The sequence below is a fragment of the Ruegeria sp. BHSC223 genome (assembly GCF_059613025.1).
This window is the reverse complement of sequence record NZ_JBXWRR010000002.1, coordinates 110,578-166,412: the sequence shown is the minus strand read 5'-3', so window position 1 is coordinate 166,412 and position 55,835 is coordinate 110,578. Positions and strand designations below refer to the sequence as shown.

At 62.8% G+C, this 55,835-nt stretch carries 54 protein-coding genes and 1 tRNA gene (2 of these 55 only partly in view); 27 read left to right on the top strand and 28 right to left on the bottom strand.

The genetic code is table 11. From position 1 onward, the window contains the following. Together AC2FNY_RS04785 and AC2FNY_RS04780 are read left to right on the top strand one after the other, a co-directional pair. Positions 1-242, top strand: the end of a protein-coding gene (locus AC2FNY_RS04785) for an NADPH:quinone reductase (protein ID WP_234176486.1). The gene continues 751 nt to the left of window position 1, outside the view; 242 of the gene's 993 nt are visible here — the last part of the coding sequence; the start codon falls outside the window, past its left edge; the stop codon is at positions 240-242. 104 nt (positions 243-346) lie between these two features. Continuing rightward, positions 347-421 (top strand) — tRNA-Gln (locus tag AC2FNY_RS04780). A 208-nt stretch (positions 422-629) separates the two neighbouring features. Here the strand turns inward: AC2FNY_RS04780 and AC2FNY_RS04775 are convergent. Genes AC2FNY_RS04775 through napF form a run of 8 tightly spaced genes read right to left on the bottom strand, consistent with a single transcriptional unit; the run spans position 630 to position 7,173 of the window. After that, a complete protein-coding gene (locus tag AC2FNY_RS04775; protein ID WP_496801781.1) occupies positions 630-902 on the bottom strand; it encodes a hypothetical protein in 273 nt (90 codons plus the stop codon). Positions 903-961: 59 nt separating this feature from the next. After that, positions 962-1,672, bottom strand: a complete 711-nt coding sequence (locus AC2FNY_RS04770; RefSeq protein WP_496801780.1) for a NapC/NirT family cytochrome c — start codon at positions 1,670-1,672, stop codon at positions 962-964. Positions 1,673-1,693: 21 nt separating this feature from the next. After that, entirely contained in the window at positions 1,694-2,137 is a 444-nt protein-coding gene (locus AC2FNY_RS04765; RefSeq protein WP_496801779.1) for a nitrate reductase cytochrome c-type subunit, read from the bottom strand. A 22-nt stretch (positions 2,138-2,159) separates the two neighbouring features. Further along, a complete protein-coding gene (gene napH / locus AC2FNY_RS04760; RefSeq protein WP_234162726.1) occupies positions 2,160-3,056 on the bottom strand; it encodes a quinol dehydrogenase ferredoxin subunit NapH in 897 nt (298 codons plus the stop codon). Next, positions 3,053-3,850 carry a ferredoxin-type protein NapG gene (napG, locus tag AC2FNY_RS04755; protein WP_496802100.1) on the bottom strand — a complete coding sequence of 266 codons (798 nt, stop codon included), beginning with the start codon at positions 3,848-3,850 and terminating at the stop codon, positions 3,053-3,055. Before napG ends, napH begins: the two co-directional genes overlap by 4 nt. 38 nt (positions 3,851-3,888) lie before the next feature. Further along, a complete protein-coding gene (napA, locus tag AC2FNY_RS04750) occupies positions 3,889-6,381 on the bottom strand; it encodes a nitrate reductase catalytic subunit NapA (protein WP_234137466.1) in 2,493 nt (830 codons plus the stop codon). Position 6,382: 1 nt separating this feature from the next. Further along, a complete protein-coding gene (locus AC2FNY_RS04745; RefSeq protein ID WP_496801778.1) occupies positions 6,383-6,655 on the bottom strand; it encodes a chaperone NapD in 273 nt (90 codons plus the stop codon). After that, the gene (gene napF / locus AC2FNY_RS04740) at positions 6,652-7,173 is read right to left on the bottom strand and encodes a ferredoxin-type protein NapF (RefSeq protein WP_496801777.1); all 522 of its coding nucleotides are present in this window, start codon (positions 7,171-7,173) and stop codon (positions 6,652-6,654) included. Before napF ends, AC2FNY_RS04745 begins: the two co-directional genes overlap by 4 nt. Before the next feature lie 778 nt (positions 7,174-7,951). On the opposite strand from napF, the gene AC2FNY_RS04735 reads away from it, so the two are divergent. The 3 genes from AC2FNY_RS04735 (at position 7,952) to AC2FNY_RS04725 (ending at position 9,913) form a co-directional block, all read left to right on the top strand. Then, on the top strand, positions 7,952-8,587 hold the full coding sequence (locus tag AC2FNY_RS04735) for a sigma-70 family RNA polymerase sigma factor (protein ID WP_275671260.1): 636 nt from the start codon (positions 7,952-7,954) through the stop codon (positions 8,585-8,587). Continuing rightward, the gene (locus tag AC2FNY_RS04730) at positions 8,584-9,219 is read left to right on the top strand and encodes a ChrR family anti-sigma-E factor (RefSeq protein ID WP_496801776.1); all 636 of its coding nucleotides are present in this window, start codon (positions 8,584-8,586) and stop codon (positions 9,217-9,219) included. Before AC2FNY_RS04735 ends, AC2FNY_RS04730 begins: the two co-directional genes overlap by 4 nt. Before the next feature lie 178 nt (positions 9,220-9,397). Then, positions 9,398-9,913 (top strand): fasciclin domain-containing protein, encoded by a 516-nt coding sequence (locus tag AC2FNY_RS04725; protein ID WP_234137470.1) that lies wholly within the window; start codon positions 9,398-9,400, stop codon positions 9,911-9,913. Positions 9,914-10,012: 99 nt separating this feature from the next. On the opposite strand, the gene AC2FNY_RS04720 is transcribed toward AC2FNY_RS04725, so the two are convergent. Both AC2FNY_RS04720 and AC2FNY_RS04715 read right to left on the bottom strand, forming a co-directional pair. After that, positions 10,013-10,738 (bottom strand): SDR family NAD(P)-dependent oxidoreductase, encoded by a 726-nt coding sequence (locus AC2FNY_RS04720; RefSeq protein ID WP_234137471.1) that lies wholly within the window; start codon positions 10,736-10,738, stop codon positions 10,013-10,015. Next, on the bottom strand, positions 10,735-11,568 hold the full coding sequence (locus AC2FNY_RS04715; protein ID WP_439653299.1) for a DUF1365 domain-containing protein: 834 nt from the start codon (positions 11,566-11,568) through the stop codon (positions 10,735-10,737). Before AC2FNY_RS04715 ends, AC2FNY_RS04720 begins: the two co-directional genes overlap by 4 nt. 73 nt (positions 11,569-11,641) lie before the next feature. Here AC2FNY_RS04715 and AC2FNY_RS04710 point away from each other — a divergent pair, with 73 nt between their 5' ends. The 6 genes from AC2FNY_RS04710 to AC2FNY_RS04685 are packed head-to-tail and all read left to right on the top strand — an operon-like array spanning position 11,642 to position 17,122. Continuing rightward, entirely contained in the window at positions 11,642-12,985 is a 1,344-nt protein-coding gene (locus tag AC2FNY_RS04710) for an NAD(P)/FAD-dependent oxidoreductase (protein ID WP_496801775.1), read from the top strand. Further along, on the top strand, positions 12,924-14,081 hold the full coding sequence (locus AC2FNY_RS04705; protein WP_234176497.1) for an SAM-dependent methyltransferase: 1,158 nt from the start codon (positions 12,924-12,926) through the stop codon (positions 14,079-14,081). Before AC2FNY_RS04710 ends, AC2FNY_RS04705 begins: the two co-directional genes overlap by 62 nt. Further along, positions 14,074-14,568 carry a hypothetical protein gene (locus AC2FNY_RS04700; protein ID WP_234137474.1) on the top strand — a complete coding sequence of 165 codons (495 nt, stop codon included), beginning with the start codon at positions 14,074-14,076 and terminating at the stop codon, positions 14,566-14,568. Before AC2FNY_RS04705 ends, AC2FNY_RS04700 begins: the two co-directional genes overlap by 8 nt. Next, the gene (locus AC2FNY_RS04695) at positions 14,568-15,794 is read left to right on the top strand and encodes an MFS transporter (protein WP_234137475.1); all 1,227 of its coding nucleotides are present in this window, start codon (positions 14,568-14,570) and stop codon (positions 15,792-15,794) included. The genes AC2FNY_RS04700 and AC2FNY_RS04695 overlap by 1 nt, the downstream gene beginning before the upstream one ends. Continuing rightward, entirely contained in the window at positions 15,791-16,351 is a 561-nt protein-coding gene (locus AC2FNY_RS04690; RefSeq protein WP_234165760.1) for a DUF3833 domain-containing protein, read from the top strand. The genes AC2FNY_RS04695 and AC2FNY_RS04690 overlap by 4 nt, the downstream gene beginning before the upstream one ends. Before the next feature lie 33 nt (positions 16,352-16,384). Beyond that, positions 16,385-17,122: a TspO-related membrane protein gene (locus AC2FNY_RS04685; RefSeq protein ID WP_496801774.1), complete on the top strand. Its 738-nt coding sequence runs from the start codon at positions 16,385-16,387 to the stop codon at positions 17,120-17,122. Between the two features lie 28 nt (positions 17,123-17,150). Here AC2FNY_RS04685 and AC2FNY_RS04680 read toward each other — a convergent pair whose 3' ends face one another. Then, entirely contained in the window at positions 17,151-17,612 is a 462-nt protein-coding gene (locus AC2FNY_RS04680) for an SH3 domain-containing protein (protein ID WP_235775929.1), read from the bottom strand. 200 nt (positions 17,613-17,812) lie between these two features. Between AC2FNY_RS04680 and AC2FNY_RS04675 the strand changes: the two genes are divergently transcribed. The 4 genes from AC2FNY_RS04675 (at position 17,813) to AC2FNY_RS04660 (ending at position 24,950) form a co-directional block, all read left to right on the top strand. Continuing rightward, positions 17,813-18,799 (top strand): 2-hydroxyacid dehydrogenase, encoded by a 987-nt coding sequence (locus AC2FNY_RS04675; RefSeq protein ID WP_234137479.1) that lies wholly within the window; start codon positions 17,813-17,815, stop codon positions 18,797-18,799. A gap of 96 nt (positions 18,800-18,895) precedes the next feature. Beyond that, positions 18,896-20,686, top strand: coding sequence for a gamma-glutamyltransferase (gene ggt, locus AC2FNY_RS04670; protein WP_496801773.1), 1,791 nt, complete (start codon positions 18,896-18,898; stop codon positions 20,684-20,686). Between the two features lie 103 nt (positions 20,687-20,789). Next, positions 20,790-22,187, top strand: coding sequence for an FAD-binding oxidoreductase (locus AC2FNY_RS04665; protein WP_496801772.1), 1,398 nt, complete (start codon positions 20,790-20,792; stop codon positions 22,185-22,187). Positions 22,188-22,442: 255 nt separating this feature from the next. Next, positions 22,443-24,950 carry a GcvT family protein gene (locus AC2FNY_RS04660; protein WP_234165762.1) on the top strand — a complete coding sequence of 836 codons (2,508 nt, stop codon included), beginning with the start codon at positions 22,443-22,445 and terminating at the stop codon, positions 24,948-24,950. 53 nt (positions 24,951-25,003) lie between these two features. On the opposite strand, the gene AC2FNY_RS04655 is transcribed toward AC2FNY_RS04660, so the two are convergent. After that, on the bottom strand, positions 25,004-25,432 hold the full coding sequence (locus AC2FNY_RS04655) for an EF-hand domain-containing protein (protein WP_234165763.1): 429 nt from the start codon (positions 25,430-25,432) through the stop codon (positions 25,004-25,006). Between the two features lie 308 nt (positions 25,433-25,740). After that, positions 25,741-26,331, bottom strand: a complete 591-nt coding sequence (locus tag AC2FNY_RS04650; RefSeq protein ID WP_234137484.1) for an HD domain-containing protein — start codon at positions 26,329-26,331, stop codon at positions 25,741-25,743. 101 nt (positions 26,332-26,432) lie between these two features. Here AC2FNY_RS04650 and AC2FNY_RS04645 point away from each other — a divergent pair, with 101 nt between their 5' ends. From AC2FNY_RS04645 to AC2FNY_RS04635, 3 genes are all read left to right on the top strand, one after another. Then, complete coding sequence (locus tag AC2FNY_RS04645) at positions 26,433-27,284, top strand: LysR family transcriptional regulator (protein ID WP_234142867.1); 852 nt, start codon at positions 26,433-26,435, stop codon at positions 27,282-27,284. Between the two features lie 73 nt (positions 27,285-27,357). After that, positions 27,358-27,969, top strand: a complete 612-nt coding sequence (locus AC2FNY_RS04640) for an MliC family protein (protein ID WP_234137486.1) — start codon at positions 27,358-27,360, stop codon at positions 27,967-27,969. Between the two features lie 4 nt (positions 27,970-27,973). Further along, positions 27,974-28,900, top strand: a complete 927-nt coding sequence (locus tag AC2FNY_RS04635) for a PLP-dependent cysteine synthase family protein (RefSeq protein WP_496801771.1) — start codon at positions 27,974-27,976, stop codon at positions 28,898-28,900. 48 nt (positions 28,901-28,948) lie between these two features. Here AC2FNY_RS04635 and AC2FNY_RS04630 read toward each other — a convergent pair whose 3' ends face one another. The 4 genes from AC2FNY_RS04630 to AC2FNY_RS04615 form a co-directional block, all read right to left on the bottom strand. Continuing rightward, the gene (locus AC2FNY_RS04630; RefSeq protein ID WP_234137488.1) at positions 28,949-29,284 is read right to left on the bottom strand and encodes a carboxymuconolactone decarboxylase family protein; all 336 of its coding nucleotides are present in this window, start codon (positions 29,282-29,284) and stop codon (positions 28,949-28,951) included. Between the two features lie 70 nt (positions 29,285-29,354). Continuing rightward, positions 29,355-30,005, bottom strand: coding sequence for a DUF938 domain-containing protein (locus AC2FNY_RS04625; protein WP_496801770.1), 651 nt, complete (start codon positions 30,003-30,005; stop codon positions 29,355-29,357). Next, complete coding sequence (locus AC2FNY_RS04620; RefSeq protein ID WP_496801769.1) at positions 30,002-31,072, bottom strand: NAD(P)/FAD-dependent oxidoreductase; 1,071 nt, start codon at positions 31,070-31,072, stop codon at positions 30,002-30,004. Before AC2FNY_RS04620 ends, AC2FNY_RS04625 begins: the two co-directional genes overlap by 4 nt. Continuing rightward, entirely contained in the window at positions 31,069-32,007 is a 939-nt protein-coding gene (locus AC2FNY_RS04615) for an aldo/keto reductase (protein WP_496801768.1), read from the bottom strand. The genes AC2FNY_RS04620 and AC2FNY_RS04615 overlap by 4 nt, the downstream gene beginning before the upstream one ends. Positions 32,008-32,158: 151 nt before the next feature. Here AC2FNY_RS04615 and AC2FNY_RS04610 point away from each other — a divergent pair, with 151 nt between their 5' ends. Then, a complete protein-coding gene (locus AC2FNY_RS04610) occupies positions 32,159-32,560 on the top strand; it encodes a hypothetical protein (RefSeq protein ID WP_234216000.1) in 402 nt (133 codons plus the stop codon). A 3-nt stretch (positions 32,561-32,563) separates the two neighbouring features. Continuing rightward, positions 32,564-33,802 carry an HlyD family secretion protein gene (locus tag AC2FNY_RS04605; RefSeq protein ID WP_496801767.1) on the top strand — a complete coding sequence of 413 codons (1,239 nt, stop codon included), beginning with the start codon at positions 32,564-32,566 and terminating at the stop codon, positions 33,800-33,802. A gap of 45 nt (positions 33,803-33,847) precedes the next feature. On the opposite strand, the gene AC2FNY_RS04600 is transcribed toward AC2FNY_RS04605, so the two are convergent. From AC2FNY_RS04600 to xdhA, 9 genes are all read right to left on the bottom strand, one after another. Continuing rightward, a complete protein-coding gene (locus AC2FNY_RS04600) occupies positions 33,848-34,246 on the bottom strand; it encodes a hypothetical protein (protein ID WP_496801766.1) in 399 nt (132 codons plus the stop codon). A 5-nt stretch (positions 34,247-34,251) separates the two neighbouring features. Then, a complete protein-coding gene (locus AC2FNY_RS04595) occupies positions 34,252-34,485 on the bottom strand; it encodes a hypothetical protein (RefSeq protein ID WP_234137495.1) in 234 nt (77 codons plus the stop codon). Positions 34,486-34,732: 247 nt separating this feature from the next. Then, a complete protein-coding gene (locus tag AC2FNY_RS04590) occupies positions 34,733-35,806 on the bottom strand; it encodes a BMP family ABC transporter substrate-binding protein (RefSeq protein WP_496801765.1) in 1,074 nt (357 codons plus the stop codon). Between the two features lie 53 nt (positions 35,807-35,859). After that, entirely contained in the window at positions 35,860-36,780 is a 921-nt protein-coding gene (locus AC2FNY_RS04585) for an ABC transporter permease (RefSeq protein ID WP_234137497.1), read from the bottom strand. A gap of 3 nt (positions 36,781-36,783) precedes the next feature. Next, positions 36,784-37,866: an ABC transporter permease gene (locus tag AC2FNY_RS04580; protein ID WP_234137498.1), complete on the bottom strand. Its 1,083-nt coding sequence runs from the start codon at positions 37,864-37,866 to the stop codon at positions 36,784-36,786. Positions 37,867-37,905: 39 nt separating this feature from the next. Continuing rightward, positions 37,906-39,423, bottom strand: coding sequence for an ABC transporter ATP-binding protein (locus tag AC2FNY_RS04575; RefSeq protein WP_496801764.1), 1,518 nt, complete (start codon positions 39,421-39,423; stop codon positions 37,906-37,908). Beyond that, entirely contained in the window at positions 39,420-40,388 is a 969-nt protein-coding gene (gene xdhC, locus AC2FNY_RS04570; protein WP_496801763.1) for a xanthine dehydrogenase accessory protein XdhC, read from the bottom strand. Before xdhC ends, AC2FNY_RS04575 begins: the two co-directional genes overlap by 4 nt. Next, positions 40,378-42,717 carry a xanthine dehydrogenase molybdopterin binding subunit gene (gene xdhB, locus AC2FNY_RS04565; RefSeq protein ID WP_496801762.1) on the bottom strand — a complete coding sequence of 780 codons (2,340 nt, stop codon included), beginning with the start codon at positions 42,715-42,717 and terminating at the stop codon, positions 40,378-40,380. Before xdhB ends, xdhC begins: the two co-directional genes overlap by 11 nt. Continuing rightward, a complete protein-coding gene (gene xdhA, locus AC2FNY_RS04560; RefSeq protein WP_496801761.1) occupies positions 42,714-44,207 on the bottom strand; it encodes a xanthine dehydrogenase small subunit in 1,494 nt (497 codons plus the stop codon). The genes xdhB and xdhA overlap by 4 nt, the downstream gene beginning before the upstream one ends. Positions 44,208-44,434: 227 nt before the next feature. Here xdhA and AC2FNY_RS04555 point away from each other — a divergent pair, with 227 nt between their 5' ends. Together AC2FNY_RS04555 and dnaE are read left to right on the top strand one after the other, a co-directional pair. After that, positions 44,435-44,812, top strand: coding sequence for a hypothetical protein (locus AC2FNY_RS04555; protein ID WP_496801760.1), 378 nt, complete (start codon positions 44,435-44,437; stop codon positions 44,810-44,812). Beyond that, positions 44,809-48,309 carry a DNA polymerase III subunit alpha gene (gene dnaE, locus AC2FNY_RS04550; protein WP_496801759.1) on the top strand — a complete coding sequence of 1,167 codons (3,501 nt, stop codon included), beginning with the start codon at positions 44,809-44,811 and terminating at the stop codon, positions 48,307-48,309. The genes AC2FNY_RS04555 and dnaE overlap by 4 nt, the downstream gene beginning before the upstream one ends. 6 nt (positions 48,310-48,315) lie before the next feature. Here dnaE and AC2FNY_RS04545 read toward each other — a convergent pair whose 3' ends face one another. Together AC2FNY_RS04545 and AC2FNY_RS04540 are read right to left on the bottom strand one after the other, a co-directional pair. After that, positions 48,316-49,212 (bottom strand): CobW family GTP-binding protein, encoded by an 897-nt coding sequence (locus AC2FNY_RS04545; protein ID WP_496801758.1) that lies wholly within the window; start codon positions 49,210-49,212, stop codon positions 48,316-48,318. Continuing rightward, positions 49,212-50,855 carry an amidohydrolase gene (locus AC2FNY_RS04540; RefSeq protein ID WP_496801757.1) on the bottom strand — a complete coding sequence of 548 codons (1,644 nt, stop codon included), beginning with the start codon at positions 50,853-50,855 and terminating at the stop codon, positions 49,212-49,214. The genes AC2FNY_RS04545 and AC2FNY_RS04540 overlap by 1 nt, the downstream gene beginning before the upstream one ends. Before the next feature lie 98 nt (positions 50,856-50,953). Between AC2FNY_RS04540 and AC2FNY_RS04535 the strand changes: the two genes are divergently transcribed. From AC2FNY_RS04535 to AC2FNY_RS04515, 5 genes are all read left to right on the top strand, one after another. Next, complete coding sequence (locus AC2FNY_RS04535; protein ID WP_234137507.1) at positions 50,954-51,916, top strand: LysR family transcriptional regulator; 963 nt, start codon at positions 50,954-50,956, stop codon at positions 51,914-51,916. Between the two features lie 90 nt (positions 51,917-52,006). Further along, complete coding sequence (locus AC2FNY_RS04530) at positions 52,007-53,581, top strand: ABC transporter substrate-binding protein (protein ID WP_234142887.1); 1,575 nt, start codon at positions 52,007-52,009, stop codon at positions 53,579-53,581. Between the two features lie 67 nt (positions 53,582-53,648). Continuing rightward, complete coding sequence (locus AC2FNY_RS04525) at positions 53,649-54,626, top strand: ABC transporter permease (protein WP_496801756.1); 978 nt, start codon at positions 53,649-53,651, stop codon at positions 54,624-54,626. After that, positions 54,623-55,510: an ABC transporter permease gene (locus AC2FNY_RS04520; protein ID WP_496801755.1), complete on the top strand. Its 888-nt coding sequence runs from the start codon at positions 54,623-54,625 to the stop codon at positions 55,508-55,510. The genes AC2FNY_RS04525 and AC2FNY_RS04520 overlap by 4 nt, the downstream gene beginning before the upstream one ends. Next, on the top strand, positions 55,510-55,835 hold the beginning of the coding sequence (locus tag AC2FNY_RS04515) for an ABC transporter ATP-binding protein (protein ID WP_234137511.1). It continues 664 nt past the right edge of the window; the window shows 326 of its 990 coding nt (coding positions 1-326); its start codon is at positions 55,510-55,512; its stop codon lies off the right edge, out of view. The genes AC2FNY_RS04520 and AC2FNY_RS04515 overlap by 1 nt, the downstream gene beginning before the upstream one ends.

Sequence of the window (55,835 nt, the reverse complement as noted above, 5' to 3'; positions counted from 1 at the left end):
CACCGACGCTGCCATTCTATCCGCTGATGTTCAAATCGGTGACACTGGAAATGGCCCTGGTCTACCTGCTTGATCCTGTAAATCGGCAGGCCGCGATCGACCATCTGCACGCCGCGCTTACGGCTGGCGCGCTGTCCTGTCCAGTTCAGAAAATCTTTGCTTTCGATGCCGCCGCTGCCGCGCATGAGGCGGTTGAGCGCGGTGCACGCAGCGGTGCAATCTTGGTACGGACCGAGGGCTGATCCGGGCCCCGATGGCCAGACAGAAAAAACGTGAGCGGTGCTCAGATTTTTGCTGCTAGCCTCTTGCGTAGCCTGTCGAGGTTGCGTAGACAGCCGCTCACCGTTGGGGTGTAGCCAAGTGGTAAGGCAACGGTTTTTGGTACCGCGTACCGTAGGTTCGAATCCTACCACCCCAGCCATCTCTCTCCAGATATTCACAGCAAGTAATCAGGCATCCCTAGGGACCTGAGAATGCCCCTGTTTTTGCCCCACCTAGAGGGCCTCTTATCCAGGGTTATCCCTCCCCATAAATAGGTATAAGTAATGGAGAGGATGACTTAGAGAGAAGGAAGAACCTGAGTAGGGAATCCAAAGGTGGCTGCCTAACAGAAAGGTCTCGGGACAATTTCAGATCGACGTGCCCTTATGACGGACTGCGGTTCCGACGAGACCTGCGAGAATGCCTACGACGATTGCGATGGCATATTCGGCGCCCGAGATCGCAACGTGTGTCGAATGCGACCCGCCAAGCAGCAGCGGGGCAATCACTCCAACGATCCCGCCCATCACGGCAGCCACGATCCAGTTGCGCGTCATCATTCCCAAGGCCACGCCCAGAATACCCGGCAAGCCCAGAACACTGGCGCCGATGGTGCCGAGCAGGTCCAGAGTGCTGATCATCTTTGTGTCTCCTACGAAAGGCGGGGCCCGTCCGGCGCTCGGTTCGGGCCCGGATTTAATCAGTCGGCCTCGATGCCGAGGTAGGTCTTGATCTGGGCCACGTCAATTTGACGTTCACGACCGCCGCGTTCAGTCTGGGCAAGTGTTTCGACCACGTGGCGGTATTCCTGGAGATAGCCGGGCGGAAGGTCGTGTGCGATACCTTGGTGGCAGTCTATGCAAGTCATGCCTTCATCAATGGCCTTTTGATGACTGTCGGCCGCCCGTGCCTCCTGGATGGTGAAATCCATGTATTCGAACGCGTGGCAGTTGCGGCATTCGCGCGAGTCGGTGGCCTTCATCTTCTTCCAGACGGCCGCGGCCATTTCCAGGCGGCGTTCCTCGTATTTCTCGGGGGTCGATATGGTTCCCAGCAACTCGTGGTAGACGTCCTTCACGGCCATGATCTTGGCCTTCATCTTGTACTGCCATTCGTGTGGAACGTGGCAATCCGAGCAGATCGCGCGGACACCCGAGTGGTTGTTGTAGTGAATTGTCTCGCGGTATTCGCCAAGGTTCGTTTCCATCGTGTGGCATGAGGTGCAAAACTCTTCGGTGTTGGTCAGTTCGAGCGACCAGTGGAATCCGCCCCAGAACAGGATTCCACCAATGAACCCTGCGATCAGCAGAAAACCTGTGCTGAGCACTCCGGTCGGACTCCAGAATGCGTCCCAAGCGCGGCGCAACAGGCCACGGCGGCGTGGAGGTAGTTCATCCTTTAGATCAGCCATGATGTCGTTTCCTGTGCGGTATCAGTTGGAGCTGTTTGACGGCTTGAAAGTGTTGCCGACCAGAGCAGGCGCATTGGCCTGTGGCACGTGGCACTGATTGCAGAACCAGCGCGTGCCGGCGACCGTGTCCAACTGGGTGCCATTGCGGTCCAGGTAATGGGTCATCGACAGCGTAGGCGCACCGCGTTCACCCGCGTTGGTCCAGTCGTGACAGGACAGGCATTGGTTCGTCCGCAGATCGATCTGGTATTGATCGGTCGAATGCGGGATCAGCGGTGGCTGCTGGCGATAGTTGCGGGCCTCACGCCCCTCCATCTGCCGATGAATCTCGTCGGCGGGAAGGGTCGCATTGATGTCAGCGCCGCGCAGGGTCTGCACCGGGGACGTGTTTTGCGCTGCAACCAGACCGCTGATCAGCAGGGTTGTCGCGAGGGCGGAGATGCCCGCTATGGCCGGAAATTTCATCTGCTTTCTCCGTGTTTGTCGTTCAGGCGGCCTTGTCGGCGACCAGTTCGGTGTCCTTGACGTGGTTGTCGAAGCGGTGAGTGAAGGCGAAGACATCGACGGAACAGACGTCGATGCAGCGTCCGCAATTGGTGCAGTCGGGTGATAGGATCAGAGGCGTCTCGCCGGACTTGCCGCGCAGCGCGGGAGAAATAACCTGGTTTTCGGGGCAGACGGCGAAGCAGTCCATGCAGTCGTCGCAGGCGGCCCGGCCCGATGCAGAGATGCGCAGCAGGCTTTTCCGGCCTACAAGGCTGTAGAAGGCGCCAACGGGGCAGAGGTGGCCGCACCAGCCATGCCGTGCCACGACGACATCGAACAGGAAAACCGCACCGACGAGCGCCCATGCGAAACCCATGCCGAAGACTAGTCCGCGATGTAGCATGGTGATGGGGTTCACGACTTCCCAGGCAATGGCGCCGGTGAGGGCCGTGACAACAAGGACCGTACCGAGGATCCAAAGGCGGGTCGACCGCTTGGGTTGCCAGCCCTTCGGTAAGCCAAGCCTATCATGCAGCCAATGCGCCGCGTCAGTGACGGGATTGATCGGGCAGACCCAGGAACAATAGACCCGGCCGCCGACCAGCGCATAGACGGCCAGGACGATTCCGGCACCGATGATAGCGGTCAGTTCGGGCCAATGACCGGCGACCATGCTCTGCAGCAGCACGAACGGATCGGTCAGCGGCAGCACGCCAAAGGTTCGCGATCCGGCAAGGGTGCCGGTAACCCACCAAATGCCAAGCCATGGCCCCATCAGGAAGAGGAAAAGGAAGGAACTCTGTGAAAAGCGGCGCAGGATCAGCCACTTGTGGGCGCCCAGCCAGCCCTTTGCGGCGACGGCCTCTTGTCCGGTGGGCAGTTTCGTCTTGGTGCTCATTGGCTTGCCCCCGGCAGTTTGAAGGCCGGTTCAAACCCGCCGGGCGCGGCAAGGTTGTCGGTGCCCGGCCCCGGAAGGCGGTCGGGAAGGTCGATGATCCCCTCGACCAGCGGCGCGCCCTTGGCGTCCTTTTCTTCCCAGCCTTTCAGGTAGTGTTCGCCAGCGGCGCCGCGCGCCAGCCGCACGGGCAGGACCTTGATCGCGGCCTCGGGCAGGACGCAGCTTTTCTCGCAGACGCCGCAGCCGGTGCATTTGTCTGCGTGGACGGTCGGCGCAAAGATCGCGTGGTGGCCCGAGCGGTCGTTGTGGGACAGCTCGAGCGAGATTGCTTCGTCGATGACGGGGCAGACGCGATAGCAAACGTCGCAGCGCAGGCCCAGAAAGTTCAAGCAGTTCTCTTGGTCAACCAGCACGGCGGTGCCGATTCTCGCGTCGTCGATATTGGTCAGGGCGGGGTCCAGCGCGCCTGTCGGGCAGGCGGCAATACAGGGGATGTCATCGCACATCTCGCACGGCACATCGCGTGCGGTGAAAAACGGGGTGCCCGTGGCCGGGCCGTCAAAACCAAGCTCGGCAAGGCTGAGGGTGTTATATGGACAATCCCGCACGCACAGCCCGCAGCGGATGCAAGCGGCCAGAAAATCACCCTCGGGCAGCGCTCCCGGCGGGCGCAAGGCTTCAGCCGGCAGGGCGCGGGCATCTGTCACAACATAGGCAAGGCCCAGTCCCGCCACCGCGCAGCCGCCAGCCATGCGGGCGGTGTCCGTGAGGAACCTCCGGCGGGCAGGTGACATGGGGGCGGGGCTGAGCATTCTTTATTCCTTCAAAGGGGTTATGCGCGCTCGACCTTGCAGGCGCACTTCTTGAAGTCGGTTTCCTTCGACAGTGGGCAGGTCGCGTCCAGCGTCAGCTTGTTGATCAGTTGTCCCTCGTCGAACCACGGCACGAAGACCAGACCCTTGGGCGGCTTGTTGCGCCCGCGGGTTTCTACCCGGCTCAGCATTTCACCCCGGCGGGTCGAGATCATGATCTCTTGCCCGCGTCGCAGGTCGCGCGCCTGCGCATCGTCTGGGTGCATGAACACCATCGCGTTCGGGAAAGCGCGGTGCAGTTCCGGCACCCGGCGGGTCATCGATCCCGAATGCCAGTGCTCCAACACCCTGCCGGTGCACAGCCACAGGTCGTATTCATCGTCCGGAGCCTCGGCCGCCTCTTCGAAGGGTGCGAAGATGATCTTGGCCTTTCCATCCTTGTGCCCGTAGAAACGGACCTCTTCTCCGGCAGGCACATAGGGGTCATAGCCTTCGCGGAAGCGATACAGCGTTTCCTTGCCATCAACGACCGGCCAGCGCAGGCCGCGCGCCTTATGGTAGGTGTCGAAATCGGCAAGGTCGTGCCCGTGATGACGCCCGAAATCGGCATATTCCTCGAACAGCCCCTTCTGGACGTAGAATCCGAAATCCCTGCTTTCCTGGTTCTCGAACCCGTCGGCGATTTCGGAAACAGGGTAGGCATTGACTTTGCCATTCTCGAACAGGACTTGGAACAGCGTCTTGCCAGCCAGTTCGGGCTTTTGCGCCACAAGCTCCTCGCCCCAGGCTTCTTCGACGGTGAAGCGCTTGGAGAACTCCATGACCTGCCACATGTCCGAGCGCGCCTCGCCGGGGGCATCGACCTGCTGGCGCCAGAACTGGGTGCGGCGCTCCGCGTTGCCATAGGCCCCTTCCTTTTCGACCCACATAGCTGTGGGCAGGATCAGGTCGGCGGCCATGGCCGTCACGGTCGGGTAGGGGTCGGACACGGTGATGAAGTTCTCCGGGTTGCGATAGCCTGGAAAGCCTTCCTCGTTCATGTTGGGCGCGGCCTGCATGTTGTTGTTGCACTGCACCCAGTAGGCGTTCAGGACGCCGTCCTTCAGCATCCGGTTCTGCAACACTGCGTGAAAGCCCGGCTTGGCAGGAATGGTACCGGCGGGGATGTTCCATGCCGTTTCGCAAATCTCGCGGTGCTTGTCGTTCATCACAACCATGTCGGCGGGCAGGCGGTGGGCAAAGGTGCCCACTTCGCGCGCGGTACCGCAGGCAGACGGCTGCCCGGTCAGCGAGAAGGGCGAGTTGCCGGGTTCGGAAATCTTGCCAGTCAGGAGGTGTACATTGTACATCAGCCCGTTCACCCAGGACCCGCGCGTGTGCTGGTTGAAGCCCATCGTCCACAGCGACATCACCTTGCGGTTCGGGTCGGCGTATTGCTGCGCCAAGCGTTCCAGCTGGTGCACGGGCACGCCCGAGATCTCGGATGCCTTTTCCACTGTGTATTCGGCAACCGAGGCGGCATATTCCTCGAAGGTCATTGGGGTCAGCTTGCCCGAATCCGGGTTGGCGGCCGCCTGTTGCAGTTCGTGTTCAGGACGCAGGCCATAGCCGATGTCGGTATCGGTCTTCGTGAAGTTGACGTGCTTGTTGACGAAGTCCCAGTTCACCGCGTCGTTCTGGATGATGTAATTCGCGATGTAGTTCAGGATCGCAAGGTCCGACTGGGGCGCGAACACGATGCCGTTGTCGGCCAGTTCGAACGACCGGTGCTCGAAGGTCGACAGCACGTGCACCTCGGCGCCCGGCTTGGTCAGGCGCGTGTCGGTCAGGCGCGACCACAGGATCGGGTGCATCTCGGCCATGTTGGAGCCCCACAGCACGAAAGTGTCCGCGTGTTCGAGGTCATCATAGCACCCCATGGGTTCGTCTATGCCGAAGGCGCGCATGAAGCCCACCACGGCTGAGGCCATGCAGTGACGAGCGTTCGGATCGATGTTGTTCGATCGCAACCCGGCCTTCATAAACTTGGCCGCGGCATAGCCTTCCCACACGGTCCACTGCCCCGATCCGAACATTCCCACCGAGGTCGGACCCTTCTTGGACAGCGCCTCTTTCCACTTCTGCGCCATGATATCGAAGGCTTCGTCCCAGCTGACTGGTTCGAATTCGCCGTTCTTGTCGTAGATGCCGTTCGTCTTGCGCAGCAGCGGCATGGTCAGGCGGTCCGATCCGTACATGATCTTGGACAGGAAATAGCCCTTGATGCAGTTCAGGCCGCGGTTCACCGGTGCGTCCGGGTCGCCCTGTGTGGCGACGACGCGCCCTTCCTTTACCCCTACCAGAACCGAGCAGCCCGTGCCGCAGAAGCGGCAGGGGGCCTTGTCCCAGCGGATGCCGGCGGCGGCGGTTTGTGCAACCGCAGGACCGGTCGCAAGCGGAATGCCAACTGCGGCTGCGGTGCTGGCTGCGGCGGTGGCTTTCAGGAAAGCCCGGCGTGAGTCCGAGATGGTCATGTCAGTTCTCCGGCTGGGTAGTGGCGAGCTCGGCTCGCGGTGAGAGGTCTTCGAAATGGTGGTAGTTGAGCGTCAACGAGATGACGCCTGGAACCTGGTGTAGCGCCATGATGGTGTCCGAGGCATAGGTGTCGCCGGTGTCTTCGACGACGACGACAAGGCGGCCGTCCTCGGTTCCGGCGTGGATTTCGACGCCGTTCATTTCCTCGATCCGGGGGCGGGTCGCAGTCAGCACCTCTGGCGCGACATGGACAAGGCATCCGCAGATGTTCATGCTGTGATCTCCGTTTTGGCGGGCTTGGGGCGCTCGAAAGCGACAGATTGGGCCGGGCAGGTGAAGGCGCATTCGCCGCAGCCGGTGCACTGCTCCTGGTCCAGAACTGGGACTGCGCGCCCTCCAGTTTGCAGGCGGAATCGGATTGCGCGGTGTTCGCAGGCATCTTCGCAGGTGCGACAGGAAATCCCCCGAAAAGATAGGCAGGTTTTCAGGATCGTGGCCCGCCAGGGCCAGTCAACCTGATCCTCGACCGCCAATGCCCCGGTTGGACAGGCCTGCGCGCAGTCGCCGCAGAACGTGCAGGCGCCGTGGTGAAAGTCCAGTTTCGGCCCGCCGGACGCTGCGTGGTGGACGATGTGTTGCGGACATGCGCGAGAGCAAGCGCCGCAATCATCGCAAAGACGGTCAAACTCCGGCTGCGCACCGGGCGGACGTATGACCGGTTCGCGGCTTTCCCGGAAAGCTCCTCGCAGAATGTCGCGTCGGCTGTGCTTGAGCATCAAGGTCTTGTCCATCCCGTATTTGCGAACCGAAACACGTTCCGTGCCACTGCCACTTGATCGGAACTTGCGCATGGTGAATTTCGGGGCACTTTCGGGCGAAGTGCCGATTGATCATTCATATTGTCTCAGGAGCGCCCGCGAATTGATTTAGGTCATTTTCCAAATGAATTCGGATAATTGCATGTGATTGTTGGCATGCGGCTCTCGAGGCGCGATGGACTACGGTCAATTGGTCCATCTCTGACATGCCTCGGACAAGACAGGTATCCGGGGCCTGCTTTCGCCATGTTGTGCAGAGCAAGCCTTCCTACCCAACGCGGTGAATGCTTGGAATCCGCTTGACCTTCATGTACTTTCTCAAATGCAAGATCCTTTTGATCGCGTCCGCTTTGGGCTGGGACCGGCATCCTGTGTCAAGAGCCTGAACGGTAGCTGAGGGTCGTCCACCTTTGCAGGTTTGATGCTTCAACTACGAATCCTGCGCTGCCTCCAAAAGTCCTCAATCTACCTGATTCTAAGGCTGTAGGCCTCACTCGCGAGTTGCGCATTCAGGGTTGCCTCAGATCGCCCTGTCCGGGCTTCCTGTTCCAGGAGACGCTGAACTTACCCATCGCAGGTCTTTTGTTCCTTCTCATAGACCGCCCAGCACAAGTCGGGGACCTGCCGCCCGAGGCTCGCGGGATTCTCCAGTGGGGGCGCCAATTGCCATGATGATCCGGGGCTGTTTCGAGAAATCGGCAGGGTAATTAGAAAAAATGATCCGTATTTCCTAGCCGGTCGTAAACTGCTTATGTTGACACAGATCCTTGAAACCCCTCGAAGCGTTCAGCGTGCAAGCTTTGCGCGCGGTCACGAAAGAGCAACTGTGTCTCAAAGCAATATCGAGATCTCGGAACAGACCCAATGGATGATCGCCGTCCGAGACAACCGTGATCGCGCCGCATTCGCCGCGCTGTTTGATTTCTTCGCGCCGCGGCTCAAGGGGTTCATGATGCGGTCCGGCCTATCGGCGCATCAGGCCGAGGAAATCGTACAGGATGTCATGCTGACGATCTGGCGCAAGGCGGCGATGTTCGATCCGCATCGGGCGCAGGTGTCCGCGTGGATATACCAGATTGCCCGAAACCGACAGATCGACATCGCGCGCAAGGAGCGTCGCCCGATGCCCGAAGAGTTGAAAGAAGAGCCGGGCACTGAAGCGGACGCGAGCCAGATACTGGGTCTGGAACAGGAAGCCGGACGCTTGAAGCAAGCACTTACCAAACTAAAACCCGAACAACGCGAAATGATTGAAAAGGCCTATCTTGGCGAGCTGACCCATCAGGAGATCAGCGCTCAGACCGGCCTTCCATTAGGAACCATAAAGTCACGTATTCGGCTTGGGCTGGAACGACTTAGACACGAGTTGAAGGACCTCAAGCAATGAGTGCCATAACCCATCATATCCCCGACGCAATGTTGGCGGCCTATGCAGCGGGCAACCTGCCGCATGCTTTTGCTGTTGTGGTGGCAAGCCATGTGTCGCTTTGCGAACAATGCCGCGTCGCATTGGAAGCGCATCAGGCGGTCGGCGGTGCAGTTTTGGAAGAAATCGCCACAGTAGCTGTGTCGTCCTCGCTGAAGAATGACATCCTGGCCCAGCTTGACGCACCCTTTAGGCCTGAACCAGTCTACGAGCGCAACGGGATTTATCCCGGCCCGGTGATAGAGGCGCTGAAAGGCCGTGCGCCGAGGTGGAAAAAGCTGGGTATGGGTGTGCGTCAGGATATCCTTACAGCTGATACCAATGGTTCGGTGCGATTGCTCTATATTCCACCAGGGCAGGCAGTGCCGGACCACAGCCATAGCGGGTTGGAGCTAACTCTTGTGCTGCAGGGCAGTTTTAGCGACGAGACCGGCCGGTTCGGGGTCGGCGATCTCGAGATCGCAGATGAAGATCTGGAACACACGCCAATTGCCGATGATGGCGAAGCCTGTATTTGTCTGGCTGCCACCGACGCACGATTGCGGTTTCGCGCGCTGGTGCCTCGTCTTTTGCAACCCTTGTTCCAGATCTAGGTATCAAAAACTGGACGTCACCTTCTTGAAGCCATCGGATTTCCGGTGGTTTCTTTTTTTTACAATGCCTTGCATCACAAAGCTGTGAGGTGGTGATCCAAAGGCGGGGCGCTGCGTATCCCCTATACGAACAACAATTCAGTCCGGGTAATTACACCCATCGCCAAGGAGAGCCAGAATGAAGATGACGATCAAGACTACCATTGCTGCCGCCGCGCTCAGTGTTTCCGCCGCCTCCGCACAGGCCAACACAATCGTCGATATCGCCGCCGGAGACGAGCGCTTCTCGACCCTGGTCGCCGCCGTAACCGCAGCAGGCCTCGCTGAAACACTGTCCGGCCCGGGCCCGTTCACTGTCTATGCCCCGGTGAATGACGCTTTTGCGGCCTTGCCGGAAGGCACGGTCGAAACTCTGCTCAAGCCCGAAAACAAGGATCAGCTGACCAACGTGCTGTTGTATCACGTTGATGACCGTAAACTGACGGCAGAAATGATCCCTGCCGGCTCGAACTATTTCAAACCCATCCTGGCAAGCGGACGCCTTTGCATCACTGCTGGCGCAGAGGGTGTGAGCATCGCGGATGGGACGGGCGAAGTGGCCAACGTGATCATCGCGGATATCCAGGCCGACAACGGCGTGATCCATGTCGTGGATAAGGTGCTTTTGCCCGGCGCGCGTCCGGCCTGTCACTGACGACGACCGCTCGGCCAATTGTGGCCGGTCGTCTGAATACGCAACAGGGCTGCCGGCGATCCGGCAGCCCATTTCTGTGCTTGATCATGGGGTTTGCCTTTACTTGCCCCGGAAAACCAGCCAATCCGGCAAAATCGCCAATGTCTTGATCGCCCAAGAGAACGGCGCTGGAAAATCGGTGCGAAAATGCCGCTTTCTCATCGCCTTTAGTACACGGGACGCAGCTTTGTCAGCGGTCATCAGCATCGGCATCCGAAAGCTGTTTTTCTGTGTCAGCCGGGTTTTGACGAAACCGGGATTTACGAGTCGTACAACAACGCCCGTATCCTTGAGGTCAAATCGCATGGTTTCCGCCAGACTGATCAGTGCCGCCTTGCTGGCCCCATAACCGATGGCGCTTGGCAGTCCCCGGTAGCCAGCCAGCGATCCTATCAGGGTGATATCGCCCTGGCCGTTTTCGAGAAATCGCGGCACGATTTCGCCCAGCACGCGGAGCGCCCCGCTGAAATTGACCTCACACATCATCAGCGCAGCCTCGCTGTCCCACTGTGTCGTGTGCATCGGTTCATATGCGCCGGCATTGTAGATCACGCCATCCACGTCGCCGATAACGGCGACGGCTTGGCGCACCGCGTCAGCGTTGGTGACGTCCAGCGGAAGCACGCGCGCGTTTTCCAGATCGGCACACAACTCGTCGAGCCGCTGTTTGTTGCGCGCAGACAGCACCAGATGCGCCCCCGCTGCGTTCAACTGCCTTGCGAGGGCACGCCCCATGCCTTCGCTGGCTCCGACGAGCCAATATGTCTTGCCGGAAAGTTCGGTCATTCGGAAGCCCTGCCCAGATTCTGGCTGACGGTTATCGCTTTCGTAGGGGCGGGCTGCCTTTTGAGGAAGGGTGCGCGCTTTAAATAGAGTTTCGCAGCCTGCCAATGGATCAGCGCGAGGACTCGCAGCGCGCCAAACGGGCGCCGGGCCGCTGCCCACATCAACGACTTGTCCGTCGCGATGCGGCGATGACCCGACAAGGTAGCCAAGACGCCTTTGTCCCCATCTTCAAAGGAAATGCGGATGTCGATCTTCGTTTCGCTGATGTTGAAATTGAACCGGTAGACTCCGGAAACCCTTTGAAACGGAGAGACATGCATAATCTTCTCGGCGATCAGCGTGTCAGCAGGCCGGATTGTGCGAAAGTCCTCATGCGCGCAGAAATAGCAATGCCGCTGGCCAAAGGTATTGTTGACCTCGGCAACAAATGCGCGCGGGGTCCCGTCGATTAATGCGATCCAGAAGCTGACAGGATTGAAATGGAACCAGAGAAAACTCGGTTGCGTCAGCAGCAGAAGTTGGGCCGCCTCGGACTGGAAGCCCCGACTGTCCAGCACCTCCCTGAACCATGCCATTCCCTGTCCGCCTCTGCGAGCCCCGCCGTGGTGGCGGTCCCACAGTGACCAGAGGTTGAAGCGATTGCGAGACATCAGCCGTGGCGTCGCTTCTTCTAGATCGGTCAGCACGAAATCGACGCCATAGCTGAACACGTTTTTCAGCGTGCCGCGTCTGGCGTGAAGGGTCCGGGCCTGGATGTGTTCCATCTGCATAAAAGCATTACGCGCAGGCGTCTTGGATGGATCAATGTCAATCTGAATCTTTTTTATCATTTTCGCGGCAGATCTGATCCAACCTGAGAGCTGGTGCGTAAATGCTTAAGGACGTTGGAAACACGAGGACGGAATGTTTGATCAGACCCAGGGGCCGCGTAAAAAGATCGCCATAATCGGAGGCGGCATCTCTGGCCTTTCCGCCGCGTATTACCTTACGCCATATCACGATGTCACCCTGTTCGAGGCCGCGCCCAGGCTCGGCGGGCATGCGCGCACCGTGATGGCAGGCAGGAATGGCGACCAACCGGTCGATACCGGGTTCATCGTTTTCAACTACGTGACCTATCCTTACCTGACACGCTTATTTCGCGAGCTCGACGTGCCGGTCATCAAAAGTGAGATGAGTTTTGGTGCCAGCATCAACGACGGTTGGCTGGAATATGGCCTGTCGAACATGGGCGCGATCACGGCACAGAAAAGCAACCTGCTGCGCCCGCAATTCTACAAGATGATCGCCGACATCATCCGGTTCGGAAAGAACGCAGAAGCTGCTGCTAAGGATGATGACAAAACCATCGGGCAACTCGTTGACGATCTGGGATTGGGGGACTGGTTTCGAAACAACTATCTGATGCCGATGTGCGGAGCGATCTGGTCGACACCAATGGGCGAGATTGATCAATTTCCGGCGAAATCGCTGGTGCGGTTCTTCCGCAATCACGCTCTTCTGGCGGGTGCCGGTGAACACCAATGGTGGACGGTCAAGGGCGGAAGCATCGAGTATGTGCGCAGGTTGGAGGCAGCACTGATCGCTCGGGGCTGCACGATCCGCACCAACACGTCCGTCCGACATGTTCAAAGAGATGCCTTCGAGGTTCGCATCGTCGCTGGCGGTGATGCCCCGGAGTCCTTTGATGAAGTGGTTCTGACCTGCCATTCCGACCAGGCCCTGGGCATGCTGGGGGAGGACGCCACCCGTGCCGAGCTGGAGGCACTGGGTTCCATCCGTTATCAGCCCAACACCGCCGTCTTGCATTGTGACACACGACAGATGCCTAGGCGCCGGGCCTGCTGGTCAAGCTGGTCCTACCGCTCTCAGGAGGGCAGTATCGGCGTCACCTACTGGATGAACAAGCTGCAGAGCATCCCTCAGACTGATCCACTGTTTGTCACCCTGAACCCATCGATCGAGATCCCTCAGGAGGCGATCTATGACGAGGTGGAGTTTGCCCATCCTGTCTTTGACAGCGCCGCTTTGAAGGCCCAGCAGGCCATTCGGGAGATGCAGGGCCTCAATCGGACCTGGTTTGCAGGCGCCTGGAACCGGCACGGTTTCCACGAGGATGGCATTGCCAGCGCCCTGCGTGTCGTGCGTGGGCTCAATGAACGTCACCAATTCAAAGGAATGGAAAATGCGCTTCACCAACAAGGCCTTGAGATCGAATTTCCTGTCGACCTGCGAGCAACTGCGTGACGGCCAACTGACCCTGCGAACGCCAGAGGGCGAACTCTATCGCTTCGGCCATACCGGGCCAGAGGTCGAAATGGTTATTCGTGATTGGTCTGCCGTGTCCGCCATGGCCGCACATGGGCAGGTCGGCCTGGGTGAAAGCTATGTTCATGGACTTTGGGACACATCCTCGATCGAGGGGCTGATGACCGTCGCGATGAAAAATCGCGAGCATTTTGGGGCATATGATAAGGCCAGTCCACTCAACAAGGCCAAGTTCCGGCTTGTAGACACGGTCCTCAGAGCGAATTCACGGAGCGGCGCGCGCAAGAATATCCGCTCTCACTATGACGTGGGCAACGAGTTTTATGCGCTGTGGCTGGATGAGGGGATGACATATTCGTCTGGGTTGTTCGACCTGACCGACGATGACCTGGCTCACGCTCAAACCCGCAAGAATGCGCGCGCCCTGTCGCGATTGGCATCCGGGGACCGCTTGCTTGAAATAGGCTGTGGTTGGGGCGGTTTCGCCGAGCAGGCCAGCACACATGGATATGATGTCACTGGTGTCACGATTTCCCGAAACCAGCACAGCTATGCAGAATGCCGCCTGGATGGGCGCGCGGACATCCAGTTGAGCGATTACCGTGACATCAATGGCCGGTACGACAACATCGTGTCGATCGAAATGGTAGAGGCGGTCGGAGCACGCTATTGGCCAAGCTACTTTGCCACCCTCAAACGCAATCTGGCCGAGGGCGGGCGCGTACTGTTGCAGGCGATCACCGTCAAGGACAGTTTCTTTGAGACCTACAAGAACTCGTCCGACTATATCCGCCAATATGTCTTTCCCGGGGGCATGCTGCTGTCGGACAGCGTGATCGCGACCCAGGCCAAGGGCGCGGGCCTTGCGGTGCGCGACAATTTCGCCTTTGGGCAGGACTATGCCAGAACCTGCCGTATTTGGGCCGAACGCCTGAGTGCTCAAAAGCGACAGATATCCGATTTGGGATATGGCGAAGGATTCTTCCGGAACTGGCACTACTATCTTGAAATCTGTGCCGCGTCCTTTGCCGTGGGGCACACCAACGTCGTTCAGGTGGAGCTCGCTCATGCGTAGCCTCTTGATCGTTATGGCCACGCTGCTTGTTCCCTTTGCTGCGCTGGCCTCTACCATCACTTCAGCTCTGCCGGGGGCGGAACTGCGCGGTGCAGCGACTTTTCGTTATGTCGGTTTCCCACTCTACGAGGCGCAGCTGTACACTAGGTCAGGCGCCCCGTTGGATTGGAGCAAGGATTTCGCGCTTGAACTGAAATACATGCGCGACCTGACCGGAAAGGACCTGGTCGAAGGTACCATGCGCGAGCTGAATCGCACCGGAGTCGACCTGCCGGTACGCGGACAGCTTGAGAAGTGCTTCCGCGATGTGAGCAAGGGCGACCGCTATGTCGCCGTGTCCAGCGGAAAGAACCAGATCGGGTTCTGGTTGAATGGGAACAGGGTATGCACACTCAGCTACCCCGAGATCAAAACCTACTTCATGGCGATTTTTCTGGGTGAGAACACACGGTCGAGCTCCTTTACTCGGAAACTGAAGGGCGAGTGATGATTTACCCGCGTGTCAGCCTCTATGCGCTGATGCTGGCCGCGGCCGGCATCCCTCTCTATATACATCTGCCTAGGTTTGCTTCGGTGGAGCTTGGCATTGGTCTTGGTGCGATCGGTGCGATCCTGTTGGCGATACGGTTGGTTGATCTTGTCCAGGACCCGCTGATCGGCTGGGCGATCGACCGATGGCCACGCGCTCAAAGCCTGTTTGCCGTGGCTGCCGCCCTTGGATTGGCGATCGGCTTTCCGTTGCTTTTTGCGACGCAACCGGGGTCAAGCGTTGTGGCGCGTCTTTTGGTGATCCTTGTGCTGCTGTTCTCGGCATATAGCTTGGGCATGATCTTGCTCTATGGGCGCAGCGCAACCCTGGCTGCGGAGCCCACACCGCGCGAATTGATGCGGCTGGCGGCGTATCGCGAGGCCGGTATGTTGGCGGGAGTGATCGTTGCGGCCATTGCTCCGGCGATCCTGGTCACTCTGGGAGCAGCCGAACAAGGTTATGGTGCGTTTGGACTGTTTCTCGGAGCTATCGCATTGGGCACTGCGGTGCTTACTTTACCAATTTGGCGCCGGGAACCGCTCCAGGCGGAACGTCTTTCACTCGTTGGTCTTCGTCAGGCTGGGGCTATGCGGCTTTTGACCCTTGCCTTGGTGAATAGCCTGCCGGTGGCGATTACTTCTACCTTGTTCCTTTTCTTCGTCGAGGACCGCCTACAGCTGGCAGGCAAAGCAGGCCCCTTGTTGATCCTATTCTTTCTCAGCGCGGGTTTCAGCGTGCCGTTTTGGGTGTGGACAAGCCAAAAGATGGGGGCGAAAGCGACGCTGATGATCGCCATGCCGTTGGCCATTCTAGGCTTTGTCGGTGCAGCGTTCCTAGCTCCCGGTAACCTGATCGGATTCGCTGCGATTTGCCTGGCCTCCGGCGCCGCTCTGGGAGCCGACATGGTCATTCTGCCGACCATGTTTTCGGTGGCACTGACAAAAGCGGGGCTCGAAGCGTCGGCGGCCTTCGGTATCTGGTCCTTCGCAGGCAAGCTTGGCCTTGCATTGGCTGCGTTCCTAACGTTGCCGTTGCTTGAGTTCAGCGGTTTTGTACCGGGCGCGTCAAACAGCGCCGCCGCGTTGGGTGCGCTCAACGTCTCTTACGCCGTCTTCCCATGTCTCCTGAAACTTGGCGCATTGGCACTTGTTCTTGCGCTTCCCACAGAGAACCAAATCGCATGAAGCTTCTCACCACTCTGCTAGTTCTGGTCATTCTTATCATGGCCGCAAAATCCCTGTTTCTGAGCTTTCGGGCGCAGAAACCGTCCAATTATGCCGACACCGGGCCCGTCTTTACCCTAAAGACCCATCTTTCGGGCGAGTTCTTGTCCGAGGGCCTGATTTATGGGCCGACCGGTAAGATGACCAACAGTTTCGTAGCCCGGATGGTTGGTGAGTGGGATGGGGACACTGGTACGTTGAGCGAGGAATTCACCTATTCCAATGGCAAGCAGCAAAGCCGCAAATGGTTCCTGAAGCTTGGCGAGGGCAACAGCTTCACGGCAATCGCCGATGACATTGTCGGAGAGGCCAGGGGCACCATGTCCGGAGCGACCGTCAAGATGGAATACCAGATCGTTTTGCCAGAAGACGCGGGCGGGCATCGCCTGACCGCGACCGACTGGCTATATCTTACCGAAAATGGTGTCATCATGAACAAATCCGAGATGCGCAAGTTCGGTATCAAGGTGGCAGAACTGATTGCAACCATACGCCCGAATCCCGGTGAAGGACGCTGATCGCCATCTAAGCGCGCGCACGGAGAAATCGGCATGTCACACCAGAAAACACCCTATCTCGCCGTTGCGGTGACGCTGGCTTCGATCGCGTTTGCCCTGTCGCCGCTGATGACTCGCGAGTTTGCAGGTTTTCGCCCCGAGCAGTTTCCCGTGGTCTCGGACTTCTGGCCGGTTCAGCCCGCGGGCTGGGCGTTTGGCATCTGGGGAGTGATCTATGTCTGGTTGATTCTTGGGGCGATTTGGGGGCTTGTGAACGCGCGGCGCGATTTCGACTGGGAGCGTATGCGGGCGCCGCTATTGGTGAGCCTTGGTCTGGGAACCTTCTGGATCGCGGTGGCCAACGCGTCGCCGCTGCTTGCAACGTTCATGATCGGTGCAATGGCGGCGTTTGCTATTGCCGCCATGCTGCGCGCAGGAACCACGGCCGCTATTTGGCAAGCTGCGCCGGTGGCGCTCTATGCGGGATGGTTGACGGTGGCAACCGGCGTGGCGACGGGCGTGGTTCTCGGCGGCTACGGTGTTCTGACCGCTCAAGTATCGGCTCTGGTGATGCTTGTGGCAGTCCTGGTCGTCGCCTTGATCGTCCAGAGCGCGCGGCCAGCTGAATGGGCCTATCCGCTCGCAGTCATTTGGGCGCTTGCTGGAGTTATCGCGGCAAATGTCGCGTTAGCAAACTGGTCGGTGATTTTGCTGGCCACAGTCGGGATCGTGGCGCTGGCGCTTGGCTTCTTGCTGCGCGGAGGACCGCGTAGCTTGCGGTGGAAGAATTAGGGGTGAATTCTAGCGCTCTGCGAGCGCCTCATTCGCGAAGTTCGTCGGCGCCCACGCCCCAAAGGTTTTCCTTTGGGGCCCAGCCGCGATACCCGCCGGCAGAAATACGGCACCAGTCCTGTGTGCAACTACCCAATCGGGCCACCACGCCCATCTCAAAATGGGCGGCGACTTGAGAGGCCGGGTCGGGGCGAGCGTAGAGTGGCATCATGTCCCTTTCCACAAGCACCGTACGCACACCCGACAGCAGCGCATAGTGAACCCAGCCGCCAGCGCCGTCTCGATCCTGGACCTTGCGCCAATGTCCATGTTCGGCAGTAATCTGCAAAGGCATATCGCGCCGCTTGAACACCCAGTCGATCCGATGGGTCAGCGACGGGCCGCGCCGAACGTTACCTTCGTTCGCCTTCATCGAAACAAATCGGGGAATCGGCAGATTGGTCACCGTGCCACGCTTGGCTTCTTCCGCTACCGGAGCGCCTGGTACCATGGCTATGAATGTCGAAAGGATAGCTGCCACCAATGGGCGCATGAAACTGCTGTAACCTGTCACTGTCTGCCTGCCGGAATGTCTGCCTGCTCAATCGGAAAAAGCCTGCGTCATTTGCGCATGGGGTTCTTGTGCCCCGCTCTCTCCTGCGCCACGATGCCATGGCGCGCACCGAATTGCAAAGCCGTGGGAGAGCTCAAGTGCCAAGAGAACGTCTGAGTGTTGTCGTAACGCGACGGTTGCCCGAGGTGGTGGAAACCCGCCTGAGCGAACTGTTCAATGTCCGTCTGCGGGATGACGACACGCCAATGTCGCGCGACGAGCTGGCCGCGGCCCTGCGCGAGGCCGATGTGCTGGTGCCGACGCTGAACGACCGCATCGACGCGGGCCTGCTGGCGCAGGCGGGCGAGCGGTTGCGGCTGATTGCCAATTACGGGGCCGGGGTCGATCACATTGACGTGGCCACGGCACGTCAGCGCGGCATTCTGGTTTCGAACACGCCGGGTGTGCTGACCGACGACACCGCTGACATGACCATGGCGCTGATTCTCGCCGTCACCCGCCGGATCCCCGAAGGGCTGGCGGTCATGCAAAAGAACGAATGGACCGGCTGGGCGCCCACCGCGCTCTTGGGCGGGCGCGTCGGTGGACGTCGGCTTGGTATTCTTGGCATGGGCCGCATCGGTCAGGCGGTGGCCCGTCGCGCCAGTGCCTTTGGCATGCAGATCCACTATCACAACCGCCGCCGGCTGCGGCCCGAGGTCGAGGATGCACTGGAAGCGACCTGGTGGGACAGCCTTGACCAGATGATCGCACGAATGGACGTGATCTCGGTCAACTGCCCGTCGACGCCCTCGACCTTTCACCTGATGAACGCGCGGCGTCTGAAGCTGATGAAACCCTCGGGTGTCATCGTCAACACCTCGCGTGGTGAGGTGATCGACGAGAACGCGCTGACCCGGATGATTCGCGCGGGTGAGATTGCCGGGGCGGGGCTGGACGTCTACGAACACGGCACCCAGGTGAACCCGCGTCTGCGCGAATTGCCCAATGTCGTGCTGTTGCCGCATATGGGCTCGGCCACGCTGGAGGGTCGGATCGAGATGGGCGAGAAGGTGATCATCAATATCAAGACCTTCGCCGACGGTCACCGCCCACCCGATCAGGTGGTGCCCGCGATGCTCTGAGCCGCCAAGGTGGATAGAGCCGAACAGCCTTAGATTGTATCGTCCCCGCATCGCTGTCAGGATGAACGCGGTAACGCGACAGCAGGGAGAGTGACGATGCGAACGGGTATGATGGCGGGCCTCTGGCTTTCGGCGCTGGCGGCAGGGGCCGCACTGGCGCAGCAAGAGGCCGACACGGTGGCGCCCGAAGGCGCGGCAGCGGGTCAGGTCAGGCCGTTCTCTGCCGTGGTCGAGGCCGCCCAGGCGGCCAAGGAGGCAGGACAGCCGGTCGAGGCGCAGAACTGGATGGTTGCCGCCGCCAACCCGCTGGCGGTCATGGCCGGGGGCAATGTGCTGCGCCAGGGGGGCACCGCTGCCGATGCGATGGTTGCGGTGCAGACCGTGCTGGGTCTGGTCGAGCCGCAAAGCTCGGGTCTCGGCGGCGGCGCCTTTCTGGTCTGGTATGATGGCAATACCGGGCAGATGACCACGCTCGATGCCCGCGAAACCGCCCCGCGCGAGGCAACGCCGACCCTGTTTCAGGACGAAACCGGCGCGCCGCTGAAATTCTTCGATGCCGTGGTCGGTGGCCGCTCGGTCGGCACGCCCGGCACGCCCGCCCTGCTGGAAGAGGCGCACCGCCGCTGGGGACGGGCCAATTGGGGGGCGCTGTTTGGCGATGCGATCTGGCTGGCCGAGAACGGCTTCACCGTCTCGCCGCGCCTTGCCGGTCTGGTCGGGGAAGACGCCGAAAGGCTTGGCCGCTTCCCCGAAACGGCGGCCTATTTCCTGCCCGGCGGCACGGCAATCAAGGCCGGTGATACTCTGAAAAACCCCGCTTATGCCGCCACTCTGCGGGCGCTGGCCGCAGGAGGGTCGGCCGCCTTTTACGGCGGTCCCATCGCCGCCGATATCGTGCGCACCGTGCGCAATGCCGAGGGCAATCCAGGCGTTCTCTCCGGGGCCGATCTGGCGCTTTACCAGGTGATCGAACGTGAACCGGTCTGTGCCAGCTATCGCGCCTTTGAGGTTTGCGGCATGGGACCGCCCTCGTCGGGCGCGCTGACCGTGGGGCAGATTCTGGGCCTGCTGGAGCCCTATGACCTGGCGGCGCTGGGCGCCGAAAACCCCGAAAGCTGGCGGCTCATCGGCGATGCCTCGCGCCTCGCCTTCGCTGACCGGGGCCGCTACATGGCCGACAGCGATTTTGTCCCGATGCCCACAAAGGGGCTGGTCGACCCGGCCTATCTGAAATCGCGCAGCGAGCTGCTTGCCGGCCCCAACGCACTGGAGAGCGCAGACCCCGGCAACCCGGAGTTCGACCATGCCTCGAACTGGGCCGATGACATTTCCATCGAGCTGCCTTCGACCTCGCATATCTCGATCGTGGACCGCTATGGCAACGTTTTGTCGATGACCACCACCATTGAAAACGGCTTTGGCTCGCGGCTGATGACGAACGGGTTCCTCCTGAACAACGAACTGACCGATTTCTCGTTCAAGACCCATGACAATGGCGTGCCCATCGCCAACCGGCTGGAGCCGGGCAAGCGCCCGCGTTCCTCGATGGCGCCCACCATCGTCACGCAGGATGGCAAGCCGGTTCTGGCCATCGGCTCGCCCGGCGGCAGCCGCATCATCGGCTATGTCGCCCAGTCGATCATCGCCTGGGCTGATTGGGGGATGAACGTGCAACAGGCGCTGAACGCGCCGCATCTGGTCAACCGCTTCGGCACCTATGACCTGGAAGAGGGCACCGATGCGGCCGGGATGGAAGAGGCGCTGACCGGCCTCGGATACAAGGTCTCGGTGCGGGCACTGACTTCGGGCCTGCACGCCATCGAGATCGGTGAAACCCTCAAGGGTGCCGCCGATACCCGCCGCGAAGGTATCGCCATGGGCGAATGAGCCGGTCGGGGTTTGTGGGTATTGACCCGCAAGCCCCCGGCTCTCTACTTAACACATGAACCTTGGCGGGGCTGGCCCGCCGGGGCCAAGGGGGGGGACAGACATGGCTCAGATCACCGCATTGCCGCGTAACGAGACCGGCATCGAAACCGTGATCGGTATCCTGAAACAGCGCTTCGGTGATCGGGTACAGACCGGCCAGGCGATCCGCGAACAGCATGGCCACACCACCACCTGGATCGAGAACCAGCCGCCCGATGCGGTGGTCTTTCCCACCTCCACCGCCGAAGTGTCCGAGATCGTCAAGACCTGCGCCGAACACAAGGTGCCGGTCATCCCTTTTGGCACCGGCACTTCGCTCGAGGGGCACGTGAACGCACCCGCCGGCGGCATCTCGGTCGACCTGATGCAGATGAACACTATTCTCGCCGTGCACGCGGGCGATCTGGATTGCGTGGTCCAGCCCGGCGTCACCCGCGAACAGCTCAACACCCATCTGCGCGACCAGGGCCTGTTCTTTCCCATCGACCCCGGCGCGAATGCCTCGCTGGGTGGCATGGCTTCGACCCGGGCCAGCGGCACCAACGCGGTGCGCTATGGCACGATGAAGGACAATGTCCTGGCGCTCGAAGTGGTGATGCCAGACGGCGAGGTGATCCGCACCGCGCAACGGGCCAAGAAGACCTCGGCAGGCTATGACCTGACCCGGCTGATGATCGGCGCCGAGGGCACTCTGGGCATCATCACCGAGATCACGCTGAAACTGCAGGGCATCCCCGAGGCGATCTCGGCCGCCCGCTGCTCCTTCCCGACGGTCGATGCCGCCTGTCAGGCGGTGATGACGACGATCCAGTTCGGCATCCCGGTGGCGCGGATGGAACTGCTCGATGTGATTGCGGTGCAGGCGGTCAACGCCCATTCCAAGCTTGACCTGCCGGAAACGCCGCTGTTGCTGCTGGAGTTCCACGGCTCCGAGGCGGGCGTCGCCGAGCAGGCCGAATTGTTTGGCAGCATCGCCGAGGAAAACGAGGGGAGCGGGTTTGCCTGGACCACCTCGACCGAGGAACGCAACCGGCTCTGGAAGGCGCGGCACGAGTTTTACTGGGCCTCGCTGCAACTGCGCCCGGGCCGCACGGCGCTGGCCACCGATGTGTGCGTTCCGATTTCGCGTCTGGCGGAATGCGTCAACGCCGCCACCGCCAAGGCCGAGGAACTCGGCCTTTTTGCGCCGCTGGTCGGGCATGTGGGCGACGGCAATTTCCACATCTCGCCGCTCATCGACAAGGATGACCCGGACGAGATCGCCAAGACCGAGGCGTTCACCGCCTGGCTGGCCGAACTTGCTATCTCGATGGATGGCACCTGTACGGGCGAACACGGTATCGGTCAGGGCAAACGCGCCTATCTCGGCCAGGAACTTGGTGCGACCACCCGCTATATGACCGCGATCAAGGCCGCACTGGACCCGTTGAACATCATGAACCCGGGCAAGATTCTCTAACCGGTACGGCGGCGACGCCAGAGATTTTTCGACGAAAAATCTCGCCTCCGGCGGGAGTATTTGTCGCGGAATGAAGCGGTGATGGCCCTTCATTCCGCCCAAAATACTCAATTGCGACCGTGTCCGGACCGGGCGCGCGCGTCGTTGTCAAGGCGGAGGTCGGTTTTGCACGTTTTTGCGTCGGATGGACTTGGCTTGTGAGAATGGGCTTCGGCATAAACCATGCCAAAGAGACTCATTCCGGAGAGCGGTCCCATGAAAACCCAAGTCAAAGCACTGGTCGTCGGCGGCGGTGCCGTCGGTACCTCGATCGCCTATCACCTGGCCAAGGCCGGCTGGGACGACGTCATGCTGATCGAGCGTGACGAGTTGACCTCCGGCTCGACCTGGCACGCGGCGGGCCTGTTGCCGCTGTTCAACATGTCCTACGCGACCACTCATATCCACCAATACTCGGTCGATTTCTACAAGACGCTGGAAGAGGAAACCGGGCTGAATGCCGGTTTCGCCGTGGTCGGCAACCTGCGCATGGCGCAGACGCAGGATCGTATGGACGAGTATATGCTCTATGCCTCGACCGCCGAGACCTGTGGCGTGAAATACGAGTGGCTGACCCCGGACCAAATCAAGGAACGCTGGCCGCTGATCGAGACCTCGGACCTCAAAGGTGCGATCTATCACACCGAGGACGGTTATATTAACCCCGCAGACGTGACCCAGGCGATGGCCAAGGGCGCGCGCCAGCGTGGCGTGGAGATCGTGCGCAAGATGCAGGCCGATGCCTTCCACTGGACCGGCACCCATTGGGAAGTGACCTGCACCAAGATGGTGGAAAAAGGCGGCAACCTCGTGCCCTCCGACGAACAGGTCGTGATCACCGCCGAGCATGTCGTCACCGCATCGGGCAACCACGCGCAGCGCACCGCCAAGCTGCTGGGCATCAAGATGCCGGCGATCCCGGTTGAGCACACCTTCATCGTCATGGATCAGGACCCCGAACTGGTCAAATGGCGCGAGGCGGGCAACCCCGAGCACCCCGTGGTGCGCGACGCCGACAACGAATCCTATGCCCGCGAGGAACGCGGCGGCTGGATCCTCGGCATCTACGAACACGGCGCGCCCGCGCGCTTCGAATATGGCGTGCCGGACAGCTTCCGCGCCGATCTGTTCCCGCTCGATCTTGACCGGATCGCCGATCAGTACATGGCGATGGCCGAGCGCGTGCCCTCCTGCGCCGAAAGCGGCCTCAAGGACGATTTCAACGGCCCGATCTGCTACACGCCCGATGGCAACCCGCTGGTCGGCCCCGCACCGGGCCTGCGCAACATGTGGCTGGCCGAGGGCTTCTCCTTTGGCATCACCGCCGCCGGCGGCACCGGCTATTACCTGGCGCAGATGATGGTCGATGGCGAGGCCGAGATCGACATGGCCAGCCTCGATCCCAAGCGCTACAGCTCGAACTGGATGACCACCGAGTTCGCGGCGCGCAAGAACGAGGAATGCTACGAACACGTCTACATCCTGCACCACCCGGACGAAGAGCGCGAGGCCTGCCGCCCGCTGCGCACCGCGCCCGCCTATGATCGGCAAAAGGCGCTGGGCGCGCAGTTTGGTTTCGTCAACGGTTGGGAGCGTCCGAACTATTACGGCCCGCTCGATGCGCCCGAGAATTTCGACCATGACGCGCGCAGCTTCCGCCGTGGCGGCTGGTGGCAATACGCCGTCGACGAGGCCAAGGCGATCCGCAACGGCGTGGGTCTGATCGACGCCACCGCCTTTACCAAGCACGTGGTCAAGGGCCCCGGCGCCACCCAGTTCCTGGACTGGTTCACCTGCAACAAACTGCCGAAAGTGGGCCGGATCAACCTGACCTATGCGCTGACCAGCGCTGGCACCACCCGCACCGAATACACCATCGTGCGCAATGGCGAGAACAACTACTACATCGTCTCCGCCGGGGCGTGGACGGAGTATGACGCCGACTTCCTGCGCAAGGCGGCCGAGGACAAGATGGAGGAGTTCGGCTATATCGAGATCCAGGATGTCACCACCCAGTGGGGCGTCTTTGCCATCGCCGGGCCCAAATCGCGCGACGTGCTGAAAGAGGTGATCAAGGACGCCGATCCCGAAACCGCCCTCTCGAACAAGCGTTTCCCGTGGCTGTCGGCCCGTCAGATCGAACTGGGCATGTGCCCCGTGAACGCGATCCGTGTGGCCTATACGGGTGAGCTGGGCTGGGAGTTGCATCACCCGATCGAGATGCAGCGCTACCTGTGGGATCTGCTGCTGGCTGCCGGTGAAAAGCACGGGATGAAGCTGGTTGGCGCCCGCGCCCAGAACTGGCTGCGTCAGGAGAAGAGCTATCGCGCGTTTGGCACCGAACTGGGCCGCGATGCGACCCCGCTGGAGGCCGATCTGCCGCGTTTCGTGGACCTTGGCAAAGACTTCCACGGCAAGGCCGAGATGGAGGCCAAGGGCATCCGCTCCAAATGCTGCACGCTGCTGATCGACGGGCCTGCCGATGCCGATCCCTGGGGTCGCGAGGCGCTTTATACGCCCGAAGGCGAGCGCGTCGGTCGTCTGACCTCGGGTGGCTATTCGGTGGCCTTCGAGAAGTCGATCGGCATGGGCTATGTGAAGCCTGAGCTGGCGGTCGAAGGCACCAAGCTGAAGGTCAAGATGCTGGATCAGCTGTGGGATGCGGTCGTGACCTGCGACAGCCCCTATGACCCAAAGAACGAGACCATCCGCAAGGACGGCTGACGCCTCCTTTGAGAATGAAGAGACGGCCCCGGACATCCGGGGCCGTTCTTGTTTCAGCCGCCCGGTTTGAAATCGGCGCTGCTGATCACGCCATCGCCGTTCTTGTCGAGCATGTCGAAGAAGGCGGGGGCCTGGGCGCCGAACTCGTCGAGCGAGACCAGACCGTCGCCATCGGCATCGTTGAAGGTGCGGTCCATCGCCTGATCGACCAGCGCCATCGGCCCCTTGCGGCCACCGGCATTGGCCTCGATATCGGCACGTCGGGTTTCGTCGAACAGGTCATATTCGGCGGCGTCCAGCGCGCCATCCTCGTTCTGGTCGAACATCACGAAAATCTCGCCGCGTTTCTCGGCGATCTCGGCGACGGTGATCAGCCCGTCGCCATCCATGTCCCAGTTTTCGATGAAATGCGCTCCGGGCGTGCCCTGGGCCAGGGCGGCGGTGCCAAGGGCACAGGCCGAAGCGAGAAGGAGAAGGCGCATCAGAGTTACTCCTGTTTGACGGCATTCACGCGTCAAACGGGTGATGCGCCCCGATCCGTCGGGCCATTTCGCCGCAGGGGGGCTCCCGCCCGTCGGAGGCGCATCAAAGATGCACCCCCTCCCGTTGGGCCGGGCGCCGCGCGGGGCGCGGCGCGGGCGCTTAGAGAGGCCCCGCCCCACGCAGGGCCAACTGTTGCAGGATCGAGGCAAGGGCCATCGCGGCCAGCAGAATCGCGGATTTCATCAGCGCGCTCCCTGTCATGTGTTCCGGTATTACCTGAAACGGGTGGGAGGCGTTGTTCCGTCGCTTATCCTTCGGCGGTCTCGTTCAGCTCCATGTGACCGCCGCCGCGGGACAGCACCCGCCGCAGAATGGGTTCGAAGAATTCCAGCGGTTTGGTCGGATAGTCCGGGTCGAACGCGCATTGGTCGTATTCATGGCAGAAGTAACGCGCGTCTTCCCAATAGGGGCTGTCGCGATACTTGTCGCGGGCGTTGCGGTCGCCGCCCCAGTAATGGTTGTAATAATAGCCCTGGAACACGCAGTGATGTTGCAGGATCCAGTAACATTTCTCGCTGACATAGGGTTTCATCATCGCCGCGGCCAGTTCGCCGTGGTTGTAGGGCGACAGGATATCGCCCACGTCATGCACCAGGGCGGCCACCACGATCTCGTCCTCGGCGCCATCGGCATGGGCGCGGGTCGCGGCCTGAAGCGAGTGCTGATAGCGGTTGATCGGGTAGGGGGTCCAGGCCTCGTCCAGCGAGCGGATCGCGTCCAGTATCCGGTCGGGCAGGGCGGCGTTATAGGCCTCTTCATATTCCATCACCGCGTCCCAATCGGCCTGGGTGGCCTCTTCGAAACTGGTCCAGGTGGGTTTTTGTGACTTGTCCAGCATGGCGCGTTTCCTTCGTGTCTGCCTGGGGCAAAGGTAGCAGAGCGCGACTGAGCAGAAAAACGAATTGATTTGCTCAGAGTGATCTGAAAATCTTTTCAGTTATGCAGATAGCCGCGCTTGAAACCTTTCTCGCCATTGCCGAGGCCGGCAGTTTCCACGCGGCAGCCCGTGGGCTCAACGTCACCCAGACCGCTGTCAGCGCCCGCATCAAGGCGCTTGAAACCGCGCTGGGGGTCGCGCTTTTCGAGCGTGGTCCGGCTGGTACGCGCCTCAGCCTTGCCGGGCAACGGTTCCGCCCGCATGCCGAGCAGATGCTGCGCACCTGGACCTTCGTCACAGCCGAAATGGCCGCCGGCCCCGGCGCGCGCGGCGCCTTGCGGCTGGGCGCGCAACTGTCGCTCTGGGATGCGCTGTTGGTCGACATGGCGGTCTGGCTGGAACAGGAACAGGGCGTTGTCCCCTTCACCCTGAACTATGATCACGCGCTTGATATGGGGGTGGCGGTGGCCGAACGCCTTGTCGACCTGGCTTTGGTACATGACCGCCCGACGCAGCCCGGGATCGAGGTTACTGACCTGCCCGACGAACGGCTGACGCTGGTATCGGACCAGCCCCTGACGCTCGGGCGGGACGAGATGCCGCTGTTCATCAACCTGGAATTCTGCGCCGAATACGACCGGCTCTGGCAGCAGGTGATGCCGCCCGGCAGCCGTCAGCATATCGTTCTGGGCAATGCGGCGATGGGGCTGCGCTATCTGATGCGGCGCGGCGGGGTGGGGTATTTCCCCGATACGATGGTCATGGGCTCGCTGCGGCGCGGGCGGCTGCACGCGGTGCGTGGCGCGCCCGAGATGCGGCTTGCCTGCCGCGCTATCCACCTGCGCGACAATCCGGGCCTTGGCCAGATCGAAACCGCAATCACCGGCCTGCGCAAGCTGCGCGGTGGACGCTGACAGCGGTCTTGGCCCATGGTGATGGTGTGCTAGACTAATAGCGATTTCGAGTTCGCCATTCAGGAGAGACGCCATGCGCGCCTGTTTCACCTTGTGCCTTCTGCTGGCCGCCCCGGCGTTCGCTCAGGAAGGCCCCTCCTTCGACTGCTCCAAGGCACAGAGCGATGTCGAAACCCTGATCTGTGAGGATGCCGACCTTGCCCGGCTCGATCGGCTGGTCGCGGAACGCTACACTGCGGCGCTTGCGGTGATCGACGGATTGGACACTGGCGCCGAGCAGGCAAAACAGAGCCTGCGCGCCGAACAGCGCGGCTGGATCAAGGGCCGCGACGAGTGCTGGAAGGCGGGCGATTTGCGTACCTGTATCGCCGATACCTATCTGCGGCGCGAGGGCGAGCTGGTCGCTCGCTGGATGCTGGAGGAGCCGACCGGCATTGCCTTCTGGGCCTGCGGCGGCAATCCGGCGAACGAGGTCGTGACATATTTCTATGCCACCGAACTGCCCAGCGTCCGGTTCGAACGCGGCGACAGCATCGATACCGGTACCCTGGTGCCGACCGGGTCGGGTGCGAAATACGAGGGCAGCTTTGGCCGTTCGATCTGGACCAAGGGCGACAGTGCCCTGTATCGCGACCCCGACCCGGACGGCAGCGAATGGGACTGTGTGTTGACGTCGAATGGTTAACGGGATGCGTGGTGACGACACATTGACGGCAGTCGGCAACACACCGCTGGTCCGCCTCCGCGCGCTGGAGCCGGAAGGCGGCGCCGAGATCTGGATCAAGCTCGAAGGCGGCAATCCCACCGGGTCCTACAAGGACCGGATGGCCATATCGGTCTTGAGCGGTGCCATGCGGCGCGGCGACCTGCGCCCGGGCGACCGGGTGGTCGAATATACCGGCGGCAGCACCGGCACCGCGCTGGCCTTTGTCTCGGCGGTGCTGGGATTGCGCTTCACGGCGGTGTTCTCCGATGCCTTCTCGGCCAGCAAGCGGCAGGCGATGGCGGCCTTCGGCGCCGAGGTTCTGGTTGAGGAGAGCCATGGTCAGGGCATCACGCCAGACCTGATCCAGCGGATGAAGGCGCGCGCCTTTGCACTGGCCGGGGAACCGGGCAGCTATTACGCCGATCAGTTCGGTTCGCCCGAAGTGCGAGCGGGGTACGAACCGATGGGGCGCGAGATTGCGGAGGCTCTGGGCGGGCAGGTCGATGTTCTGGTCTCGGCGGTCGGTACCGGGGCGGCGCTGATGGGTGCGGCCGATGGCATGACACAGGCCGGGGTCACGGCGCAGGTGATCGCGCTCGAACCGCTGCAATCACCGTTGCTCACCACCGGCAAGGGCGGCGCGCACCGGGTCGAAGGGGTGGGGGTCGGCTTTGAACCGCCCTTTCTGGACCGTGGGCGGCTGTCTGACATTCGGGCGATTGATCAGGAGCAGGGATTCGAGATGTGCCGACGCCTGGCGCGGGAAACCGGCGTCTTCGGTGGCGGATCGACCGGCCTGAACGTGGTTGCCGCAATCCAGCTGGCGCAAGAAATCGGGCCGGGCAAACGCGTCGTCACCTTTTGTTGCGACAACGGTGGCAAATACCTGGGTGGCCATATCTACGGCTGATCCCGGATGTGGCGGGGCGCGCGCTTCGTCCGCGCCCCGGACTGCTCGTTACCCGACCAGTTCGTCGAAACACTCCAGCGCCTTGGCGGCATACATCATCGATGGGCCGCCCCCCATCTGGATCGACATGGCCAACACATCGGACAGTTCCTCGCGGCTGGCACCGGCCTTGACCAGCGCCTCGACATGCAGAGAGATGCAGGGCTCGCAACGCGACGCGATCGAGATGCCGAGCGCCACGAATTCCTTGGTCTTGAAATCCAGCGTGCCGCCTTCCTTGACCGTCTTGCCCAGAGCGCCAAAGGCGCGGGCGGTGTCGGGAATGGCGCCATGCAGATTGCGCAGCCCCGCGCGGGTGGCTGACAGCTTGTCGTTCCAGTTCATTCGAATGTCCTTACACACATATTGACATCGGCATGTGTAAGGGTTGCCGGCCCGGCGGCCTTGATCTGGATCAGACCCGCGGCTTTTCAGCGATCAGGGCCAGATTGTTCGCGGGCATCTCGACCACGTCGGCCATCTCAAGCCCGACGGCCTGCATTCGGTCCATCGTGTCGAAATCGTCCTTGTATCCGATTTCGGGATCATCTGCCGTCAGGGCGGCGTGAAACCGCGCGTCACCCTCGCTGGTCAATTCGCCCGCCCGCATGAAGGGGCCATAGATCACCAGCCGCCCGCCTGGCGCCAGCGCGGCGGCGGCCTCGGCGATCAGGGTCGCCGCCTCTCCCTCGGAAATCAGGTGAAGCAGGTTGATCAGCACCACCAGGTCCTGCCCCGCCCAGTCCGCGCCCCAGCCGGGGCGCGTTGCGTTCAGCTCCTGCACAGGCGCGACATTGTCCAGGCCTTTGCAATAGGCGTCGATGCTGGCGCGGCGCTGGGCGTCCACTTCGGTCGGTTGCCAGTGAAGCCCCGGCAGTCGTTCGGCGAAGGCGCTGACATGCTGGCCGGTGCCGCTGGCCAGTTCCAGCGCGCGGCCCTGATGCGGTGCCACCTGCTCCAGCAGGTCGCAGAGTACGCCCACGTTCCGTTCCGCGGCGGGCGCGAGCATGCGCGCACCTTCACCAGTCGTAGCGATACTGGCGACCGAGGGCGGCTTGCGGCTCATCTCAGCCGCTCCGGCCGCAACTGCGCCACCACCCCGGCTTCGATCTCGGGCGCGGCGCCTGTCACCAGGTCGCACAGCAATTGCGAGGCCGCGGGCGAGGTCTGGAACCCATAGCCACCCTGACCGGCACACCAGATGAAATCATGCTGATCTGGGTCCGGCCCCAGCACCAGCACCCGGTCGGGGGCAAAACTGCGCAAGCCCGCCCAGTTGCTGTCCATCCGAGTCACCTCCTCGGTCACCATTTCCTGATAGCGCGCCAGCCCCTCGGCCAGCACCATGTCATCGGCCCAGGCGTCCTGCGGCTCGACCGGGTCGGCATCGGCGGGCGAGACGATCAGCTTGCCCGCATCGGGCTTGGCGTACCATGTCTCGCCCACGCCCATCAGCATGGGCCAGCCGCTCACGTCATGGCCGCCGGGTGCAGGGATCCGCGCCATCGAGCGGCGATAGGGCTGCAAGCCGATCGGGGTCACCCCTGCCATCACCGCCACCTGATCGGCCCAGGCCCCGGCGGCGTTGACGATGTTGCGCGCCTCGAAGACCTCTCCGGCCTCGACCTGCCAGACCGCGCCGTGTGATATCCGCGACACCCGCCGCCGGGTCAGCACAGCGCCGCCATTGGCGCGAATGACACGCGCGAAATCCTGCATCAGCCGGTCGGTGTCGATATCCCAGGCCTCGGCATGATGGGCGGTATAGACCACCGTTTCCGGGTTCAGGATCGGCACCATGGCCCGCGCCTCGTCCACCGAAATCGGCGTCATCTCCATGTCGGCGACATCCGTCTGAAACGCATTCGCCTGATCTGCGCCACCCAACAGCATCAGCCCGCGCGGGGTCAGATAGCCGCCATTTGCGGTGTGGTGATAATCGGCGCTGGCCCGGTTCAATGCCACCACCGCAGGCTTGCCATAAGCCGCCTCGAACAGCGCCGCCGAGCGGCCCGAGGCGTGGTAGCCCAGCGCATCCTCGGCCTCGAGCACCGTCACCTTGCCATGCGCCGACAGGCGCGCGCCCGCGCTCAGGCCCGCGATACCGCCGCCGATCACCAGAAAGTCGATCATGCCTGTTCCTCGATCCTGTCCGTCGCCGGGGGCGGCGTCGGGCTCAGCGCCGTGAGCCGCGCATAAAGCTCCGGCGACATCTGAAATTCCATTGCCGCCAGCGAGGGGCGCAACTGCTCGGCTGAACGGGCCGAGACGATGGGTTGCGCGCCCAGCGGGCTGGCCGCCACCCAGGCGACCGCCAGCGTCGCCGGATCGACGCCCAACTCGGCCCCGATCTCGGCCAGCCCTTCGGCCGCGCGCGGCATCCAGTCCAGACCATACCGCGCGGCATAGCGGTGATCCTCGGTCAGCCGTCCCGCACCGCCTCCCGCATATTTCCCGGTCAACAGGCCACCGCCCAGCGGCGAATAGGCGGCCACATTGATCCCTTGGTCGGCGCACATCGGCAGGATCTCGACCTCGGCCTGGCGCTTGACCAGATTGTACATCGGCTGCATCAGGTCGATGCGCAGGTCGAACAGGCTGGCCACAGCGACTGCCTTCATCACCTGCCAGGCGGCAAAATTCGACAGGCCGACATAGCGGATCTTCCCCTCGTCACGCAGCCGCGCAAAACACTCCATCGTTTCGTTCAGGTCGGTATCGGGGTCGAACCGATGCAGATAAAGCGCATCGACCATGTCGAGACCCAGCCGCTGTCGGCAGACATCGAATTGCGCGCGCATGTTGGCAGCGCCCGCGCCTCCGTCATAGCCCACCTTGGTGGCGATAAAGAGCCGTTCGCGCTCGGCCCGGATCATCTCTCCCAAAAGGGTCTCGGACTGGCCGCCGGTATACACATAGGCGGTGTCGAAATGGCTGAGGCCCGCCTGGCGGCAGGCATCGAACATTGCCGCCGATGCTGCCGCGTCTGCGCGGCCGCCAAATTGCATGGTTCCAAAGGCAAAAGCGCTTGCCGGGCTGCCGTCGGGGGTGGTGAGGAGCGATGTCATGCGCGGACAATGGCACGCACCGAAAGGGTCGAAAAGATCAAATCCTATTTGATCGCGACGGCTTGCACCCTGCGGTTCCGGCGGCGCATAGTTGCGCTGACTGATTAAGTGTTTTCGGGAGAGCAGTTTGAGCGCGGAGAACATACATCCGATGGCATCCGGACATGTGCCGTCCTATATCGTGGCCGCCGACGGCAGTGATTTCCTGCTGGGTTTCATGGCGGTCTTTACCATTGGCCTGATCCTGCTGATCGGCGTTGGCTATTTCACCCTGCATGCCCTGCCCGAACGCATGGCCCACAAAAGCAACCATTCCCAGTTTCAGCTGGTGGGAATTCTGGCGCTGCTGGCGCTCTTTACTCATAACAACGTGTTCTGGGTGGCTGCGGTTCTGGTGGCGGGGTTCCAGCTTCCCGATCTGGCCGCACCGCTGCGCGCCATCGCCGATGCGATCCGCGCGCGCGGCACCGATTCCGAGAGGCAGGACGATGCGTCGCCGGAGACGGTTGCCGAACCGCATTCCCATCCTGCCGCTGCGACAGAGGGGCACTGACCCATGCTCGAAACGATACTCTGCGCGCTTGTCACGCTTTTGCCGGACTATCTGTTCCGCCGCTATGTTCAGGGCAAGCGCATTGGGCATGAGCTAACCCTGTTCTCGGTCTGGTATGAATTGCGCTGGGGGCTTACCAGTTGTGCGATGCTGACCCTGACGGTCATCACCACGCTCTTCTACTTTCATCCTGCGACCAACGCGGTAACCTCGTATTTCCGCACGGTGACGATCCTGCCCCAGGTCGGCGGGCGCGTCGAAGAGATCTATGTGACCAACAACCAGGTAATCGAAGCGGGCCAGCCGATTCTACGCCTTGAGGGCCTCTCGCAAAGGGCGGCAGTCGAGGCGGCCAATGCCGGCATCGCCCAGATCGAGGCGGCGCGCAAACTGGCGCTGACCGATCTGGCCATGGCCGATGCTGGCATTGCCCAGGCACGGGCGGCGCTGACCCAGGCGCAAGAGGATCTGGCCCGCAACCAGACGCTCAAGGATCAGGGGTCGAGCGCCGTGCGCCTGACCGAAATCGAGCGGCTGGACAATCTGGTGAGCGAGCGTGAGGCGCTGTTGCAGGCGGCCGAGGCCGGCAAGGCGGCAGCGCAGCAGCAGATCGACGTTCTGATCCCGGCACAGATGGCCAGCGCCCAGGCGCAGCTTGAACTGGCTGAGGCCGAACTGGGAAAGACCCTGATCGTCGCAGGGGTAGCTGGCCGTATCGAACAGTTCGGGCTTGAGGTCGGTGACTATGTCAGCCCGCTGCTGCGCCCTGCGGGTCTTCTGGTGCCGTCGGATTCGGGCCGGGGCCGGTTCCAGGCCGGGTTCAATCAGATGGCGGCACAAGTGATCAAACCGGGCATGGTCGGCGAGATCGGTTGCATGACCAAGCCCTTTACCATCGTTCCCATGGTGGTGGTGGCGGTGCAGGACGTGATCCCCTCGGGACAGATCCACCCCAGCGACGTGCTGCGCGACCCGGCCAAGAACCTGACGCCCGGCAGCGTGACCGTCTATTTGGAGCCGCTCTACGAAGGCGGGGCCGATCTGCTGCCACCGGGCAGCGCCTGCCTTGCCAACGTGTACACCAACAACCATGACCGTCTGGAGCATGACCCTGACCTGGGTGGCTTCGAACGCGCCTTTTTGCATGTGGTGGACACAATCGGCGTGGTGCATGCCGCAGGCCTGCGGCTGCGGGTCCTGCTGATGCCGGTGCAAACCCTGGTTTTCTCGGGAGGCCACTAAAGCATCACGGTGATCAGGCGAAAGGGGCCGTTTCCGGCCCCTTTCCTATTCGGCGGCAATAGCCGACTGGTCGGTGATCACCATGCTGCACGCGCGACAGGCGGTTTCGCCGGTCTGATCGAACCAGCGGCAACTGGCGCGGATCGGGCAGAGCGGCAGGCTATTGGCCAGAGGCACGCGGGCCGCTTCCAGATGCTCCAGCACATGGTCGATCACCCCGCAGCGGCTGCCGGTCCATTGCGCACAGCCCGAGGTCGCGCAGGGGGAGGAAAAGCGCATGCGCGCCTCGGGCTTGCCATGGGCAGAGGCGGTTTCGACGAAATCGGCGTCGATGGTCATGGAACTGCGCAGATGGCGCACATGCCCGTCCGACCCCTTGACGCCCAAGAGCTGGTTGCCCGGCGCGCAGCGCGCGCTCGGGCAGGTTCTGTCGGGGCTGGACATCGGCCTCACCCCAGGCGGGCGAGCATGTTGCCCATCTGCTTTTCCCGCTCCAGCAACGGGTCGAGTTCGGGGTGCAGGATGATTCCGTACCAGTCGCGGGGGAACTTCGTCACCCAGGGCTTCTCGAACCCGGTGCGGGCGATATGGCCAAGGACCAGCTTCTGGATTTCGCCCTGAAGCTCCATCTCGGTGGTCTTGTCCATTTCCAGATTGCCGGTATCGACAACAAAACGTGCCATGTCAGTCTCCTTTATGAAAATGCCACCCCTGAAAATACGTATGGGGCAGGGACAGGGTACACGCTGAACGGGTCGCACCCTATGCGGGAAAACCGAACCATCATACACGCATCGGCACGTTTTTGCCGATCTTCCCGGGGTGGAACGGCCAAGAAAATTCGACGAATTTTCTTGGCCCGGCGGTGCAAGCCGCAAAGAAAAAGGCCCCGCCGGGGCGGGGCCTTTGGTCCGGTCATCAGGCCGGGGATCAGTTCGGGATGTCGCCTTCGATGCCTTCGACGTAGAAGTTCATGCCCGCCAGCGTGCCGTCATCTGCGGTTTCGCCTTCGGCCAGCCAGTCCGACCCGTCCTGCTTCTTCAGCGGGCCGGTGAATGCGTGATAAGAGCCGTTGGCAAGCGCGTCCTTCAGCGCCAGCGCCTCGGCCTTCACATCGGCCGGAACCGCGTCCGAGATCTCGCCGATGCCCACCATGCCGGCACCGATGCCGTCCCAGGTGCTTACGCTGGTCCAGGTGCCATCCATCACCGCCTTGGTGCGGGCGATGTAATAGGGCGCCCAGTTGTCGATGATCGAGCTGACGCGCGGCATCGGGGCATATTCGCTCATGTCCGAGGCCTGGCCAAAGGTGATCACGTTGCCGGCGGCCTGCGCGGCGGCCTGCGGCGCGGTCGAGTCGGTGTGCTGCAGGATCACGTCCGCACCCTGTTCAATGAGCACCTTGGAAGCATCGGCCTCTTTCGCCGGATCGAACCAGGTATAGGCCCAAACGATCTTGAACTGCACGTCCGGGTTCACCTTGCGGGCGTGGATGAAGGCCGAGTTGATGCCCCGGATCACTTCGGGGATCGGGTAGGAGCCGATGTAACCCACGATGTTCGACTTGGTCATGCGCCCGGCGATGGTGCCTTGCACGGCGCGGCCTTCATAGAAACGGGCCGAATAGACCGACACGTTCTCGGCCTGCTTATAGCCGGTGGCATGCTCGAACTTCACCTTCGGGAACTTCTTGGCAACGTTGATCGTGGGATCCATGTAACCGAACGAGGTGGTAAAGATCAGATCGGCGCCTTCGAGCGCCATCTGGGTCATCACCCGCTCGGCATCGGGGCCTTCGGGCACGCTTTCGACGAACACGGTTTCGACCTTGTCGCCAAATTCCGCCTCGACGGCCTGGCGGCCCTTGTCGTGCTCATAGGTCCAGCCGCCGTCGCCGACCGGGCCGACATAGACAAAACCGACCTTGGTCTTGTCCTCCGCCATGGCGCCGGTCGCCAGACCCAGCACCATTGCGGCACTTGCGAGAAGTGAGGTGAATTTCATGTAGTGACTCCCCTTTATGGTTCGTTAGCAGTTTCGTTGTGGTTGGCCCCTCGTCAATGAGAGGCGTGGAAGCTGCGTCCAAGTGCGGCAGGCGCACCGCTCTTGTCCGCGGAAAGGATCACAAGCACAAGGATCGTGATGAGATAGGGCGACATTGCCAGATACTCGACCGGGATGGCAACGCCCGCCGCCTGAAGGTTCAGCTGGACCACGGTGACGCCGCCAAAAAGATAGGCACCCAGCAAAGCGCGCCAGGGTTTCCAGCTGGCAAACACCACCAGAGCCAGCGCGATCCAGCCGACACCGGCAGTCATGCCTTCGGTCCACTGGGGCACCCGGATCAGGCTGATATAGGCGCCGCCCAGCCCCGCGCAGGCGCCGCCGAACAGGATCGCCAGAACGCGGATGCGGATCACCTTGTAGCCCAGCGCATGGGCGGCATCGTGGTTTTCGCCCACCGCGCGCAGGATCAGGCCCGCGCGGCTGTATTTCAGAACCCACCAGACCGCGCCGGTCAGCAGGATGCCCAGATAGAGGATCGGGTCATGGCTGAACAGGATTGGCCCCACCACGGGCAGATCGCTCAGCACCGGCAGGTCGAGCCGCCCCATCGCGGGCGGTTTGATCCCCACATAAGACTGGCCCATCAGCGCGCTCAGCCCCAGGCCGAACAGCGTCAGCGCCAGACCGCTGGCGACCTGGTTGGCCAGCGCCACCTGGGTCATCAGCACAAAGAGCAGCGACAGGATGGCCCCCCCGATGGCGGCGGCGATGAAGCCCAGCCAGGGCGAGCCGGTCTCGACCGAGATGGCAAAGCCGCAGATGGCGCCGGTGATCATCATGCCCTCGACACCGAGGTTCAGGACACCGGCCTTTTCTACCACCAGCTCACCGATGGCGGCCAGCAAGAGAGGGGTTGCCGCGACCATGAGAGAGGCCACCAGCAGGACGGGATTGATTGCAGACAGGTCCATGGTTCACGCCACCTCTTTGCGGGCCGCACGGATGCGGTAATTGGTCAACAGATCCAGCGCCAGCAGGAAGAACAAGAGCATCCCCTGGAACACCTGGATCGCGGCGGCAGGCAGGCCCAGGCTGCCCTGTGCGATCTCGCCGCCGATATAGGTCAGCGCCATCAGCCCCCCGGCCAGCAGGATGCCCACGGGATGCAACCGGCCCAGAAAGGCCACGATGATCGCGGTAAAGCCATAGCCCACGTTGAAATCGATACTGATCTGGCCCGATGGGCCCGAGACCTCGAACAGCCCCGCCAGCCCGGCCAGCGCGCCGGACATGCCCAGGCAGAACAGGATCAGCCGGGCAGGTTTCACGCCCGCGAACCGCGCCGCGCGCGGCGCCTCGCCGGTCAGGCGGATGTGGAACCCAGTCATGTGCCGGTTGAGCAGCACATAGGCAAATATCACCGCGACAAACGCCGCCACCACGCCCCAATGCATCCCCGATCCCTCGATCAGTTCGGCGTTATGAGCGCTGGCATAGGATTGCAGGTTGCGCGAGCCGGGAAAGCCGAAGCCTTCGGGGTTCTTCAGAAGGCCCAGCGACATCGAGGCAAGGAATTGCTCGGCCACATAGACCAGCATCAGCGAGACCAGGATCTCGTTGGTGCCGAACCGAACCTTGAGGAAAGCAGGGATCATTGCCCAGACCCAGCCGCCAAAAGCGCCCGCGAGTACCATCAGGGGAAAGATATAGAAGGCCTCCATCGGGTAGAAGGCCAGACCGACACCGGCGCCGACGATGGCGCCCATGATATACTGTCCCTCGGCGCCGATGTTCCAGATGCCCGCACGAAAACCCAACGAGAGGCCGATGGCGATCAGCACCAGCGGCGCGCCCTTCACCAGCAATTGCGGGCGATAGTAGAACGCATATTCACCAAACAGTGGCTCCCAAAAGATGGTGCCGATCGCCTCGACCGGGTTCTTGCCCAGTACCGCGAACAGCAGCCCGCCGCAGATCATTGTCGCCAGCACCGCCACCAGCGGCGTTGCCATCGACCAAGTGCGCGAAGGCTGCGGACGTTTCTCCAGCACGATCATGCGCGCGTCTCCCTGTTTTTCTTGTTGTGGGGGGAAATGTCACACATGCGCCACCTCCATTCCGTGGGCACCGCCCATCATCAGGCCGATCTCGTCCACGGTCAGACCGACAGTGGTGCGCGGCGCGCTCAGCCGCCCTTCGTTCAGCGCCGCGAACGTGTCCGAGATTTCCATCAGCTCGTCCAGGTCCTGGCTGATGCAGACCACCGCCGTACCCTTGGCCGCCAGATCCAAGAGCGCCTGCCGGATCGCGGCGGCCGCCGATGCATCCACACCCCATGTGGGCTGGTTCACCACCAGCACGTCAGGGTTCTGCAACACCTCGCGCCCGATGACGAATTTTTGCAGGTTGCCGCCCGACAGCGAGCGCGCCGCGTTTTCCGGCCCCGGCGTGCGCACGTCGAATTCCTTGATGATCCGCTCGGCGAATGCCTGCGTTTCGGCCCATTTCAGGAACCCGTTGCTTTCCAGCCCCTCGCGCACCGATCCGGTGAGCAGCGCGTTTTCCGTCAGGCTCATGTTCGGCGCCGCCGCATGGCCCAGCCGCTCCTCGGGTGCCGTCAGCAGGCCCAGCCGCCGCCGCGCCACCGGACCCAGCCGGCCCACCGGCTGGCCATCCTTTTTGACCGCGTCCGCCGCCGTCAGGATCTCGCCCGACAAAACCGCAAGCAACTCGTCCTGCCCGTTGCCCGCAACCCCGCCGATGCCCAGAACCTCGCCCTTGCGCACCGTCATATGGACGTTCTTCAGCGAGGTGCCGAATTCGCTGGGTGAGGGCACCGACAGGCCCGAGATATCAAGCGCGATCTCGCCAAATTCACGGCCCGACCGTTCCGGCGACTTCAGCGCCGTGCCCACCATCATTTCGGCCATGTCGCGGGCCGAGGTCTCGCGCGGGGTGCATTCGCCCACGTTCTTGCCCAGCCGCAGGATGGTCGCGTGGTCGCAAAGCGTGCGGATTTCCTCCAGCTTATGGCTGATATAGAGGATCGAGGTGCCCTCGGACCGCAGTTTTTGCAGCGTCTGGAACAGGATCTCCACCTCCTGCGGCGTCAGCACGCTGGTCGGCTCGTCCATGATCAACAGCTTGGGGTCCTGGAGCAGACAGCGGATGATCTCGACCCGCTGCCGCTCGCCCGCGCTCAGGTCACCCACCGTGCGGAACGGATCAAGCGGCAGGCCATAGGTCTCGCTCACTGCGCGGATGCGCGCGGCCAGATCGCCCATCGCGGGCGGGTTCTCCATCCCCAGCGCGATGTTCTCGGCCACGTTCAACGCGTCGAACAGCGAGAAATGCTGGAACACCATGGCAATCCCGTCGGCGCGCGCCGCGCGCGGCTCGGGCGGGGCATAAGGCGCGCCGCGCAGGGTCATGCTGCCGCTGTCGGGCTTGACCAGCCCATAGATCATCTTGACCAGCGTGGACTTGCCCGCGCCGTTCTCGCCCAGCAGGGCATGCACCTCGCCTTCGCCAATGTCGAAACTGACATTGTCGTTGGCGACAACGCCGGGATAGGCCTTGGTCAGGCCCTTGATGCTCAGAAGTGGTGTGCTCACGCGCTGAGCTCCTTCCTTGTGATGCCGCTTTGCTCCGGACGCAACAGCCGGGCGGCAACGCCGATGGCGATGCATGCGGGATGTTTGCCCAGGGCGGGATCGCCGATGGGACAAGTGATACGGTCGATCTGTTGCGGCGTGTGGCCAAGCGCGGCCAGCCGCGACCGGAATCGTGCCCATTTGGTAGCCGAGCCGATCAGCCCGGCAAAGGTAAAATCATGTCGCAGCAACCGGTTGCAGAGTTCCAAGTCCAGTTCATGGGAATAGGTCAGGATCAGATGTTCGGCCTCTTTCGGCGCATAGGGAACCAGATCGGCGGGCCGCGTCGCGGGGAGACGGGTAACCCCGCCGGGTATCGTTTCGGGAAACCGTTCGGGCGCGGTATCGACCCAGGTGATGGCGAAGTCGGGCAACGGGGACAGCGCATTCACCAGCGCCCGGCCGACATGGCCGGCACCCCAGACCCACAGTTGCCGGGAGGGTTGCAGGACAGGCTCGACCATCCAGTCGTCAATCAGTTGAGGTTCTGGCGGCACCCCCTGTCCGCGCGCCTGCGCGAGCAGGCGCTTGACCGTGAGAGGCGCGCCGGAAACCTGCAAGGTTTCCGGTCCGTTTTCCGTGCCGGAAAACGGCAGCGCGGGCCGCGCGACCACCGTGCCATCGACCGTGTCAATCCGCGCCGCGTCCCAGCTCTCCGTCAACAGCGTCACCGCCCCGCCGCAGCACTGGCCCAGCTCCGGCCCCAGCGCATGCCGGCTCAGCCCAAGCCGCCCGGCGCGCGCCGCCTCTGCCGCCTGAAACTCCAAGGCTCCGCCACCGATCGTGCCCGACTGGCCGTCTTGCCAGACCAGCATCGCCGCACCCACCTCGCGCGGGGACGATCCCCTGATCGCCGCGATCACCACCCGGGTCACTCGCCCATGTGCGGCCACCGCTGCGCGCAACCCCTCCAGATCAAACGCCATCGCCAAGCCTCCGGATGCCTTTCCAGACCTCCTCCGCCGTCGCAGGCGCGTTTAGCGCTGGATAGGCATCGCCACAGGAGGCAACCGCATCGGACAAGGCCAGCCAGGCCGAGATGCCCAGCATAAAAGGCGGCTCGCCCACCGCCTTCGACCGATAGATCGTGTCCTCTCGGTTTTGCCCGTCCCACAGCGCCACGTTGAACACTTCGGGCCGGTCAGAACAGGCCGGGATCTTGTAGGTCGAGGGCGCATGCGTCCTGAGCCGACCCTTGTCGTCCCAGACCAGCTCTTCGGTGGTCAGCCAGCCCGCGCCTTGCACATAGCCGCCCTCGACCTGGCCGATATCCAGATCGGGGTTCAGCGAGGCCCCCGCATCATGCAGGATGTCCGCGCGCAGGATGCGGTATTCGCCGGTCAGCGTGTCCACCGCCACCTCGGTCACCGAGGCGCCATAGGCAAAATAGTAGAACGGCCGCCCACGTCCCTGGATCCGGTCCCATTCGATCTTGGGCGTCTTGTAGAACCCGGTGGCCGACAGGCTGATCCGCCCCTGATAGGCCAGCGCCGCCGCCTCGGCGAAACTGTACCGCGCCTCGCCCACCTCGACCTGCCCATTCCCGAACCGGACCGAGGCGACCTCCGCCTGATGCCGCTCGGCCAGATAGGCCGCCATCCGGTCGCGGATGGTGTCACAGGCGGCCTTCACCGCCATGCCGTTCAGGTCCGACCCCGACGAGGCCGCCGTGGCCGAGGTATTGGGCACCTTGGCGGTATCGGTGGCGGTGATCTTCACCATCTCCAGCGGAATGCCGAACCGGCTTGCCGCCACCTGCGCCACCTTCTGGAACAGGCCCTGGCCCATCTCGGTGCCGCCATGGTTCAGATGCACGGAGCCGTCCTGATAGACATGCACCAGCGCACCCGCCTGGTTCAGATGGGTCAGGGTGAACGAAATGCCGAACTTCACCGGCGAAAAGGCGATGCCCCGCTTGACGATCGGATTGGCCGCGTTCCACGCCGCCACCGCCGCCTTGCGCGCGGCGTAATCCGACGACGCCAGCAGCGCCTCGGTCATCCCGTGCAGTTCGAAATCCTCGACCACCTGCCCATAGGGCGTGGTATTCTCCTTCATTCCGCCGGAAATACCCCGGGGGGAGGCCGAAGGCCGGGGGGCAGGGCCCCCCACCGGTGCCGCATAGTAATTCCGCTGCCGCAACTCGACCGGGTCGATCCCCAGCACATGCGCGGCGTGGTCCATGACCCGCTCGATCCCGACCATCCCCTGCGGCCCGCCAAACCCGCGATAGGCGGTGGCGGATTGGGTATTGGTCTTCAGCCGGTGGCTTTCGATCCGCGCGTTGGGCAGCAGATAGGCATTGTCCGCATGCAGCATCGCCCGGTCCGCGACCGGCAGCGACAGGTCCTGCGCCCAGCCGCAGATCGCGTGATGCAGGAAGGAGACGCCCTGAATCCGGCCCTCGGTGTCGAACCCGGCACGATAGGCGATGCGAAAGGCATGGCGCTTGCCGGTGATCACCATGTCGTCGTCGCGGTCATAGCGCATCTTGCAGGCGCGCCCGCTGGCGCGGGCCGCCACGGCGCAGGCCACCGCCAGCGCGTTGCCCTGGCTTTCCTTGCCGCCAAAGCCGCCGCCCATGCGGCGGGTCTCGACCCGGACGGCGTGCATCGGCACGCCCAAGGCCTCGGCCACCTTGTGCTGGATCTCGGTCGGGTGCTGGGTGGAACTGTGCACCAGCATGTCGCCGCCCTCGCCGGGCAGGGCCAGCGCGGCCTGACCTTCGAGATAGAAATGCTCCTGCCCGCCCAGCTCGAACGTGCCTTCGATCACATGGGCCGCCCCGGCAATCGCCGCCTCGGCATCGCCCTTTTCATAGATGCGCGGCCCGTCCTCGAACCGGCTGTCGGCCGCCAGCGCCTGTTCGATGGTCAGGATCGCGGGTTCCTCGGCATAGTCGATCCGCGCCAGCCGCGCCGCCTTGCGCGCGGCCAGATGGCTGGTGGCCACCACTACGAAAAGCGGCTGGCCCACATAATGAACGGTGCCGTCCGACAACAGCGGCTCGTCATGGGCCGAGGGCGAGACATCGTTGGCAAAGGGCAGGTCGTCGGCCGTCATCACCATCACCACGCCGGGGGCGCTCTTCACCTCATCGAGGTTCATCGCGGTGACCCGCCCCTTAGCGATCGTGCTCAGGCCAAAGGCGAGATGCAGCGTGTCGCGCGGGGTGGGGATGTCATCGACATAGCGGGCGGTACCGGCGACATGCAGCGGTGCCGCGTCATGCGGCAGGGGTTTGGCGACGCTCATGCCCGTACCTCCAGCACATTGGTCAACTGGCCCTGATCCTCGGCGAAATAGCGGCGCAGCATCGCCTTGGCGGTCTCCATCCGGTAGCGGGCCGAGGCGCGCATGTCCGACATCGGGGTGAAATCGGCCTCGAACTCTGGCAGGGCCGCGTTAACAACCTCTTGCGTCCAGGGCTGGCCGATCAGCGCCGCCTCGACCGCGCGGGCGCGTTTCGGGATGCCCGCCATACCGCCAAAGGCGATGCAGGCCGCAGTGACGGTGCCACCCTCGACGGTGATGTTGAAACAGCCGCAAACGGCCGAGATATCCTGATCGAAGCGCTTGCTGAGTTTATAGCATTTCAGCCGGTCGGGCTGGCGCGGGAAACTCACCGCCTCGACAAATTCGCCCGGCGCGCGGTCCTGCTTGCCGTAGTCGATGAAGAATGCCTCGAGCGGCAGGTCGCGGCGCGTGTCGCCCTTGCGCAGATGCAGGGTCGCCCCCAGCGCGATCAGCGCGGGCGGGTTGTCGCCGATGGGCGAGCCATTGGCGATATTGCCGCCAAGGGTGGCGGCATTGCGCACCTGCACGCTGGCATAGCGGCGGATCATCTCGCCATAGGACGGGTGCAGGGGGGCGACAGCGTCGCGCATCCGGTTCATGTCGACCATGGCGCCCAGGCGCACATGGGTATCGGTGATCTCGATTCCTTTCAGATCGGCGCAGCCGGAAAGGAAAATGACCTTGGGCAGGTCGCGCAGCTGCTTGGTGACCCAGAGGCCCACATCCGTCGCCCCGGCGATCAGCGTGGCATCGGGATGGGCTTCGTAGAGGGCCGCGAGTTCATCGGAGGATATTGGGGAAGAGGGGGGCTCTGCCCCACCCGCCATTGCCTCTTGGGCAACTGGCGCATTGGAAGAGGGGGGCTCTGCCCCACGCGCCATTGCCTCTTGGGCAACTGGCGCATTGGAAAAGGGGGGCTCTGCCCCCCGGCCTGCGGCCTCCCCCCGGAGTATTTCCGGCGAAATGAAGGCGCGATCCGTGGCGAGCCAATCAGGCTTGGGCGCCTCCTCGACCGCGCGGGCGGCGCGGATGATCGGGGCATAGCCGGTGCAGCGGCAGAGATTGCCGGCCAGTTGCGTGTCGTGATCGGTGGCGCCCTCGGCATGGCCCGCAACCATCGACATCACGAAGCCCGGGGTGCAGAAACCGCACTGACTGCCGTGATGGGTGACCATGGCCTGTTGCACCGGGTGGCTGCCGCCCAGCCCCTCGACCGTGCGCACCGCCTTGCCATGAAGCTGCGGCAAGAACAGGATGCAGGCGTTCAGCGCGCGGGTGCCATCGGCATCGCTGACGGCCACGGTGCAGGCGCCGCAATCGCCCTCGTTGCAGCCTTCCTTGGTGCCGGTCAATCCGCGTGCCTCGCGCAGCCAATCGAGCAGTGTCGCCGTGGGGTCGACCCCTGCCAGCGTGACTGTCTCTCCATTCAGAAGAAACGAGATGTCCATCCTGTGAAACCGGTCGCGTTACCCTGTTGGCCCATGGCTGCCCACCTTCGATGCGACGTAGAAAGGGGCCGGGCTGTTGTCTGACAGGAAGGTTAGAAACCGGAACCGTTGTCTGGCAAGAAAAACTCAATCTGCAATGCAGCAATTTTCGACAACTTGTCGCAAGAGGGGGCCGCGGCGCTAAAATTTACTCATTTGAATCATCTATTTGCCAAGGTGGCTGGAAAATGACTTTGAAAGACCTTCAGGTTTTGACGAATAATCATCTCTGGCTGTTTGGGAGATTGACGGTAGTTTCCGACCTTGCCGCCGTGTCAGAGCAACGTGGCGCGTCGATGCAGGCCGATGAAAATGGCCAATATCCCGAGCGCCATCGTCAGGGGGTGCCCCGGCGTTTCAACGCGCCCAGGATCGGTGCGCGAACGACCCCGCGGCCCCCTCGCCAGCGCAAGACGGGGGAACACAGCCAGGGCGACAAGGGTGACAAAGACAACCCAGTCATCGAGCCAAGTCATTCGGTTGTCCCCTGCAATCGGGCTTTTTGCCAGTTGCAGAGCATCCGCCGTGGCGCCCCTGAACCGGATCGCCTATCGTCGCGCCCATGAGCAGTGATCCCCGATTCATCCATCTTCGTCTTCACACCGAATACTCGCTCCTCGAAGGCGCGGTTCGGCTCAAGAAATTGCCTGCGCTCTGCGAGAAAATGGGCATGCCGGCAGTGGCGGTGACCGATACCAACAACCTGTTTGCGGCGCTGGAGTTTTCGGTCGCAGCCAGCGGGGCGGGTATTCAGCCGATCATCGGATGCCAGATGGATCTGGCCTATGTCGAAACGATGCCCGGCGAAAAGCCGAAGCCACCGGCGCCGCTGGTCCTGCTGGCACAGACCGAGGCCGGGTATGAGAACTTGATGAAGCTGAACAGCTGCCTCTACGTGGACAAGGGCGGGCAACTGCCGCAGGTCACGCTGGAGGAACTGGAGGCGCTGGGCGCCGGGCTCATCTGTCTCAGCGGCGGGCCGGACGGTCCGGTCGGGCGCCTGTTGCAACAGGGCCAGCGCCCGGCGGCCGAGGCGCTGGTGGATCGGCTTGCGGCGATCTTTCCGGACCGGCTTTATATCGAGTTGCAGCGCCATCCGGGAGAGGATGGCGCGCCCGAGGCAGAGCGCCTGACCGAACGCGGCCATGTGGAAATGGCTTATGCCAAGGGTCTGCCGCTGGTAGCCACCAATGACGTCTATTTCCCCGAGGCCGGTATGTACGAGGCGCATGATGCGCTGATCTGCATCGCCGACGGCGCCTATGTGGACCAGGCCGAGGGCCGCCGCCGCCTGACCGCGCAGCATTACCTGAAATCGCCGCAGGAAATGGCGACCCTGTTCGCCGACCTGCCCGAAGCGATCGAGAACACCGTCGAGATCGCGCGGCGTTGTGCCTTCATGGCCTATCGGCGCGACCCGATCCTGCCGAAATTCGCCGATGACGAGGTTGTGGAACTGCGGCGCCAGGCCAATGAGGGTCTACAGGCGCGACTGGCCGTGATCCCGCATGCGGTCAGCCCCGAGGACTATCAGAAACGGCTCGATTTCGAGTTGGATATCATCGAGGGGATGGGCTTTCCCGGCTACTTCCTGATCGTGGCCGACTTCATCAAATGGGCCAAGGATCATGACATTCCGGTGGGGCCGGGACGGGGTTCCGGCGCGGGCTCGCTGGTGGCCTATGCGCTAACCATCACCGACCTTGATCCGCTGCGCTATTCGCTGCTGTTTGAACGCTTTCTCAACCCTGAACGGGTGTCGATGCCCGACTTCGATATCGACTTCTGCATGGACCGGCGCGAAGAGGTGATCCGCTACGTGCAGGAGAAATACGGCCGCGACAAGGTGGGGCAGATCATCACCTTTGGTGCGCTGCTGTCCAAGGCTGCGGTGCGCGACATCGGGCGGGTGTTGCAGATGCCTTATGGCCAGGTGGACCGCCTGTCCAAGATGATCCCGGTCGAAGGTGTGAAACCCGTCAGTATCGAAAAGGCGCTGAAAGACGAGCCGCGCTTGCGTGAAGAGGCCCGCAACGAGGAGGTTGTCGACCGCCTGCTGACCTATGGCCAGCAGGTCGAGGGGTTGCTCAGAAACGCCTCGACCCATGCCGCCGGCGTGGTGATCGGCGACCGGCCGCTGGACGCGCTGGTGCCGCTCTATCAGGATCCGCGTTCCGACATGCCGGCGACCCAGTTCAACATGAAATGGGTGGAACAGGCCGGGCTGGTCAAGTTCGACTTTCTCGGCCTGAAGACCCTGACCGTGATCCAGAATGCGATGGATCTGATCTTCAAGTCGGGGCGCCCGCTGCATGTGGCCGCCGACGGGCGGCAGCTTTATGAGCCCGCCGAGGGGGCCGAGAACCAGATCAACGCCATCCCGCTGGAGGATGAACCGACATATAAACTCTATTCCGCGGCCAAGACGGTTGCGGTGTTCCAGGTGGAAAGCTCGGGCATGATGGATGCGCTCAAGCGCATGAAGCCCACCTGTATCGAGGATATCGTGGCCCTCGTGGCGCTTTATCGTCCGGGTCCGATGGAGAATATCCCGGTCTATTGCGAGGTGAAGAACGGGCTGCGCGAGATCACTTCGGTGCATCCGCTGATCGACCATATCCTTGAGGAAACGCAGGGTATCATCGTCTATCAGGAACAGGTGATGCAGATCGCGCAGGTCATGGCGGGCTACAGCCTGGGCGGCGCCGACCTGCTGCGCCGGGCCATGGGCAAGAAGATCAAGGAGGCGATGGACGCCGAGCGGCCCAAGTTCGAAAAGGGCGCGGCAGAGAACGGCGTCGATGCCAAGAAGGCCTCCGAGGTGTTCGACCTCCTGGAAAAATTCGCCAACTACGGTTTCAACAAGTCGCACGCGGCGGCCTATGCGGTGGTCAGCTATCAGACAGCCTGGCTCAAGGCCAACCACCCGGTGGAGTTCATGGCGGGTGTCATGAACTGCGATATCCACCTGACCGACAAGCTGGCGGTCTATTTCGAGGAGGTCCGCAAGGGGCTGGGCCTGCCCTATGTGCCGCCCTGCGTGAACCGGTCTCAGGCCACGTTCGACGTGGTGAACGGAGAGTTGGTCTATGCGCTGGGCGCGCTCAAGAACGTGGGCGTCGAGGCGATGCGCCTGGTGGTCGAGGGGCGCGGCAGCAAACCCTTCGTCAATCTCTTCGACGTGGCCCGTCGGGTCGACCTGAAGAAGGTCGGCAAGCGCCCGCTCGAGATGATGGCGCGCGCCGGGGCCTTTGACCAACTCGATCCCAACCGCCGCCGCGTCTTTGACAGTATCGAGTCGCTGATGGCCTATTCCGGCGCGATCTTCGAACAGAAAAGCTCCAACCAGGTCTCGCTCTTTGGCGAGGCAGGTGACGACCTGCCCGAACCGCGTCTGGCGCAGGCCCCCGACTGGCTGCCCGCCGAGCGCCTTTCCGAAGAGTTCAAGGCCATCGGCTTCTACCTCTCGGGTCACCCGCTCGACGACTACATGCTCTCGCTGAAACGCAAGGGCGTGCTGACGCTGGACGAGGTCACCGAACAGGCGCGCTCGGGCCCGGTGCTGGCCAAGATGGCCGGCGTCGTCGCCGGGTGGCAGGAGCGCAAATCCGCCCGTGGCAACCGCTTTGCCTTTGCCCAGATGTCCGACCCGACCGGCGCGTTCGAGGTCACGCTGTTCTCGGACGTGCTGGAGAAAAGCCGCGAGTTCCTCGAAACCGGGTCCCATGTGGTGCTGACCGCCGAGGCGACGATGGAGGCCGATCAGCTCAAGCTCTTGGCGCGTTCGGTCGGCCCCGCCGATGCGGTGGTGGCCGAGGCGGGCGCCACCGGCCTGCGGGTGTTCATGGACAGCGCCGGCGCGGTCGAGACGGTGGCCCACATCCTGGCCGAGGCGGCGCAGGCCGCCCGCAATGCGGCGCGCGGACCGGTGCAGCTCTGCCTGATGGATCCGGGCCTGCCCGGCGAGGTCGAGATGGATCTGGGGCAGGAGTTTCCCCTGAACCCGCAGATCAAGGGCGCGCTCAAATCGCTCGACGGGGTGGTGGACGTCGAAGAGATGTGAGCCGTGTCAGACCGTGGCCCCGACCAGCGCGGTCAGGCCGCTACGGTCCAACAGGTCGCGAAAACCGATGCAGACAAGGCCCGTTTCATGCGGGCCTTGGGCTGCGGTGACCTCCCACCGGCGGCCCACGGTCTGGATCAGCCACAACGCCCCGTCGACATCGCGCAGATACCCTTTGGCGCGGATCACCCCATGGGGGCCGGTGGCCAGCTCGCGGGCCAGTCGCTCGATCGGCTGGCCACCCTCCGGGGCCAAGACCAGACTGTCAAACAGGCGGTCGGAATGGTCAGCGGGCTGGCCCGTGCCGGGGGCGGGCAGCACGCCCAGCAGCGCGCCGGGCGCCACCCGGCCGCGTTCGGCCGGGATGGCAATCGCGCCGGGGGCGGCTTCGGCCAGCCAGGCCATCAACTCGGTTTGAGCCGCAGGCGCCAGCAGGTCTGTCTTGTTCACCACCACGATCTCGGCATCCGAAAGCTGCCGGGTGATGGTGTCGCCGACATAATCGTCCAGTGCGCGCTGGCGCACGGTCTCGCCGTCCACCACCACCACGATCCCGTCGGATCGGATACCTTCGGCCAGCAGCATGGTCGACACGATGGCGCCGGGGATCGCCACGCCCGAGCTCTCTACCAGGATATGGTCGGGACGCGGTTCCATCGCGGCCAGATCGCCAAGTGCGCCGATCAGGTCACTGCCGAAGGAACAGCAGATGCAGCCCCCCGCGATCGAGATCATGCCGTCCTCTTCGGCTTCGATCAGGTCGGCGTCGATGGGCAGGTCGCCGAATTCGTTGACCAGCACCGCCAGTCGCCGCCCAGCCGCATGGCGCAACAGGTGATTGACCAGCGTCGTCTTGCCTGCGCCCAGATAGCCGCCGATGACGGTGACCGGAAGCGGCGCCATCAGAGCGCCGCGGCTGGAAAGACGCGCCCACCCTGAACCGTGCCCCAGACCCCGATATTCTTGAGCGCCATCGGATCGGCCTGGGTCGGGTCGCTGTCGAGCACCGCGAAATCGGCCCGCTTGCCCACCTCGATCGAGCCGACCTCGCCATCCATATGCAGGGTATAGGCCGCGCCCAGGGTGATCGCATAAAGCGCCTCGGCAACGCTGATCCGCTCCTCTTCGCCCTGCACCCGGCCCGAGGCGGTGATCCGGTTGACCGCCGCCCAGGCGGTAAAGAGCGGCCCCAGCGGGGTGACCGGCGCGTCCGAGTGGATGGCCATGGGCACGCCGGTATCCAGCGCGGTGCGGCAGGCATTCATCCGGCAGGCGCGTTCCGGTCCGACGGTCAGCCGGTAATGCTCGTCCCCCCAATAGAAATGGTGGTTGGCAAACAGGTTCACATTCATGCCCAGGCTGCGCATCTTGCGGAACTGCGCCGCGTCGGCCATCTGGCAATGTTGCAGGGTAAAGCGGTGGTCGGGGCTGGGATGCGCCTTGAGCGCGGGTTCCAGCATGTCCAGCGCCATCTGGGTGGCCTGATCGCCATTGGTATGGGTATGCACCTGCACCCCGGCAGCCAGCGCCCTGTGATATAGCTCGGACATCTGCTCGGGCGCGGTGTACCATAGCCCGTTGGGCGCGCCGTTGTAATAGCCGGGCCAGCGCAGCCGGGCGGAAAACCCCTGGATCGAGCCATCGGCCACGGCCTTGATCCGCCCCAGTCGCAACCGCTCGGTCGAGCGCGGCTTGAGTGAAACGCAATAGTCCACGATTTCCTCGGCGCTCATGCCAAAGAACACGCGCAGCGGCACGATACAGGCGGGATAGTCGTCCTCGGCGGTGACCCTGAGCATCATGTCGACGCTGTCATCGGTCAGGCGGGCGGCCAGGTCGGTGCAGGTGGTCACCCCCGCCCGCACGCAAAGCTTGCCATAGTCGCGCAGGCCCCGTTCGTCACAATCGGTAAGCGCCCGGTCGAACCCCACATGCGGCCCCACCGGTGTCATCGCGTCGGGGCCGTAGAGCGGGCCAAGGGGCAGCCCGTCCTCGCCCAGCGGGATGCCGGGATGGTTCACGCCGGGTTTCATCAGCCCTGCCAGTTCCAGCGCGCGGGTGTTGACGTTCATGATATGGCCCGAGGCGTGCAGGATGCCGATGGGCCGGGTGGTCGAAACCTGGTCGAGCTCCTGCCGGGTGACCCGGCGGTTCTCCATATAGATCGGGTCCAGCGCCCAGGCCGCCAGAGGCGCTTCGGGGTCGGTCATCTGGGCCTCTGCCTCGCGCAGCCGGTCCACCACCGCGTCGATGGATTTCAATCCGGACCAGACCCGGCCATCAGGGTCCATGCGGTCGAACCAGCCGACATAGACATTGCGCCAGAGTGTGCCCTCCATCGTGTGGGCATGCCCCTCGACAAAGCCGGGCATCAGCACCTTGCCGGCAAAACGGTCGTCCTGACGATAGTCGCCCCAACTGGCCAGCTCCTCGAGCGTGCCGATGCCCAGGATACGTCCGTCGCGCACTGCCACATGGCTCACCTCGGGGCGAGAGGGGGCCATGGTGATGATTTTGCGGGCGGCATAGATGATCGTCTCGGCCATGGGGCCCTCCCTGTCTGACGCTCTGAGCTTAGGGTGCTTTCTTTCGTTGAAAAAATGGAATTAACTGGGGGCTAAGATCGGATTTTTAGGGGAAGCCTATGTTGAACTTTACCCTGAAACAGTTGCGTTATGTCGAGGCGGCGGACCGGTCGGGGTCGATTGCCAAGGCGGCTGAAGAGCTGAACATCTCGCAAAGTTCGATCACCGCGGCCATCGACGCGCTGGAAAGTGGGCTGGGCTTCGACCTGTTCGTGCGCACCCCGGCGCGCGGCATCCGCGCCACCGCGTCGGGGCGCGACGCGCTGGGCCTGATCCGCCGGTTCATCCACCAGTCGCACCAGTTCGAAGAGGAACTGAGCTCGCTGGGCGGGCTCACGCGCGGCACGGTCCGCATCGCCTGTTATGCCACCGCCGCCCCCTCGTTCCTGCCGCCTGTCCTGCGCGCGATCACCGAGGGGTTTCCCGATCTCTCGATCCAGCTGCTCGAAGGGAACATGGCCCGGATCATGGAATTCCTGGACGAGGGTGAGGCCGATGTCGCCTTTACCTATTCCCAGGTGCTGAGCGACCGCTGCCATTTCGAGCCGCTGTTCGAGGCGCCGCCCTATGCGATGGTCTCGGTCGATGATCCGCTGGCGGGTCAGTCCAGCACGACCTTTGCCGAATTGGCGACCCGGCCGATGGTGATGCTCGACCTGCCGCATACGCGCGATTATTTCGTCGGCATGTTCGAGGCGCTGGGCCTGTCGCCCAACATCGCCCATTCCACCCGTTCGTCCGAGATTGTGCGCGCGCTGGTGGCGGGAGGCTTCGGGTTCTCGCTGCTCAACATCCGGCCGGTCGATTATCGCGAAAGCGAGTCGCGCTATCGCATCGTGCCGATCAGCGATGCACCGCTCAGCCCGGTTTTTGGCATCGCGACCATGGACGGCGCACAACAAACCCGGATGGTGCGCGCCTTCGTGCAAAGCTGTACCGAGTTGAGGGATCGCGGAGTGTTCGAGGATCTCGTGGTGCGCTGCCCGCGCCAGCCAACCCCGCCATTCCCCAGAAAAATGTGAGAATGAGGCATAATTAATCCTGTTTTTTGGTCCGAATGGGTCGGCTACGGTCGATTCCATAACAAAAGACCCAACCAGGAGGACTACCCCGTGAAGCATCTGTTCAAGGGCCTGATTGCCGCGACTGCCGTCGCGTCTGTTCTGGTCGGAACCACCGCATCCGCCGAGGAGCCACGTCAGGGCGGCACGCTCAAGACCCAGCTTGGCAGCAACCTGCGCACCCTCAATTCGGCGGTGCAGTCGGGGATCGTCACCGGTTTTCCGGGCGCCCAGCTCTTTGCCTCGCCGCTGCGCTATGACGACAGCTGGACGCCGCAGCCCTATCTGGCCGAAAGCTGGGAGGTTTCGGCCGACGGTCTCAAGGTCACGCTCAATCTGGTCAAGAACGCGGTGTTTCACGACGGCCATCCGATCACCTCGTCCGATATCGCCTTTTCGGTCAAGGTGATCCAGGAGGCGCATCCGTTCAAATCCATGTTCGCACCGGTCACCTCGGTCGACACGCCGGACGACCATACGGCGGTGCTGAACCTGTCCCATCCGCATCCGGGCCTGATGCTGGCCATGTCGGGTCAGCTGATGTCGATCATCCCCGAGCACATCTATGGCGATGGGCAGGACTTCAAGACCCATCCCCGCAATATCGAGGACGTGGTGGGATCGGGTCCCTTCAAGTTGGCCGAATACAAGAACGGCGAGCATGTCATCCTTGAGCGGTTCGACGACTTTTTCATCGAGGGGCGCCCGTATCTGGACAAGATTGTGATGCGGATCATCACCGACAGTTCCGCCCGCGCCATCGCCTATGAAAATGGCGAGCTGGATTTCGGTGCCTTTGAAAGCGAGCCGCTGATCATCAACCGGCTGAAGAAGGTCGATCACCTGACCGTCACGCCCACCGGTTACGGCGCCATCGGCGCGCTGGACTGGCTGGCGATCAACACGACCAAGGGTCCGCTGGCCGACAAGCGGGTGCGCCAGGCCATCGCCTATGCGATCGACAAGAACTTCATCCAGAACGCGCTGATGCAGGGCACGGTGCAGGATTCCAATACCGGTATCCACCCCGACAGCCCGTTCTACAACGCAGACGTCAACACCTATGCGCTGGATCTGGACAAGGCCAACGCCCTGCTGGACGAGGCGGGCTTCCCGATGAAGGGGGACGAGCGGTTCGCGGTCACCATCGACTATGGCTGGCCCTCGGCCAAGCCGCATGTGGAATATGTGCGCGCCGCATTGAAAAAGGTGGGCATCAATGTCGAGGTCCGCGCCAGCGCCGATTTCCCGACCTGGGCCAAGCGCATGGGCACGATGGATTTCGATCTCAGCTGGGACGCCGTGTTCAACTGGGGTGACCCGTCGATCGGGGTGCACCGCACCTATCTCAGCTCGAACATCGCCAAGGGCGTCTGGTCGAACACCCAGGGTTATTCCAACGCCCGGGTGGACGAGTTGCTGGACATGGCCGGCAAGGAGAACGACCCCGAGAAGCGCAAGGCGCTTTATGCCGAGTTCCAGAGCATCGTGAATGACGAGGTGCCGATCTACTTCATCCAGACGCTGCCTTATCACACGGTCTATTCCAACAAGGTGATGAACGCGCCGGTGAACGGCATCTGGTCCACGTCGTCGCCGCTCGATCAGGTCTGGCTGAAAGAGTAACGCGACCGCGACACCGACCCCGGCGGCACTGGTCCGCCGGGGCAATTCCGAATGGCGGGGTCCTCTGGTGAACTTTCTGCGCGTCACCCTGATACGTATCCTCTACGCGGCGATCCTGCTGATCGCGGTTCTGGTGCTGAACTTTTCGCTGATGCACGCGGCGCCGGGGGATGTGGCCGATACCATCGCCCAGGCGGCAGGCGGCATCGACGCCGAGGCATTGGAGCAGATCCGGCGCGAATACGGGCTGGATCAGCCGTTCCTGGTGCAGCTTGGCCGCTATATCGGCAATGTGCTGCAATTCGATCTGGGTTATTCCTATTTCTACAGCGACAAGGTCACCAACCTGATCCTCAGCCGCCTGCCGGCGACACTGCTTCTGGTGATCTCGGCGCAGCTGCTGGCGCTGGTGTTGGGGGTAGTGCTGGGCGTGTTCTCGGCCCGCAAGCCCAATGGCATCCTCAGCCATTTCGTGACCTTCCTGGCGCTGTTCGGCTATTCGGCACCGGTGTTCTGGACCGGGTTGCTGATGCTGGTGGTGTTCTCGTTGATGCTGCCGCTGTTCCCGGTGGCCGGCATGCGCGATGTCACCATCGAAGGCGGCTTTTTCGTACAGGCGCTGGATATCGCCCATCACCTGGTCTTGCCGATGCTGACGCTGGCCTCGATCTTTCTGGCGCTCTATTCGCGCCTGTCGCGTGCCGCGATGATGGAGGTTCTGGGCTCGGACTATGTGCGCACCGCCAAGGCCAAGGGGCTGAGCCCGCGTCAGGTGGTCTATAAACACGCGTTGAAAAACGCGCTGTCGCCGGTGATCACGCTGGCGGGGCTGCAACTTTCGGCCGTCGTGTCGGGTGCCGTTCTGGTGGAAACCGTGTTTTCCTGGCCGGGTTTGGGCACGCTGGCCTTTCAGTCGATCCTGGCCCGCGACACGCCGCTGATCCTGGGCATCCTGTTCTTTTCGGCGCTGGTGGTGATCGTGGGCAACCTGCTGACCGATCTGGCCCTGCGCCTGGTCGATCCGCGCGTGGGGGGCAAGAGATGAGCGAACCCGTGACCCTGCCTGAAGAGGCCCCGGAACAGGCCCGCCATCCCTTTACCGAGGCCTGGGAGATGTTCCGCCGCAACCATGCCGCGCTGGTGGCGCTGGTGCTGCTGGTGCTGATCTGCGTGCTGGCGGTGATCGGTCCGGCGCTGTATGGCCGCGATCCCTATGACATGGTCTGGGCCCCCTTCACCCGGCCCGGCGAGAACTGGGATTTCATCCTGGGCACCGATTACCTGGGCCGGGACCTGCTGGCGATGATCATCAGCGGCGCGCGGGTGTCGATCATCATTGGCCTGTCCGCCGCCTTTGTCTCGATCTTCATCGGCGTCACGGTGGGGGCGCTGGCCGGGTTCTATCGCGGCTGGGTCGAAGAGGCGCTGATGCGCTTTACCGAGTTCTTTCAGGTGCTGCCGACGCTGTTGTTCTCGATGGTGATCGTGGCGCTGTTCGGGGCCTCGCTGCCGATGATCACCTTTGCCATCGGCGTGGTCAGCTGGACCGCCGTGGCGCGCATCACCCGGGCCGAGTTCCTGCGCATCCGCGAGCTGGAATATGTCACCGCCAGCCGCGCCTCGGGTGCAAAAAACGCCAAGCTGATGTTCCGGGTGATCCTGCCCAACGCGCTGCCGCCGATCATCGTGCAATCGGCGCTGATGGTGGGATCTGCCATCCTGTTCGAGGCGGGGCTGTCCTTCCTTGGCCTCACCGATCCCAACGTGGTCAGCTGGGGTCAGATCATCGGTTCGAACCGGACCTATTTCCTGGATGCCAGCTTTACCGTGACCATTCCGGGCGTGGCGATCTTTGTCACCGTTCTGTGCATCTCGCTGGTGGGCGATGGGCTCAACGATGCGCTCAACCCGAAACTGAGGGCGCGCTGATGACCGAAGCACTGCTCAAGGTCGAAAACCTGCGGATCGAGCTGACCACCCGCGCGGGCGTGGCGCCGGTGATCGACAACCTGTCCTTTGAGTTGGGGCATGGCGAGAATATCAGCTTTGTCGGCGAAAGCGGCTGCGGCAAGTCGATGACAGCGCTGGCGATCATGGGGCTCTTGCCCGAGGGGGTGGGCCGCGTCGCCTCGGGCCGCATCCTGTTCGAGGGCGAGGACCTGACCGCGGCCAGCGACAGCCGGTTGCGCGACATTCGCGGCAACGAGATCTCGATGATCTTTCAGGAGCCGATGACTTCACTCAACCCGGTCTA

What these genes read in the sequence shown, in the direction of transcription:
- AC2FNY_RS04620 (WP_496801769.1), bottom strand. Translation starts at nt 31,072, where the DNA reads ATGATCGACTTTCTGGTGATCGGCGGCGGTATCGCGGGCCTGAGCGCG.
- AC2FNY_RS04775 (WP_496801781.1), bottom strand. Translation starts at nt 902, where the DNA reads ATGATCAGCACTCTGGACCTGCTCGGCACCATCGGCGCCAGTGTTCTG.
- AC2FNY_RS04660 (WP_234165762.1), top strand. Translation starts at nt 22,443, where the DNA reads ATGAAAACCCAAGTCAAAGCACTGGTCGTCGGCGGCGGTGCCGTCGGT.
- AC2FNY_RS04635 (WP_496801771.1), top strand. Translation starts at nt 27,974, where the DNA reads ATGCGTGGTGACGACACATTGACGGCAGTCGGCAACACACCGCTGGTC.
- AC2FNY_RS04725 (WP_234137470.1), top strand. Translation starts at nt 9,398, where the DNA reads ATGAAGATGACGATCAAGACTACCATTGCTGCCGCCGCGCTCAGTGTT.
- AC2FNY_RS04745 (WP_496801778.1), bottom strand. Translation starts at nt 6,655, where the DNA reads ATGAACATCTGCGGATGCCTTGTCCATGTCGCGCCAGAGGTGCTGACT.
- AC2FNY_RS04625 (WP_496801770.1), bottom strand. Translation starts at nt 30,005, where the DNA reads ATGAGCCGCAAGCCGCCCTCGGTCGCCAGTATCGCTACGACTGGTGAA.
- AC2FNY_RS04705 (WP_234176497.1), top strand. Translation starts at nt 12,924, where the DNA reads ATGCGCTTCACCAACAAGGCCTTGAGATCGAATTTCCTGTCGACCTGC.
- AC2FNY_RS04680 (WP_235775929.1), bottom strand. Translation starts at nt 17,612, where the DNA reads ATGGTACCAGGCGCTCCGGTAGCGGAAGAAGCCAAGCGTGGCACGGTG.
- AC2FNY_RS04600 (WP_496801766.1), bottom strand. Translation starts at nt 34,246, where the DNA reads ATGTCCAGCCCCGACAGAACCTGCCCGAGCGCGCGCTGCGCGCCGGGC.
- AC2FNY_RS04655 (WP_234165763.1), bottom strand. Translation starts at nt 25,432, where the DNA reads ATGCGCCTTCTCCTTCTCGCTTCGGCCTGTGCCCTTGGCACCGCCGCC.
- AC2FNY_RS04715 (WP_439653299.1), bottom strand. Translation starts at nt 11,568, where the DNA reads ATGATAAAAAAGATTCAGATTGACATTGATCCATCCAAGACGCCTGCG.
- napH (WP_234162726.1), bottom strand. Translation starts at nt 3,056, where the DNA reads ATGAGCACCAAGACGAAACTGCCCACCGGACAAGAGGCCGTCGCCGCA.
- AC2FNY_RS04685 (WP_496801774.1), top strand. Translation starts at nt 16,385, where the DNA reads ATGTCACACCAGAAAACACCCTATCTCGCCGTTGCGGTGACGCTGGCT.
- AC2FNY_RS04545 (WP_496801758.1), bottom strand. Translation starts at nt 49,212, where the DNA reads ATGGCGCCGCTTCCGGTCACCGTCATCGGCGGCTATCTGGGCGCAGGC.
- AC2FNY_RS04640 (WP_234137486.1), top strand. Translation starts at nt 27,358, where the DNA reads ATGCGCGCCTGTTTCACCTTGTGCCTTCTGCTGGCCGCCCCGGCGTTC.
- AC2FNY_RS04735 (WP_275671260.1), top strand. Translation starts at nt 7,952, where the DNA reads ATGTTGACACAGATCCTTGAAACCCCTCGAAGCGTTCAGCGTGCAAGC.
- AC2FNY_RS04630 (WP_234137488.1), bottom strand. Translation starts at nt 29,284, where the DNA reads ATGAACTGGAACGACAAGCTGTCAGCCACCCGCGCGGGGCTGCGCAAT.
- xdhA (WP_496801761.1), bottom strand. Translation starts at nt 44,207, where the DNA reads ATGGACATCTCGTTTCTTCTGAATGGAGAGACAGTCACGCTGGCAGGG.
- AC2FNY_RS04650 (WP_234137484.1), bottom strand. Translation starts at nt 26,331, where the DNA reads ATGCTGGACAAGTCACAAAAACCCACCTGGACCAGTTTCGAAGAGGCC.
- AC2FNY_RS04610 (WP_234216000.1), top strand. Translation starts at nt 32,159, where the DNA reads ATGGCATCCGGACATGTGCCGTCCTATATCGTGGCCGCCGACGGCAGT.
- AC2FNY_RS04540 (WP_496801757.1), bottom strand. Translation starts at nt 50,855, where the DNA reads ATGGCCGAGACGATCATCTATGCCGCCCGCAAAATCATCACCATGGCC.
- AC2FNY_RS04615 (WP_496801768.1), bottom strand. Translation starts at nt 32,007, where the DNA reads ATGACATCGCTCCTCACCACCCCCGACGGCAGCCCGGCAAGCGCTTTT.
- AC2FNY_RS04695 (WP_234137475.1), top strand. Translation starts at nt 14,568, where the DNA reads ATGATTTACCCGCGTGTCAGCCTCTATGCGCTGATGCTGGCCGCGGCC.
- AC2FNY_RS04590 (WP_496801765.1), bottom strand. Translation starts at nt 35,806, where the DNA reads ATGAAATTCACCTCACTTCTCGCAAGTGCCGCAATGGTGCTGGGTCTG.
- AC2FNY_RS04665 (WP_496801772.1), top strand. Translation starts at nt 20,790, where the DNA reads ATGGCTCAGATCACCGCATTGCCGCGTAACGAGACCGGCATCGAAACC.
- AC2FNY_RS04605 (WP_496801767.1), top strand. Translation starts at nt 32,564, where the DNA reads ATGCTCGAAACGATACTCTGCGCGCTTGTCACGCTTTTGCCGGACTAT.
- xdhC (WP_496801763.1), bottom strand. Translation starts at nt 40,388, where the DNA reads ATGGCGTTTGATCTGGAGGGGTTGCGCGCAGCGGTGGCCGCACATGGG.
- napF (WP_496801777.1), bottom strand. Translation starts at nt 7,173, where the DNA reads ATGGACAAGACCTTGATGCTCAAGCACAGCCGACGCGACATTCTGCGA.
- AC2FNY_RS04535 (WP_234137507.1), top strand. Translation starts at nt 50,954, where the DNA reads ATGTTGAACTTTACCCTGAAACAGTTGCGTTATGTCGAGGCGGCGGAC.
- AC2FNY_RS04700 (WP_234137474.1), top strand. Translation starts at nt 14,074, where the DNA reads ATGCGTAGCCTCTTGATCGTTATGGCCACGCTGCTTGTTCCCTTTGCT.
- AC2FNY_RS04720 (WP_234137471.1), bottom strand. Translation starts at nt 10,738, where the DNA reads ATGACCGAACTTTCCGGCAAGACATATTGGCTCGTCGGAGCCAGCGAA.
- AC2FNY_RS04690 (WP_234165760.1), top strand. Translation starts at nt 15,791, where the DNA reads ATGAAGCTTCTCACCACTCTGCTAGTTCTGGTCATTCTTATCATGGCC.
- AC2FNY_RS04520 (WP_496801755.1), top strand. Translation starts at nt 54,623, where the DNA reads ATGAGCGAACCCGTGACCCTGCCTGAAGAGGCCCCGGAACAGGCCCGC.
- AC2FNY_RS04585 (WP_234137497.1), bottom strand. Translation starts at nt 36,780, where the DNA reads ATGGACCTGTCTGCAATCAATCCCGTCCTGCTGGTGGCCTCTCTCATG.
- napG (WP_496802100.1), bottom strand. Translation starts at nt 3,850, where the DNA reads ATGTCACCTGCCCGCCGGAGGTTCCTCACGGACACCGCCCGCATGGCT.
- AC2FNY_RS04645 (WP_234142867.1), top strand. Translation starts at nt 26,433, where the DNA reads ATGCAGATAGCCGCGCTTGAAACCTTTCTCGCCATTGCCGAGGCCGGC.
- napA (WP_234137466.1), bottom strand. Translation starts at nt 6,381, where the DNA reads ATGACCATCTCGGACTCACGCCGGGCTTTCCTGAAAGCCACCGCCGCA.
- AC2FNY_RS04580 (WP_234137498.1), bottom strand. Translation starts at nt 37,866, where the DNA reads ATGATCGTGCTGGAGAAACGTCCGCAGCCTTCGCGCACTTGGTCGATG.
- AC2FNY_RS04710 (WP_496801775.1), top strand. Translation starts at nt 11,642, where the DNA reads ATGTTTGATCAGACCCAGGGGCCGCGTAAAAAGATCGCCATAATCGGA.
- ggt (WP_496801773.1), top strand. Translation starts at nt 18,896, where the DNA reads ATGCGAACGGGTATGATGGCGGGCCTCTGGCTTTCGGCGCTGGCGGCA.
- dnaE (WP_496801759.1), top strand. Translation starts at nt 44,809, where the DNA reads ATGAGCAGTGATCCCCGATTCATCCATCTTCGTCTTCACACCGAATAC.
- AC2FNY_RS04555 (WP_496801760.1), top strand. Translation starts at nt 44,435, where the DNA reads ATGACTTTGAAAGACCTTCAGGTTTTGACGAATAATCATCTCTGGCTG.
- xdhB (WP_496801762.1), bottom strand. Translation starts at nt 42,717, where the DNA reads ATGAGCGTCGCCAAACCCCTGCCGCATGACGCGGCACCGCTGCATGTC.
- AC2FNY_RS04595 (WP_234137495.1), bottom strand. Translation starts at nt 34,485, where the DNA reads ATGGCACGTTTTGTTGTCGATACCGGCAATCTGGAAATGGACAAGACC.
- AC2FNY_RS04765 (WP_496801779.1), bottom strand. Translation starts at nt 2,137, where the DNA reads ATGAAATTTCCGGCCATAGCGGGCATCTCCGCCCTCGCGACAACCCTG.
- AC2FNY_RS04730 (WP_496801776.1), top strand. Translation starts at nt 8,584, where the DNA reads ATGAGTGCCATAACCCATCATATCCCCGACGCAATGTTGGCGGCCTAT.
- AC2FNY_RS04770 (WP_496801780.1), bottom strand. Translation starts at nt 1,672, where the DNA reads ATGGCTGATCTAAAGGATGAACTACCTCCACGCCGCCGTGGCCTGTTG.